Source organism: Nostoc sp. (genome assembly GCF_036917355.1).
GTDB lineage: Bacteria > Cyanobacteriota > Cyanobacteriia > Cyanobacteriales > Nostocaceae > Nostoc.
Window position 1 is genome coordinate 1 of the sequence record NZ_JBALDP010000064.1, and the last position, 57,671, is coordinate 57,671.

Annotated in this window: 45 protein-coding genes and 1 pseudogene (1 of these 46 running past the window's edge); 23 read left to right on the forward strand and 23 right to left on the reverse strand. The window is 41.3% G+C overall.

Going from position 1 to position 57,671, the window contains the following annotated elements:
* Positions 1-75: 75 nt before the first annotated feature.
* On the reverse strand, positions 76-1,902 hold the full coding sequence (locus V7K53_RS19890) for a transposase family protein (protein WP_335199209.1): 1,827 nt from the start codon (positions 1,900-1,902) through the stop codon (positions 76-78).
* Positions 1,903-2,371: 469 nt separating this feature from the next.
* Between V7K53_RS19890 and V7K53_RS19895 the strand changes: the two genes are divergently transcribed.
* Positions 2,372-2,590: a hypothetical protein gene (locus V7K53_RS19895; RefSeq protein ID WP_335199210.1), complete on the forward strand. Its 219-nt coding sequence runs from the start codon at positions 2,372-2,374 to the stop codon at positions 2,588-2,590.
* A gap of 150 nt (positions 2,591-2,740) precedes the next feature.
* On the opposite strand, the gene hmpF is transcribed toward V7K53_RS19895, so the two are convergent.
* Entirely contained in the window at positions 2,741-4,504 is a 1,764-nt protein-coding gene (hmpF, locus tag V7K53_RS19900) for a pilus motility taxis protein HmpF (RefSeq protein ID WP_335199211.1), read from the reverse strand.
* Between the two features lie 382 nt (positions 4,505-4,886).
* On the opposite strand from hmpF, the gene V7K53_RS19905 reads away from it, so the two are divergent.
* From V7K53_RS19905 to V7K53_RS19930, 6 genes are all read left to right on the forward strand, one after another.
* Positions 4,887-6,065, forward strand: coding sequence for a response regulator (locus V7K53_RS19905; protein WP_335199212.1), 1,179 nt, complete (start codon positions 4,887-4,889; stop codon positions 6,063-6,065).
* Between the two features lie 252 nt (positions 6,066-6,317).
* Positions 6,318-6,683, forward strand: a complete 366-nt coding sequence (locus V7K53_RS19910) for a response regulator transcription factor (protein ID WP_069073698.1) — start codon at positions 6,318-6,320, stop codon at positions 6,681-6,683.
* Positions 6,684-6,696: 13 nt separating this feature from the next.
* Entirely contained in the window at positions 6,697-7,227 is a 531-nt protein-coding gene (locus V7K53_RS19915; protein WP_335199213.1) for a chemotaxis protein CheW, read from the forward strand.
* A gap of 14 nt (positions 7,228-7,241) precedes the next feature.
* Positions 7,242-10,181: a methyl-accepting chemotaxis protein gene (locus tag V7K53_RS19920; protein WP_335199495.1), complete on the forward strand. Its 2,940-nt coding sequence runs from the start codon at positions 7,242-7,244 to the stop codon at positions 10,179-10,181.
* A 108-nt stretch (positions 10,182-10,289) separates the two neighbouring features.
* Positions 10,290-16,037, forward strand: coding sequence for a hybrid sensor histidine kinase/response regulator (locus V7K53_RS19925; RefSeq protein ID WP_335199214.1), 5,748 nt, complete (start codon positions 10,290-10,292; stop codon positions 16,035-16,037).
* Between the two features lie 462 nt (positions 16,038-16,499).
* Positions 16,500-18,593: a prolyl oligopeptidase family serine peptidase gene (locus V7K53_RS19930; RefSeq protein WP_335199215.1), complete on the forward strand. Its 2,094-nt coding sequence runs from the start codon at positions 16,500-16,502 to the stop codon at positions 18,591-18,593.
* A gap of 86 nt (positions 18,594-18,679) precedes the next feature.
* Here the strand turns inward: V7K53_RS19930 and V7K53_RS19935 are convergent, their stop codons facing one another.
* Positions 18,680-19,096, reverse strand: a complete 417-nt coding sequence (locus tag V7K53_RS19935) for a hypothetical protein (protein WP_335199216.1) — start codon at positions 19,094-19,096, stop codon at positions 18,680-18,682.
* A 3-nt stretch (positions 19,097-19,099) separates the two neighbouring features.
* Positions 19,100-19,489 (reverse strand): hypothetical protein, encoded by a 390-nt coding sequence (locus V7K53_RS19940; protein ID WP_335199217.1) that lies wholly within the window; start codon positions 19,487-19,489, stop codon positions 19,100-19,102.
* A 119-nt stretch (positions 19,490-19,608) separates the two neighbouring features.
* On the opposite strand from V7K53_RS19940, the gene V7K53_RS19945 reads away from it, so the two are divergent.
* A complete protein-coding gene (locus V7K53_RS19945; RefSeq protein ID WP_335199218.1) occupies positions 19,609-20,085 on the forward strand; it encodes a Uma2 family endonuclease in 477 nt (158 codons plus the stop codon).
* Positions 20,086-20,489: 404 nt separating this feature from the next.
* Here the strand turns inward: V7K53_RS19945 and V7K53_RS19950 are convergent, their stop codons facing one another.
* Positions 20,490-20,957 (reverse strand): hypothetical protein, encoded by a 468-nt coding sequence (locus V7K53_RS19950; protein ID WP_335199219.1) that lies wholly within the window; start codon positions 20,955-20,957, stop codon positions 20,490-20,492.
* 397 nt (positions 20,958-21,354) lie between these two features.
* Here V7K53_RS19950 and V7K53_RS19955 point away from each other — a divergent pair, with 397 nt between their 5' ends.
* The gene (locus tag V7K53_RS19955; RefSeq protein ID WP_335199220.1) at positions 21,355-24,183 is read left to right on the forward strand and encodes a M16 family metallopeptidase; all 2,829 of its coding nucleotides are present in this window, start codon (positions 21,355-21,357) and stop codon (positions 24,181-24,183) included.
* A gap of 225 nt (positions 24,184-24,408) precedes the next feature.
* On the opposite strand, the gene V7K53_RS19960 is transcribed toward V7K53_RS19955, so the two are convergent.
* Together V7K53_RS19960 and yidD are read right to left on the reverse strand one after the other, a co-directional pair.
* On the reverse strand, positions 24,409-25,425 hold the full coding sequence (locus V7K53_RS19960) for a sulfate/molybdate ABC transporter ATP-binding protein (protein ID WP_335199221.1): 1,017 nt from the start codon (positions 25,423-25,425) through the stop codon (positions 24,409-24,411).
* A 94-nt stretch (positions 25,426-25,519) separates the two neighbouring features.
* Positions 25,520-26,026 (reverse strand): membrane protein insertion efficiency factor YidD, encoded by a 507-nt coding sequence (gene yidD, locus V7K53_RS19965; protein ID WP_335199222.1) that lies wholly within the window; start codon positions 26,024-26,026, stop codon positions 25,520-25,522.
* Positions 26,027-26,219: 193 nt separating this feature from the next.
* On the opposite strand from yidD, the gene chlP reads away from it, so the two are divergent.
* The 4 genes from chlP (at position 26,220) to V7K53_RS19985 (ending at position 31,880) form a co-directional block, all read left to right on the forward strand.
* On the forward strand, positions 26,220-27,440 hold the full coding sequence (chlP, locus tag V7K53_RS19970) for a geranylgeranyl reductase (protein ID WP_335054864.1): 1,221 nt from the start codon (positions 26,220-26,222) through the stop codon (positions 27,438-27,440).
* A gap of 418 nt (positions 27,441-27,858) precedes the next feature.
* Complete coding sequence (locus V7K53_RS19975) at positions 27,859-28,698, forward strand: GNAT family N-acetyltransferase (protein WP_335199223.1); 840 nt, start codon at positions 27,859-27,861, stop codon at positions 28,696-28,698.
* A 133-nt stretch (positions 28,699-28,831) separates the two neighbouring features.
* The gene (locus V7K53_RS19980; RefSeq protein ID WP_335199224.1) at positions 28,832-30,193 is read left to right on the forward strand and encodes a DUF3370 domain-containing protein; all 1,362 of its coding nucleotides are present in this window, start codon (positions 28,832-28,834) and stop codon (positions 30,191-30,193) included.
* Positions 30,194-30,527: 334 nt separating this feature from the next.
* A complete protein-coding gene (locus V7K53_RS19985; RefSeq protein WP_335199225.1) occupies positions 30,528-31,880 on the forward strand; it encodes a pentapeptide repeat-containing protein in 1,353 nt (450 codons plus the stop codon).
* A 79-nt stretch (positions 31,881-31,959) separates the two neighbouring features.
* Here V7K53_RS19985 and V7K53_RS34090 read toward each other — a convergent pair.
* The 3 genes and pseudogenes from V7K53_RS34090 to V7K53_RS20005 form a co-directional block, all read right to left on the reverse strand.
* Positions 31,960-32,575 (reverse strand): annotated as a pseudogene (locus V7K53_RS34090) (Uma2 family endonuclease).
* A gap of 56 nt (positions 32,576-32,631) precedes the next feature.
* Positions 32,632-33,432 carry a type I methionyl aminopeptidase gene (gene map / locus V7K53_RS20000; RefSeq protein ID WP_335199228.1) on the reverse strand — a complete coding sequence of 267 codons (801 nt, stop codon included), beginning with the start codon at positions 33,430-33,432 and terminating at the stop codon, positions 32,632-32,634.
* Positions 33,432-34,448, reverse strand: coding sequence for a Gfo/Idh/MocA family protein (locus V7K53_RS20005; protein ID WP_335199229.1), 1,017 nt, complete (start codon positions 34,446-34,448; stop codon positions 33,432-33,434). Before V7K53_RS20005 ends, map begins: the two co-directional genes overlap by 1 nt.
* Positions 34,449-35,097: 649 nt before the next feature.
* Here V7K53_RS20005 and V7K53_RS20010 point away from each other — a divergent pair.
* Positions 35,098-35,397 (forward strand): ferredoxin, encoded by a 300-nt coding sequence (locus V7K53_RS20010; RefSeq protein WP_335199230.1) that lies wholly within the window; start codon positions 35,098-35,100, stop codon positions 35,395-35,397.
* Positions 35,398-35,673: 276 nt separating this feature from the next.
* Here V7K53_RS20010 and V7K53_RS20015 read toward each other — a convergent pair whose 3' ends face one another.
* Positions 35,674-37,371: a SpoIID/LytB domain-containing protein gene (locus tag V7K53_RS20015; RefSeq protein ID WP_335199231.1), complete on the reverse strand. Its 1,698-nt coding sequence runs from the start codon at positions 37,369-37,371 to the stop codon at positions 35,674-35,676.
* Positions 37,372-37,486: 115 nt separating this feature from the next.
* Here V7K53_RS20015 and V7K53_RS20020 point away from each other — a divergent pair, with 115 nt between their 5' ends.
* The 4 genes from V7K53_RS20020 (at position 37,487) to V7K53_RS20035 (ending at position 40,343) form a co-directional block, all read left to right on the forward strand.
* Positions 37,487-37,750, forward strand: a complete 264-nt coding sequence (locus V7K53_RS20020; RefSeq protein ID WP_194043156.1) for a ParB N-terminal domain-containing protein — start codon at positions 37,487-37,489, stop codon at positions 37,748-37,750.
* A 106-nt stretch (positions 37,751-37,856) separates the two neighbouring features.
* Positions 37,857-38,348, forward strand: a complete 492-nt coding sequence (locus V7K53_RS20025; protein ID WP_289799395.1) for a Dps family protein — start codon at positions 37,857-37,859, stop codon at positions 38,346-38,348.
* 165 nt (positions 38,349-38,513) lie between these two features.
* A complete protein-coding gene (grpE, locus tag V7K53_RS20030; protein WP_335199232.1) occupies positions 38,514-39,167 on the forward strand; it encodes a nucleotide exchange factor GrpE in 654 nt (217 codons plus the stop codon).
* A gap of 849 nt (positions 39,168-40,016) precedes the next feature.
* Positions 40,017-40,343, forward strand: coding sequence for an STAS domain-containing protein (locus tag V7K53_RS20035; protein WP_335199233.1), 327 nt, complete (start codon positions 40,017-40,019; stop codon positions 40,341-40,343).
* Here the strand turns inward: V7K53_RS20035 and V7K53_RS20040 are convergent, their stop codons facing one another.
* From V7K53_RS20040 to psaK, 7 genes are all read right to left on the reverse strand, one after another.
* Positions 40,344-41,480: a PP2C family protein-serine/threonine phosphatase gene (locus V7K53_RS20040; protein ID WP_335199234.1), complete on the reverse strand. Its 1,137-nt coding sequence runs from the start codon at positions 41,478-41,480 to the stop codon at positions 40,344-40,346. It abuts the gene before it with no gap.
* Positions 41,481-41,826: 346 nt separating this feature from the next.
* Positions 41,827-42,594, reverse strand: coding sequence for a DUF1350 family protein (locus V7K53_RS20045; protein ID WP_334875412.1), 768 nt, complete (start codon positions 42,592-42,594; stop codon positions 41,827-41,829).
* Positions 42,595-42,831: 237 nt separating this feature from the next.
* Positions 42,832-43,551, reverse strand: a complete 720-nt coding sequence (locus V7K53_RS20050; RefSeq protein ID WP_335199235.1) for a hypothetical protein — start codon at positions 43,549-43,551, stop codon at positions 42,832-42,834.
* A gap of 529 nt (positions 43,552-44,080) precedes the next feature.
* Complete coding sequence (locus tag V7K53_RS20055; protein ID WP_335199236.1) at positions 44,081-46,012, reverse strand: M48 family metallopeptidase; 1,932 nt, start codon at positions 46,010-46,012, stop codon at positions 44,081-44,083.
* Positions 46,013-46,018: 6 nt separating this feature from the next.
* Positions 46,019-46,606 (reverse strand): LemA family protein, encoded by a 588-nt coding sequence (locus tag V7K53_RS20060; RefSeq protein ID WP_335199237.1) that lies wholly within the window; start codon positions 46,604-46,606, stop codon positions 46,019-46,021.
* Between the two features lie 326 nt (positions 46,607-46,932).
* Complete coding sequence (locus V7K53_RS20065) at positions 46,933-47,184, reverse strand: hypothetical protein (protein WP_335199238.1); 252 nt, start codon at positions 47,182-47,184, stop codon at positions 46,933-46,935.
* Positions 47,185-47,302: 118 nt separating this feature from the next.
* Positions 47,303-47,563, reverse strand: coding sequence for a photosystem I reaction center subunit PsaK (gene psaK, locus V7K53_RS20070; protein WP_335199239.1), 261 nt, complete (start codon positions 47,561-47,563; stop codon positions 47,303-47,305).
* A gap of 495 nt (positions 47,564-48,058) precedes the next feature.
* On the opposite strand from psaK, the gene V7K53_RS20075 reads away from it, so the two are divergent.
* The 4 genes from V7K53_RS20075 (at position 48,059) to V7K53_RS20090 (ending at position 52,467) form a co-directional block, all read left to right on the forward strand.
* Positions 48,059-49,366, forward strand: a complete 1,308-nt coding sequence (locus V7K53_RS20075) for an efflux RND transporter periplasmic adaptor subunit (RefSeq protein ID WP_335199241.1) — start codon at positions 48,059-48,061, stop codon at positions 49,364-49,366.
* Positions 49,367-49,867: 501 nt separating this feature from the next.
* Positions 49,868-50,323 carry a hypothetical protein gene (locus tag V7K53_RS20080; protein WP_335199242.1) on the forward strand — a complete coding sequence of 152 codons (456 nt, stop codon included), beginning with the start codon at positions 49,868-49,870 and terminating at the stop codon, positions 50,321-50,323.
* A 454-nt stretch (positions 50,324-50,777) separates the two neighbouring features.
* Positions 50,778-51,518 (forward strand): SDR family oxidoreductase, encoded by a 741-nt coding sequence (locus tag V7K53_RS20085; RefSeq protein ID WP_335199243.1) that lies wholly within the window; start codon positions 50,778-50,780, stop codon positions 51,516-51,518.
* Positions 51,519-51,753: 235 nt separating this feature from the next.
* Positions 51,754-52,467: a rubrerythrin family protein gene (locus tag V7K53_RS20090; protein ID WP_335199244.1), complete on the forward strand. Its 714-nt coding sequence runs from the start codon at positions 51,754-51,756 to the stop codon at positions 52,465-52,467.
* Between the two features lie 226 nt (positions 52,468-52,693).
* On the opposite strand, the gene V7K53_RS20095 is transcribed toward V7K53_RS20090, so the two are convergent.
* Positions 52,694-53,269: a TMEM175 family protein gene (locus V7K53_RS20095; protein ID WP_335199245.1), complete on the reverse strand. Its 576-nt coding sequence runs from the start codon at positions 53,267-53,269 to the stop codon at positions 52,694-52,696.
* Positions 53,270-53,380: 111 nt separating this feature from the next.
* Entirely contained in the window at positions 53,381-54,034 is a 654-nt protein-coding gene (locus V7K53_RS20100; RefSeq protein ID WP_335199246.1) for a Uma2 family endonuclease, read from the reverse strand.
* Positions 54,035-54,115: 81 nt separating this feature from the next.
* Between V7K53_RS20100 and V7K53_RS20105 the strand changes: the two genes are divergently transcribed.
* On the forward strand, positions 54,116-54,892 hold the full coding sequence (locus V7K53_RS20105) for a DUF1877 family protein (RefSeq protein ID WP_335199247.1): 777 nt from the start codon (positions 54,116-54,118) through the stop codon (positions 54,890-54,892).
* 196 nt (positions 54,893-55,088) lie between these two features.
* Here V7K53_RS20105 and hisS read toward each other — a convergent pair whose 3' ends face one another.
* The 3 genes from hisS to V7K53_RS20120 form a co-directional block, all read right to left on the reverse strand.
* Positions 55,089-56,477: a histidine--tRNA ligase gene (hisS, locus tag V7K53_RS20110; RefSeq protein ID WP_335199248.1), complete on the reverse strand. Its 1,389-nt coding sequence runs from the start codon at positions 56,475-56,477 to the stop codon at positions 55,089-55,091.
* An 89-nt stretch (positions 56,478-56,566) separates the two neighbouring features.
* A complete protein-coding gene (locus V7K53_RS20115; RefSeq protein ID WP_335199249.1) occupies positions 56,567-57,013 on the reverse strand; it encodes a DUF3598 family protein in 447 nt (148 codons plus the stop codon).
* A 91-nt stretch (positions 57,014-57,104) separates the two neighbouring features.
* Positions 57,105-57,671, reverse strand: partial view of an aldehyde dehydrogenase family protein gene (locus V7K53_RS20120; RefSeq protein WP_335199250.1) — the 3' end only. The gene runs 852 nt beyond the window's last position; only the last 567 of its 1,419 coding nucleotides appear in the window; its start codon lies beyond the right edge, outside the window; its stop codon occupies positions 57,105-57,107.

Genomic DNA, 57,671 nt, shown 5'->3' on the forward strand with positions numbered 1-57,671 from the left:
GACCAACTTACATTTGAGCAGGTAATTTCTGTCTCTTCTTACAACTTTATCCTGGAAGCTTTATTCTATGCAGCTTCATATTAAATTGGTATTATCTATTGAATTTACAGTGTTTTGTGCAACTGCGTCAGAAGTAGATATTAAATTTTCTTGTGATGTTGTTATTTCCTCTGGTGTTGCATTTTCAGGAAATAACTCTACTACTTTTGATTTGTTAGTTTTAACCTCGTGTTTTTGCTGGGCTTTTTTACGGCGTTCTCTGCGTCTCTCCTTACGAGTTGTTTCTACATCCTCAAAAACAGACAATCGTTCGTTTAAAATAGAGGAATTATCTACTTGTTTACCTTCATCGCGCAATTTTTTCTTAATATGGTTCAATTCAGCCAGAGACATTCTTGCTCGTTTACAATCTCTAGCTTGTATAACACCTATAAAATTTCCTGGTTCACCGTTAATAGGGCGAGTATAAGCAAGAACTGTTGTAATATTACGCTTGTCATATCTTAAAGAAACTTGCTTACCTTCATAATTTAACAAGCAGTCTCCTTGATATACCCAACCAAGAAAGTTTACGGAACCATGTTTTTCTACATTGCGTATCGCAATTTTCATTAAACAAATATCTAGTTCACGTTCATCGATAAGTTCAGGTTCTTCTAATAAAAAACTGGATTTCCATCGCACAATACGTTTTTGATTAATCCTTGGATAATCATGACGATTGTAGTGGTCTACAAAATATTTCACCAATTTTTTTTCTAATTGATCAAGCGTCAGACAGGCAGTTCTTTCAGCTTCGGGAGGGCGTTCTTCAACACTTGAACCAGTATATCCACCAAAGAAAGACAAAATTTCTTTATTAATCTTGTCAAAAATAGATTCAATTAAACCACCTGCCTGTGGAAAAGCACGCAATCGTCGTATAAAACCTAACTGTAGCGAAATTTGTTTTAAATGTTCTGACTTAAATTCCTTTGCACGGTCTGTCATTATATATTCAGGAATTCCACAAACCTGCCATGTTTGTTCGAGTTCGTACTCTGCTCCATAGTGCTTTGGTAAAATTGCATGACGCAGAGCCAAAGCAACTTCATGTGAGCCAGCAGGTTCAAAACCTAAATGAAAACCTGCGATACAGCCAGAATAACTATCCATTACTAACGTTATGTATGCACGACCAATAACTTGTTTAAATTCTTCGTCAACCAACAAGATATCTAATCTCGTATGGTCTATTTGCCAAATTTGGTTGCTTTCTGTGATTTCTAAAATACCTTCAGTTGTTTGAAGAATTTTTCCTTCTATGGGTGATCCAGGATGACGTACTGTCTTATTTTTCTCTTCTAAATAACAATTTATTACCTTATAAACAGTGACATGAGAAGGATGCCGCCCTGCTATTAAATCTTCCCTCACTTGAGAGTATCCCTTAAATTTTTCATCATATTTCTTGTGTTGTAATTCCTCTCCTTTAGAAGCTAAAGATTTTAAATAGACAAAAATCTGATTGTGATTAATCCGAGAACCTTCTGTATTACCCCATTCATGAACGCTCACAATAAAATCATGCCAATACTTGGAAATACGATATTCTCCCTTATCCTTGCGCCCAACAGCTAGATTTGCAACTCCTATCTGTTCAACTTTTGCTATCATGCGTTTAATGGTTCGAGTGCTTTTACCCAGAGCTTTCGCTGCATCTGCGATCGCATCCCTGCGAGCATTTTTATTTGATGCTTGCACAATGGCATAAATTACATCGACTTTTTGCTGAAACTCTGGCGAATCATCATTAAACAGTAGATATGGCTTTCCCTCTAGCTGCTCTCCACCCTGCTCGGTAGCAAGAACTTCTCCATGATCGGGGAGATTAGCGCCTTGACTCAAAGAACGCGTAGACATACACTTGACCCGTCTTCCAAGAAAAATGACATCATTTACTTTAAAAATTTATCAGAAAAATGACATCATTTACTTTAAAACTGGCTAGAGAATAATAAAAGTATAAATGTAGCTCAAATACTTGTGTGGTAAGGCTTTGAGCTTGTTATACAGATATCGTAAAAATGGACATTAATTCTTTAAAAGTGACAATAATTATTTAATGGACATGTCCTGTAGAGCGACAAATTATTTGTCCGTGGCGACACAATATTTGTCAAAATATTTAGATCGACAAATTATTTGTCATTACAATTTTGCGCTGCTTAACTCACTACTTCAACTGTTGTACGATCGCAGCACTCCTTTCAACCCTCCTAATAACTTAGTTGTACTTTTTAACCATTTTCAAATCTGGTTAGTACGAGTACATAGTTTCTATTGCTTATTTTTTCGATCTACTCCTAGCCGGTGTAGAGCGACAAATTATTTGACCACAGCGACAAATTATTTGTCGCTCTACAACACCCTAGAAATTCGTGAAGCTCCACTTAACCGCTACATCGCTATTTTAAGCCGTCAGATTGATCTACCACATCAAGATCCAGGCGATCGCTTTATTGCAGCTACAACAGTTTACCACCAGTTGACCTTAGCCACAGTCGATACCAATCTCACAGGTACTTCTTGGTTACAAACATTAAGCTAGACAGAAAATTCCCTGAAAATTGTCACACTCTTCCATACAAGCTCGGAAACTGGGAGAGTTTTTTCATGTTAAATCTAGTTTATTTATAGAGTAATAACTAAACTCGTAGTTCGTACTTGGGCTTTAGCCTAGCTAAAGCCCCAAAACTTGTTAAGATGCTAGTAATTCTGGCTGAGGCATTAAACTTTGGAGAGTATGGCGCAACTGAGCGATCGCTTGGACTTGATAATCACCAGTTTCCTGGAATTGATCCAAAGATTCTGCAATTCCTTGCAGCTTTTGCCGTAATCCATCTAGAGAATCTTGAATTGGTTGTAGTGCTTCTTGATAAAGATTCACTCGACCAGATAATTCAGCAGTTGTTCTTCGTAGGGATAGCAAGTTTTCCTCGATCGCTTTCAGTTCTTGGCGCTTTTCATCTAGATCGTGAGTTTGATTGTCAATCATTCCCTGATTTAGTTCAACACCAGAACGAATCTGCTCAATTTCACGTTCCAGCTTTTGGATTTCCTGTGAATATTGTTGTCGCTGGGTTTCAATTTGTAACAGAATCGGTTCTAAATTAATTTTGTTGTTATTTTCTTCTTCTTCAGTAACAGTATGTCCTTGCCGCCGTAGTAATACAGCTTGGTGTTGCTTGAGAAACTTCTGGTGCTGTAGCATATTGCGGCGTTGTCCCACCAAACTGGAATTTAGCATCTGATAAAGGTCTTTTTCATCAGTTAGTTCTAGTTCCAAGTTGATGTGGTCATGGTCAGATGCTTGATTTAATTTAGTTTGGAGTTCTTCTATCGCTTCTTGTTTATATTTCAGTTCTTGTTCTTGATCGTGAACAAAGCTAGCGTCGATTTCTAACTTATGCTGCAAGTCTTGGACTATCTTTTGTAGTTCTTCTAAAGGCATTTTATCCAAAGCCTCCACATCAGCTTGCTTGCCAAGAACTACATCACCAGATGTTGCCGCTAAAGAGTGCATCTGTTGATATAACTCTTCGGCATTTCGTAACTGCTCTTTGACGAGCCGAGCATACTCTTGCTTACTGCTCAGGTCTGCTGTATTTATTTGTAATTGGGCTGTTTGCTGAACTAGAGAATTTTGTGCTTCTTGCAATGCATTTTGGCGATCGCTAAAAGTTTGTGATAAACGCTCAACTTCTTCTTGCTGTTGTGCGATCGCACTTTTATGCTCTTCCAGTTTTTGCCAATGCGGGGTAAGAGTCGCTTGCTGCTTTTCGACCAATTCAAAGGCTAGATGCAGGTGTTCTCTAACTTTTTCCGTAGGATTACCACGACTAGACAAGCGATCGAGTAACTCACTCATTACTCGACTTTGCTCCTCATCCAAAACCGTCCCTTGTTGAAAATCCGCTTGGCGTTCTTCCAGGCGACGCTGCTCACCCCGTAAATGCTCCCAAGCGCCTTCCAACTCTTGGCGGTTGCGCTCAATTTCTCCTTGTAATCGTTCAATTTCCTGGCGGGAGGTGTCAACTTCCTGTTTTTGCTCCTCTAAATGTTGTACCTCATCCTCCAATTGCTGCAACTGTTCTGCTCGTACCTCCATGTCCATTTCACGGCGATTCAACTCTTGCGCCTGAAATGTGAGTGACTGTTTCCACTGATCGATCTCATCTTCCTTGAGCTTAAATTTCTCCAACTGGCGGGAAAAATTCTGCAAAATGTTGACAAGTGGACGCCCTGCTTCTTGAATCCGCTGCACTTGACGATTCGGATTCAGTTCAACCAATACCAAAGCACCATCATTTAATTTGCTTGCGTCCTCAGCGGCAATCACCTCTTCCGACACAGTACTCCAATTCTGGTCAGTTCGCTGACAAGCTAGCAGTTTCAGTTCGGTTTTGCCACCGCCACTGAGTAAACCACCTTTCTGTTTTTGTACTTCTGCTAAATACAGCACACCGTTAGTCCTTTATTGATGCACTTAAAGTTCGTGTTTTGAGATATACCTTAAATAATTCTGTTAACTTGTCTCACTGAACCAAGGTTTAGCAGAACAAGACAGACAAAACTATAGACGCAAGATGTTACGTCTTGATACTTATAGAAGCGATCTGGTCGCGCCTTTATATTTTGTACTGATGACAGTGATGATGACTTCCGTGTTAACACTAGCTTTGTCAAAGTGTATTACGAAAGATAAAGGTTTATAGCTTAATGTATTCCTTATGACAATCAGAATAGAGTAAAAATCTTTTCAATACTCCATAATCAATACTTAAAGAATAAGTCATAATTCACGATTTAGAATTCAGCAATACTAAGGAGTACTTTTTAGCTAAATGCAGGGAAATTTAAATGAAATTGATATTTGCAGTATCCTGCAATTGATTGAATTGGGACAGCGAACAGGGCAACTATGGGTGGAAGCTTATAGCTCGCACCATAAGAACAAACTGGGTGGAGATGGAGCAAACATTTATCGCCCGAAACAACAGTCTTGGTTCGTTTTTTTCCTTAATGGTCAAATTATCTATTGCCAAGAAGGCGAGAGTAGTTTATCCAGAATTAGCGATTATTTACGTCATTATCGAGTTGAGATGCGACTCACCGACAAACAAATTGCCACCCTACCACCAACCGACGCGCCAGAGTATGCCTATCTTTGGTCACTCTTGGAGCGGAATATCATTGACCCAAAGATAGCTGGTAGTATCATTTACGGTTTAGTGTATGAAACTCTCTTTGATCTGCTGAGTTTACGCCAAGGTAACTTCATTTTCCATCAGGGTGCAGCACTTGCCCCGCAATTAAACACTTATGAGATTGCTCCATTGGTGACAAAAATTACTAAGCAGCTGCAACAGTGGAAGCAACTCTATCCACACATTCAGTCTCCAGAGCAATTGCCAGTGCTATCTGACAAAGTTCAGCTACAATCTTCTTTACCAGAAGCAACCGTGAATAAGCTACAACATTGGGCTGATGGTAAAACATCCTTGCGACAATTAGCTCGCCATCTCAACCGAGACATTTTGACAGTCGCGAAGGCAATATATCCTTATGTGCAACAAAGTTGGCTACAACTAGTATATTCAGAGACTAATCATTCAGATACGCACACAGGTAGCGGGGAATTGAAAGAAAAACCGATGGGGCGGATAGTATGTATTGACGATGCGATCGCCATCGGTGAGACTATAAATTCCATCTTACAACCACAAGGTTATGAAGCGATCGCTCTTACCAATCCCTTAGAAGCACTGAGTCTGGTTTTTCAACTCAAACCGGATTTAATTTTATGCGACATTGCCATGTCGGAATTGGAAGGATACGAGGTTTGCGCCATGCTGCGACATTCAACAGCATTTCGGCTCACACCGATTATCATGCTTACTGGGAAAGATGGGTTTATGGATAGAGTCAAAGCTAGGATGGTCGGGGCAACAGATTATTTGACAAAACCGTTTACAGACACTGAGTTACTTATGCTCGTAGAAAAATATATCAACAACCAATGAAAATTGGGCATGGGGCATTAATTATTTTTCCCTCATCTTTCTCACTTATGGAGCATATAAAGAGATCAAAGATTTGTTGATCTACTAAAAGATGAGTTAAAAGATGTTATCACAGAGTCAGTTAACTGAGTGAAACGTCAATCTCCGGGAAAATAGTGAAGACATAAAATTAATTTATACAGTTAATACTTGCGGAGGAATCAGGGAATGTTCCAATTAGGAACGTCTAAATCAGGAGGTAAATAGACACTTATGAGCACAGTTCTGATTGTGGAAGACAGTATAGCGCAAAGGGAGATGATTACAGACCTCCTGAAAGCGACTGGCCTAACAGTTACCCATGCTAGTGATGGATTAGAAGCATTAGAGGCAATTCAAATAGCACCTCCAGATTTAGTGGTATTAGATATTGTCATGCCCCGAATGAACGGCTACGAAGTTTGTCGGCGGTTAAAATCCGATCCAAAAACCCAAAATGTCCCAGTGGTTATGTGTTCTTCCAAAGGCGAAGAATTCGATCGCTATTGGGGCATGAAGCAGGGTGCAGATGCTTACATAGCCAAACCGTTTCAACCAACCGAGTTGGTAGGGACAGTCAAACAACTGCTGCGAGGATAAGGATAAAAACAACATGGTCAGCAAACCGGACTTTTTAAGTGGCGGCGGTCAAGACCACTTTCGACCAGAATTACAAGTAGAAAGTCCTGAAGGTGAGTTACATTTGAGGTTTTACATTCCCTCGCATCAGGAGTTTGCACTACAAGCAACTGGCATCCGAGAGGTAATTGAACTAAGTCCTGATAGAATCACCCCGATTCCTAATGCTTCTCCTTTACTTTTGGGTACTCTAAATTTACGAGGTCGAGTTATTTGGGTGGCCGACTTGGGTCAATTTCTGGGGGAAGCAGGTGCATTAAACACGGATAGAGCTGAAATTTCGGTGATTGCCATTGAAGAGCAAGACACAATAGTAGGTTTAGCAGTAGAGGAAATCGGTGGTATGGATTGGCTGGATGTCCAGAATCTCATGCCACCAGCTAGTGTTCCAGATACGATGGCTCCCTTTTTACGTGGAGAGTGGTCATTAAGTGCTAAAAATAATCAGTGTCTACGACTGCTCGATCAAATGGCAATTGTACGAAGTGCTAGGTGGGCAGGATGAAATTGGAGGAGGAAATGGCAGCAAGTATTGATAATTACGAGCCAACATATCAACAGGCGATGACCGCCTATGTTCAAAGAAATTATGAGGTTGCGGCCACTTTAGTTGACCAAGTGGTGCAAAATTTACCAGATGACCCCAATACTCATTTGTTGAGGGGTCACATCTACTATGTTTTACAGCACTATGATGTAGCAAAAGAAGAATATCAACAGGTGTTAGGCTTGACTAACGATCGAGAAATTGTTGGTTTTGCCAAGAATGGAATTGACAATATCAATCAATATTTAGAGTCATTTAGTGGGCAGATCGATCCATTAGAAAGTCAAGAGGAAATAAACTCTTCAGAGATATCCGATCCACTGGCATATAGCGAACCAGAATTAGAAGACTTAAGTGCTAATCAGGAGTTTGACAGTGACAACCTTGATTTGAACTTTTTTGGAGAGCATCAAGAAAGTATGAATGGTGTTGAAGATACATCTTCAAAAAGTCCATTCGATCTGCCCACAGAAGATAGTATTGGAACAGAAAAAATCTCAGATTCTTCTATCGCTTTCGGTGATGATCCTTTTGCCATGAATGAAGAGTCACAGGAAGAAGAGTCAAATAAAAACTGGGAGGATAACACAGAATTAGAGTTGCCTGCTTTTTGGCAGGAAAGTATCTCAGAAGATATTTCTGAAGAATCATTAGCAAATAGTCAATTCTCAGATAATGGGATAAATTCTCCTTACGGAAATTCAACTATTGACAATAATAACTCTTCATCTTCTAACTCACAAACTAGTAATAACGAGAATAATTTCCCTGATTTGTTGAGTGAACCAAAGTCTCCAGATCAGACTATGGAAAATTTAGAATATAAAAAATCTAGTTTTGGAGACGAAACTTTACTGATTGTTTCAGAAGAACTAAGCAATGATTTGCCAAAAACAAATAACTTGGAAAATGGCAGTCAAAATAACTTGTCTGAAACCGAATCCCATAGTTGGTTAACACCAAAACAAGTAGAGGTTGAATCAGCTTTTCAGCAGAATTTACCTGAGAATACATCATCTTTTAATAGTAATTTAACTCAAAAAGAAAAGCAGTTTAAATCAGGTGAATTCATCGGTAAAAATACCTTCGATGACGATGAAAATTTTGATATGGAAGCATTTGAGTCTGCCTTTGGCTCAGAGAGTTTAAACTCTTATGAAGACTCAAGTAATATACTAAATGGAGAAAATTCTAAGAGCAATATCGAGTTTTTAGATGACTTTGAGGAATTTGATGATTTAGGCAATATTCCAGGGTTTGACCTGATCGAAGGAGATTCTAACTTCGGTAATGTCGCAATGCATTCTGCTCCATCAGAAACTAGTGACACTGGACGCCCGCACGTAGCAGAGGCTTTTGCAAGTAATTCAGCCGATCGCGAGGAGGAACTGTTCTCAATGACTGGTTCCCATGAAGCCGTTCCAGTCTTTAGCCAAACAGATATCTCGAAACTAGAACCCAACGTCAGCATCGAGCAGGGATGGTTAGCACCATTAGAAAATGCCTCCATTGAACGGAAACAATGGCTAATTGCTGGAAGTGTGGGTATTGTCTCGGCGCTGGTTGTAGCCACAGTTAGTTTTGTCGCTACCACATTTTCGCCACCCCAACAACGAGAATCAGTACGAAACACAGGGTGGGCAATGTCACTAGCTGCTGGGATTGCAGGTTTTGCTACCGCAGGCTTCATGGGAAATCTAGCGCTTAAACAAATTCGGCGCACAACTGATGACCTCCAAGCTCAGTTTGAGGCTGTACGTCAAGGAAATCTGAATGCTCAAGCCACGGTGTTTTCCGAAGATGAATTGGGGCATTTATCCACTGGCTTTAATGAAATGGCGCGGGTAATTTTCACAACCACAAGTGAAGCCCAACGCAAAGCCGATGAACAAGAGGAAGCCAAAGAAAACCTGCAACGTCAGGTGATTCGTTTGTTGGATGATGTGGAAGGAGCTGCTAGAGGCGATTTAACAGTCCAAGCGGAAGTGACAGCTGACGTACTGGGAGCCGTAGCTGACGCCTTTAACCTAACAATTCAAAACCTGCGGGATATTGTCCAACAGGTAAAAGTGGCGGCGAAGGATGTAACAAAAGGTGCAACCAACTCCGAAACCTTTGCGAGAGCCTTATCTAGTGATGCTTTGCGGCAAGCAGAAGAGTTGGCAGTAACGTTGAATTCTGTACAGGTGATGACCGACTCGATTCAGCGGGTAGCAGAGGCGGCGCGGGAAGCCGAAACCGTTGCTCGTGATGCTAGTACGATCGCTCTCAAAGGTGGCGAAGCAGTAGAAAATACCGTGGCGGGGATTTTAGAAATTCGAGAAACCGTTGCCGAAACCACTCGCAAAGTGAAGCGGTTGGCGGAATCTTCCCAAGAAATTTCTAAAATTGTGGCGTTGATTTCTCAAATTGCTTCCAGAACAAACTTACTGGCACTCAATGCTAGTATTGAGGCGGCAAGAGCCGGAGAAGCTGGACGCGGGTTTGCGATCGTTGCAGATGAAGTGCGCCAGCTAGCAGATAAATCTGCTAAATCACTGAAGGAAATTGAACAAATTGTGATGCAAATCCAAAGCGAAACAGGCTCTGTAATGACCGCGATGGAAGAAGGCACACAACAAGTAATTAAAGGGACAAAATTGGCAGAAGATGCCAAGCGATCGCTCGAAAACATTATTCAAGTGGCGAATCGCATCGATATTCTTGTGCGATCTATTACTAGTGACACTGTGGAACAAACGGAAACCTCCCGCGCCGTTGCTCATGTAATGCAATCAGTAGAACTGACCGCCCAAGAAACTTCCCAAGAAGCACAGCGAGTTTCAGGTGCCTTACAACACTTAGTAGGTGTATCCCGTGACTTGATCGCCTCCGTTGAACGTTTCCGAGTGGAAACTATGGAAACCAGGTAACAAAGTTAGGAGTTAGGAGTGAGGAGTTAGAAATAAAAATCACAACTCACATCTCATAACTCATAACCATAATTCATAACTCATAACTCATAACTCATAACTTTTGCTATGCTGCCGGAACAACAACAGCGGATTTTGGGTTACTTTATCGAAGAAGCCAGGGATCACCTGAATACCATTGAGCAGGGCTTGCTGAATTTAGAGGGTACCCTGAACGACCCGGAAATGATCAGTGAGGTCTTCCGAGCGGCTCACTCCATCAAAGGAGGAGCGGCGATGCTTGGATTGACTAGCATCCAGCATACCTCCCACCGTCTGGAAGATTGTTTCAAAATTCTCAAAGATAATCCGGTTCAGATTGACCAAAAGTTAGAGTCTTTATTTCTTGGTGTCTCTGATACCTTAAAATCCCTGTTAGAGCATTTGAGTGGGCCTTATGGTCTTTCTGAAGATGCAGCTAATACTTTGATGTCAGAAACTGAGCCAGTCTTTCAATGGCTGTATCAGCATCTGGAACTACTTGTAGAACAAGCAAAGAGTGGAGTAGCCAGCAGTTCTGACGCAACAGAACTTACAACCTCTATAGAGAATGTCTCCACACTTACAGAAATTTTCATGCGGCGAGATATTCCCGATCTGGCAGAATACACTCATCAGGAATCTCCAGACTCGGTAGCACCCCAAGAGGCGCTAGACGCTCGCGGACTCGCTAATGCTGCGCTATCGCCAGTCACAGCTAAAGAAAATAATAACTGGAGCGAGTTTCAAGCCCAAGTGCTGCAAACATTGCGGGAAATGTTGCAATTATTTAAGCAAACTACAACACCTTCAACTCGGCAAAACCTCCAGCAATGCTGTCACCAGTTAGTCAAACTTGGTGAAACTTGGAATTTGCCCAACTGGTGTGGTTTGTGTCAAGCAGCAGCCAGTGCGATCGGCAATCCCGAAAATACTTATCTGACTTTAGCTAAAATTGTCATTACCGAAATCAAACAAGCTCAAGAATTAGTTCTGCAAGGTAAAGAAGCCGAAATTGCAATTAGTCAGCAACTAGAAGCACTTTTAAACTTTGCAGAAATTGAGTTATTAGAAATAACCCCTGATTTATTTGATGAACAATCTCCGGTTTTGCCAGAATCAGAGTCAATTCTATCTGGTGACACCAAGGCATTAGCGCAGACAACCGAAGAACATAGCTACCCCAACGTCTTTGACGAACGCTCCTCCCTTCAGTTACAAGGAATACCACTAAACGAAAGTAGAAACACTAGTCTTACTTTCACCACACATGACGAAGCACACCCAATCAGTAACAATCTCGATCCCAATGGCCCAGAGGTAGGAATAGCTGAGTTAAATACCCTTGCCGATTTATTTGACGGTGAGACTCCCGAACTAGATGAAAGCTGGCACCAAGAAGAAACCTTAGATATTGTTAATACCGGTGACTTTGGAATTGATTTAAGCAGCACAGAGGCTGAAGACGCTCATAACGATTTATCTGACTTACTCTCCTTTAATGAGGATATAAGCAACGCGCTACACCCAACAACCACCGCTACAACAGAAGATTTATCCCTGTTATTTGGCGACCATTTCCTAGAAAAAGATAATTCAGAACCGCAAAATCAACAAACATCTGCTACGCCTTTAGAGTTGAGCGATATTAACGAATTTGAGATAAATTTAGACTCATCTTCTTCCGAAATTTTACAAGAATTTATTGATATTTCTAGTGATACAAACCAGACTAATAGCGAGATTGTCGAAAATAGTGTAGTCGAAGATTTCTTAACACTGGGGTTAGATGATGAACTATTGCCAACCAGCAATGTCACTCAACCAGAAACTGAGCCGTTCACCAGTGTGGAACTATCTACTAACCAAGAAAATAATTTTGATAACTTATTCTTAGAAACTAAAAATGCAAATTGGGTAGAAGAAATTACCCCTAGTGACTACATAGAATTACCTCAGCCAACAGACTTGTCTTTGGACAACTTGTTTGCTGAAATGGAAGAACAGCCACAACTATCGACAAGTGAACCAGAAATCAGTGATTTATTTGATACACCTCCAGTAACAGAACCTGAGTTTTCTCAATCAGAAAACGATTTGAGCAACTTCTGGAACCAGGAAACCACAGAGGAAAAGGACGAATTCGATTCCTTAATTGAGCAGAATGTGGAAAGGGCGTTAGATGAAAGTTTGTTTACTGCGGCGGCTGATGACATTTTTGCTGATGATCGGCAATCCATATCTTCTCCTATAGCCAGTTTTGATATAGAACAAGATTTTGATATTAATTTCCAGCATCAAGAACAGCTAGATTTAATATTATCATCAGATTCTGGAGATAATTTATTTGATGAATTAACATCAAATAGCTCAACTATTTCTCCTGTAATCAACGATACCTCCACGACTGAGACTCTTTTGTTCTCACAGCATTCTGGGGAAGAAATTCTCAGTCCACAACAACCAGAATCTTTAGATTTTGTTCCAGAATTTACTAATGGAAGCCCAGATATATCTGCTGTCGATCTAGAAGTTAATTCATTAGGCTCTTTTGATGAGAATCCGCAACTGCTGTTTGAAGATGTCGCAACAAATGAATTGACCTATATTCAGATGGAACCCACAGAAAATACTGTGGACGAACTATCAGAAACTATTAGTTTTGAGGAAAATTCAGATTCAGCATTATCCGAAGCACAGCTAGGCGGTCTGTTCGACTCTGAGGATATTGCGACAAATGAATTGACCTATATTCAGATGAACACCACAGAGAATATTGTGGATGAACTATCAGAAACTATTAGTTTTGGGGAAAATTCAGATTCAGCATTATCCGAAGTACAGCCAGGTGATTTGTTCGGCACTTTCGATGAAAATCCACAACTACTGTTTGAAGATGTCGCAACAAATGAATTGACCTATATTCAGATGGAACCCACAGAAAATACTGTGGACGAACTATCAGAAACTATTAGTTTTGAGGAAAATTCAGATTCAGCATTATCCGAAGCACAGCTAGGCGGTCTGTTCGACTCTGAGGATATTGCGACAAATGAATTGACCTATATTCAGATGAACACCACAGAGAATATTGTGGATGAACTATCAGAAACTATTAGTTTTGGGGAAAATTCAGATTCAGCATTATCCGAAGTACAGCCAGGTGATTTGTTCGGCACTTTCGATGAAAATCCACAACTACTGTTTGAAGATATCGCAACAAATGAATTGACCTATATTCAGATGGAACCCACAGAAAATACTGTGGACGAACTATCAGAAACTATCAGTTTTGGAGAAACTTCAGATTCAGAATCATCCCAAGCACAGCTAGGCGATCTGTTCGACTCCGAAAATGTCGCGACAAATGAATTGACCTATATTCAAATGGACACCACAGATAATACTGTGGACGAACTATCAGAAATCATCAGTTTTGGAGAAACTTCAGATTCAGTCCAGACAAGCCCAGAAGTTTTAGAGACTGAGGAAAATAATAATTTAGAAACTAGCTTTGATCTAAGAGAAAACACAGTTGTTGAAAATAATTTATTGTTTACAGAAAACACTAAAATAGTTGCTCAAGAAGATGAATTTGCAGACTTGGCAGCATTATTAGGAGAAGACGTAGCACCCATTTCCAAAGCTAAGAAGATACCAGAAGTAGATTTTGCTGCCCTGGAAGACTTGCTAAGTACAGATAACAACAGCGATGTCTACGACGGGCTACGCCAACGCCAGCCCTTCAACACTCAACCAGTCTCAGCTAAAAATGCTATTCCATCACCAGCCATCAAAGATGAATTTGGTGATTTAGAGAAATTGCTGGCAGAAGCGAATCAAACAATATCCCATTCTACTGTAGTCAAATCGAACACCAGCCAAGCTACCCGTCCCTCTAGTCGTCGGGCTGCGAGATTTGAAGAAACGATGAAGGTTCCAGTTAAGCAACTGGACGATATGAGTAATTTAGTTGGGGAGTTGGTGGTAAACCGCAATACCTTAGAGCAGGATCATGAACGACTGCGACAGTCATTAGATAACTTGCTAATTCAGGTACAACAACTCTCAGATGTAGGCGCAAGGATGCAGGAGTTGTATGAGCGATCGCTACTGGAAGCGTCTCTATTAGCTGGACGCAAAAAGAAAGACCCCGACGGCTTGCAGTCCCCTGATTCCAATGCCGATCGGGGTTTTAGCGAGCTAGAAATGGATCGTTTTACTCCCTTCCACACACTCTCACAGCAGATGATTGAGCGCATTGTACGAGTGCGTGAGTCAGCTAGTGACATTGATTTTGTTACCGAAGAAACCGAACGAGTCGCCAGGCAGTTCCGCCAAGTAACCACCCAGTTACAAGAGGGATTAACTAGAGCGCGAATGGTGCCTTTTGCTCAAACTATCGATCGCTGGCGGCGAGGAGTGCGCGACAATGCCATCAAGTGTGGCAAACAAGTAGAGTTGGTGATCGAAGGTGGCGATACCTTAATTGACAAGATGATTTTGGATCATCTTACCGATCCGTTGACTCACATGTTGAATAATGCGATCGCTCACGGTATTGAAACGCCAGAAGAGAGGCAAACTGCTGGTAAACCACCTGTAGGAATCATTACTATCCGTGCCTTCCACCAAGGGAACCAAACGATCATTTCTGTAGGCGATGATGGCGCAGGTATCGATTCGGCAAGGGTTAAGGCTAAGGCTGTGAAGATTGGCATGATTACAGAAGCGCAGGCAAAAGCGATGTCTCGTCTGGAAGTCTACGATCTACTGTTCCAGTCTGGTTTTACGATTAAAGACCAAGCCGATGAAATTTCTGGCCGTGGTGTAGGTATGGACGTAGTGCGCTCCGAAATTAGCGAAATTCGGGGAACAGTCAACACCGATTCTGCGATCGGCAAGGGAACCACCTTCACCATTCGTTTACCACTGACTCTAAGTATTTGTAAAGCTCTTTGCTGCGTCTCCGATCGCTCCAGGATCGCCTTCCCAATGGATGGTGTAGAAGATACGCTAGATATTCCAGTCAAAAATATTCAGCATGATGCCAATGGGCAATCATTTATTTCCTGGCGGGATACGGTGCTACCATTCCGACCCCTGAAGGAACTTTTAACCTTCAATCGCCAAATCAGTCGCGGTAATGTCTATGGCGGTACTAGAGATGATGATATGGTTTCTGTGGTTGTGGTGCGATCGGCAAATACCCTGATTGCTCTACAGATTGACTTGGTGTTAAGCGAACAAGAAATTGTAATTAAGCAATTTGAAGGGCCAGCACCTAAACCGATTGGTGTAGCTGGTGCTACAGTCTTGGGTGATGGTCGGATTATGCCCATTGCTGACGTGCTAGAAATAATTGACATCTTCCAGGGACGGATTTCTACACAAGCTGGTGGCAATTCTTGGCAACAGAAACTCACTCCTCCAGATACCTCTCCCGCGAAGATTGACCCGACAGTGTTGATTGTCGATGACTCAATCACAGTCCGAGAATTGCTATCCCTGACATTTAACAAAGCAGGTTATCGCGTAGAACAAGCGCGTGACGGTCAGGAAGCTTGGGATAAACTCCGCTCCGGTCTGCCTTGCGATATCGTATTTTGCGATATTGAAATGCCCCGTTGCGATGGTCTGGAATTACTCTCTCGTATCCAGAAAGACTCTAACCTTAACCACTTACCGATCGCAATGCTTACCTCGCGCGGTGCAGACAAGCACAGACAAATTGCCGCTCAACTCGGTGCTAGTGGCTACTTTACCAAGCCCTATCTCGAAGAAGCTCTACTTGAAGCCGCAGCGCGGATGCTGAAAGGAGAGAAACTCGTTAACTAAATCAACCAAAAGACTTCGATTTTAAGGAAAACTCTACATGCTTCTACCTCGATTAAAGCTGATACTATTTTTTAGTAGTACAATTGTTCTATAAGCAAAAATAGCACGTATTGCCCCGTCAGAAGCCGGGGCTTTCTTTTTGAGAACAATTATGTATACCCCAAGTCTCAATACGTGTTGGGTTTTGGGAAAAGGGGAAGGGAAAAAGGTAAAGAAAAAACCTTTAACCTTTCCCCTTTAACCTTTCCCCTTTAACCTTTCCCCTTTAACCTTTCCCCTTTAACCTTTCCCCTTTAACCTTTCCCCTTTAACCTTTCCCCTTTAACCTTTTCCCTTTAACCTTTTCCCTTTAACCTTTTCCCCAAAACCAATTCTGAGTTCAAAATCCAAAAACCGAGTAGTATTGCCCCAAGTCTTGGGTCTATCTTTGTAGTATGTAAAGAAGCACTTTGACCTAAGACTATGCCTTCTTCTGAAAAATCCCTCACTTATCCAACTAGCCATAAGAGCAATCAAGCTGATAATTACCACGGTACTTTAGTCGCAGATCCTTACCGTTGGTTAGAAGATCCTGACTCCCAAGAAACAAGAACTTGGATTGAGGCACAAAATCAAGTTACTTTTGGCTACCTGAGTGAAATTCCTGCTAGGGAAAAAATTAAACAGCGCCTCACCAAACTTTGGGATTATGAAAAATACGGTATTCCTTTTAAAGAAGGCGAATCTCTGCGAGACGGTTCCACCGAACGCTACTTTTATTTCAAAAATGATGGACTGCAAAATCAAAGTGTTTTTTACACCTTGAAAACCCTCGATGACCAACCCCAAGTTTTACTCGATCCCAATAAACTCTCAGAAGATGGCACTGTTGCTCTTTCGGGATTGTCCATTAGCGAGGATGGTAAACTTTTAGCTTATGGTCTATCTTCCTCCGGTTCTGATTGGCAAGAGTGGAAAGTACGCGATGTTGAAACTGGTGAAGACCTCCAAGACCACCTGAAGTGGATTAAATTTTCTGGCGCATCTTGGACACACGATAATCAAGGTTTTTTCTACAGTCGCTACGATGAACCAAATGAAAAAACTAGATTAGAAGATGTTAACTATTATCAAAAGCTCTACTATCATCAACTAGGTAAACCTCAGTTAGAAGACGTACTAATTTACGATCGTCCCGATCAAAAAGAATGGGGCTTTAGTGGTGGCGTTACTGAAGATGGGCACTATCTAATAATCTCAATTTGGCTAGGTACTGATTCTAAAAATTTGGTTTTTTCCAAAGATTTAACTAACCCAAATGCAGAAGTCATAGAATTAATTAACCAATTTGAGGCAGATTACAGCTTTATAGACAATGATGATAGTGTCTTTTATTTCCGCACAGATTTAAATGCACCAAGGGGAAGAGTTATTGCAATTGACACGAAAAACCCTGCACCAGAAAATTGGCAAGAAATCATTCCCCAATCAGCAGAAACTTTGGAAAGTGTCGGTATACTTAATAATCAGTTTGTTGCTGATTACCTCAAAGATGCTCACAGTCAAATCAAAATTTTTGACCTAAAAGGTGCGTTTATTCGAGAGGTAGAACTACCCGGACTCGGTTCAGCCGGAGGCTTTGGTGGTAAGCGTTATGATACTGAAACTTTTTATAGTTTTACCAGCTTTACCATACCAGGCACTATTTATCGCTACGATATGGTGACAGGAAAAAGTGAGGTTTTCCGTCAACCACAAGTCGATTTTAATCCTGATGATTACGAGACAAAACAAGTTTTTTATCACAGCAAAGATGGTACTAAGGTACCAATGTTTATTACCCACAAAAAGGGCATTAAATTAGATGGAAATAACCCTACTTATCTCTATGCTTATGGTGGTTTTAATGCTTCAATGACACCTGGGTTTTCTGTGAGTTTGTTGGTGTGGATGGAGATGGGTGGTGTTTATGCTATGCCTAATATCCGCGGCGGTGGAGAATACGGCGAAGAATGGCATCAAGCAGGAATCAAGGATAAAAAGCAGAATGTCTTTGATGACTTTATTGGGGCTGCTGAGTGGTTGATTGCTAACAAGTATACTAAGACTGAGAAGCTAGCGATCGCAGGTGGTAGTAACGGCGGTTTATTAGTTGGTGCTTGTATAACGCAACGTCCCGATTTGTTTGGTGCAGCTTTACCAGCAGTCGGTGTCATGGATATGTTGCGGTTCCACAAATTTACCATCGGTTGGGCTTGGACTTCTGAATATGGTTCTGCGGATAATCCAGAAGAGTTTCCAGCGCTGTATGCTTATTCGCCATTACATAACATCAAACCAAATACAGCTTACCCAGCAACCTTAATTACCACAGCCGATCATGACGATCGCGTTGTCCCTGCTCATAGTTTCAAATTTGCCGCGGCTTTGCAAGAGGCTCACGCTGGTGATGCACCAACGCTAATTAGAATTGAGACGAAAGCCGGACATGGTGCGGGTAAACCCACGGCTAAAATTATCGAGGAAGCCGCAGACAAATGGGCTTTTTTGGTACGTGCTTTAGATGTTGAAGTTTAGCAACTTTGTAGGGTGGGCATTGCCCACTCTAGGAGGCTAAACTAACTGAATCAATAATCAATTTACACAAAAAGTTTTCCCCGATATCAGTAGCTCCAACTTACAAGCGCTGTCATTACCCTTACCATAGCTGCGCGATCGCTATCCTCTCTAGACTCAAATAATCTTTCTGCTTGTTGCAGATGCGTAACTGCTTTCTTTCGATGTATACATTTATTCAGATAGTACAACGAAATTCCTAAGTCTTGATGAATGTCTGGCTTGTTAGGATGATGCTCTAACTGTTGCCGCAAAAGCTCTACTTGATTTTCTAGGTATTGCCAAGAAGATTGCCCAGATTGTCGGTTTGCCATAATTTTCATATCAAGCGTTGAAGTAGGTGCTTCCGATTTCTGAGCAAAATAGGGGATATATAAAAACTGTGCAATCGTTTTGGCAATACTTACAGCACTCTCATAGCTACCATCAGACTTTAGATAAAAATGCCAGTAGATTGATGCCAAAATTCATCTCGGATAAAAAGCTATTCCTCCTTCAGAATCACTGACATCTTCTACTTCAATACCTGAAATAATATGACACGGAAACTCAACAGATTTTGTGTGTAAAATTTCAAATCGATTGTGTCTTTCCCAGAGAATATAATTTTTGGGTTTATCAAAGGTATAAGTAGTAATTTCTGTATCTTTAATTATTGTGTATAGACTGATTGTAAGCATTACGCATCCACTTACTACGGCGATGATTCCAGGATAATCAGCACGCTGGAATACCAACCCCAATAAACAGAGAAAAAGACCAAATGGAATCAAAGTTATACTAATGAGTAATACACCCCAAAGCGATTTTTGGAAACGCAAAAGGAGCTGATGCTGGTTTTGTTCAATAATCTTCATGAATTAATTGAGATAGTAGGGCTGGGTTTCCTTCCACTCTCTTATCTGCAATCAGAGGGTGAGTCTCAATCTTAATAGATGAGTTAAAATTAAATCATTACTCTAGGCAAATATTAATTATGAAATGGGAAGAAGTTTGCGAACACAAACAATTACAAGATTTACCCTTCAAAATTGAATTAAATAAATGGGGACAAATTGTAATGAGTCCAGTCAAAATTAAACATTCTTTTTATCAAGGAAGAATCCAACGTTTATTGGAATCTTTATTGAATACAGGAGAAGTAATGCCAGAATGTGCCATCAACACATTAGACGGTGTGAAAGTTGCTGATGTCGTCTGGTGTTCAGAAGAACGATTTTCTCAAATTGAAGATGAAGTATCAGCTTCTATTGCACCAGAAATTTGTGTAGAAGTCAAATCAACTGGTAACACTTTGGAAGAAATGGAATTTAAAAGAAATTTATATTTAGAAGCTCAAGCTATTGAAGTATGGTTATGTAATGAGCAAGGTCAAATTAAATTCTATAATGAGCAAGGGGAATTAGAAGAATCTTTATTAGTTCCTAACTTTCCTAAGCAAATTAAACGGTAATTGTAGAGAATAGAGGAGAGAGCGTAGTTTACCGCCGTAGGCATCGCCTAAATTACTTATTTATAAATGTATCTTAAAAGTATTGATAATCTTTAATAAAGATTTAATAAAAAGAAACTTAATTTAAATTATCATCTATTTCATCAATAACGCAATATTAACCTTGACAAAAAGTTAAGTGATAATGGTGAAGGCAAACAATTATTTACCTTCACCCTCAATACGACTCGGTTAAGATTTTTTAATGAAAATTCTAGATTATTAAAGATGCGATAAATAACCCTCTCTACGAAATAATAATTATTGTAGAGACGGCCATTCATCGCGTCTTGCTTTAACCAAACAGTATTACCACTTTTTCCAATGCGAGCAATAAGTTTAATATCTTTATCCTTCTTGTGCACTTAAAACGCAACAGCTTGGGCTGTACCAGTCAAATGGATTGTCGTATAAGTTTGTCTTTGCCCCTGATTGAATTTAGGAATCACAGAAAAGAGGTTTGTTGTTGTAATTCCCTTAGTTTCTACTGCGGCTGATTTGCTCTTTCCAAGGTTTACACGGGGTAAGATCAAAGTAAATATGGTATTGCCAGTATCTACTGTCCTACGGAGAGTTACAGTTACTAGTGTACCAATTTCTGTTTCTACACGACGTATCTGCTCAGTACCTTGAAAGTTTAATGTCTGTTGCTTATCTTTATAAGTAAAAAGGGGCTTACCAATAAAGCTTGTCGTTGAGTAACTAATGCTGACGTTCTTACCTTGAAACTGGTATAAGTTTGGTACTACTTCTGAGGCATTAGCTGATAATACAGGTATTGCTGTTAACAGCATACCTAATGTGAACGATCCAATTAAGTTTATTGTTTGCATATCTAACAAAGTTTTTGCTAGTTTGACAGAGATACTTACCCGAATAGGATGACAATAGGTATCAAATCAATTTTAAAAGTAGATATTGCCACAATCGTGTAAAATGAAACACATTGCAATGCTTGTTAATCTATTTGCAATAATTTCTAATATTCCGTAAAAGTTTTATCGCTGCACCTGATAACTCTTGGGTAGTTTTAACAAATGCACCCAGATATGCTGTGGGTAAAAAAGCAGTGTAGCAATAAGTTTATACATCATCTGCTGGCACATTTATTTTGAGGGGATTTGATTCCATTTTTGTCTTATTCCCTCCATAACTAGCAACTTGAGTTAGATTTAAATTTTGAAATACCCTTTGGGGTTTTATTTTAAAATTGGAAATTTTACATTGCTTATGAAACGGCGCTCATACATGCTTCTAGGATTTTTCTTCAGCTTTCTTTTAACTATCGTGCCTTTGTCAGGCAATTTCACTAATGCTGCAACACCAACAGCACCTACACCTGTCTCTACTGTCTCATTCACCCAAGGAGTGCAAAAAACGGTATTAGACAACGGTTTAACGGTGCTAACTAAGGAAGTCCATACTGCTCCAGTCGTGAGCGTACAAGTTTGGTATAAAGTTGGTTCACGCAACGAAGATAAAGGAGAGAATGGCATTTCTCACCAGTTAGAACATTTGATGTTCAAAGGTACAACTGAGCGCCCAGTACAGTTTGGACGGTTGTTTAGTGCTTTGGGTAGCCAGTTCAATGCTTTTACTAGTTATGACGAAACAGCTTACTTTGGCACAGTGCAGCGAGACAAATTGGAAGCACTGCTGACACTAGAAGCCGATCGCATGAAAAACTCTTTAATTGGGACTGAACAACTCACCAGTGAAAAGCGGGTGGTGATCTCCGAGTTACAGGGATACGAAAATTCGCCAGGTTATCGCCTGGAGCGGGCAGTGATGCGGGCTGCTTTCCCTAATCGAGCTTATGGTTTATCGGTGGGAGGCACAAAAGCTGATGTAGAGAAATTTACGGTAGAGCAGGTGCGGAATTATTACCAAACCTACTATAGTCCAGAAAATGCCACGTTGGTAATTACTGGGGATTTTGCTACAGAACCTGCACTCAAAGTTGTCCAAGAAACTTTTGGTAAGTTATCGCAACGAGCAAAAAACCAGAGGTTACAGAATGAAGCAGTTGATAATGCAACCAGAGCACTCGATCGTTTCTTAGCATCTAATTCTATCGCTGACGCTTCCCCATCTACCCCTGTTGCAAAAAAAGCACCGATTGTCCTCAAGCAACCTGGAAGTGCAGCACTGTTGCAAGCGGTATATCCTCTGCCAGATATCAAACATCCTGATGTTCCAGCAATTGATTTGATGGATGCGATTCTTACAGGTGGACGTAGTTCTCGACTTTATCAGGCTTTGGTGGAATCTGGACTCGCAAGTTCAGTGAGTGGTGGTGCTGCCGAACTCATCGAACCGGGTTGGTATGAAATTGATGCTACAGCGGCTCCCGGTCAAGAGTTGGGGAAAATTGCCCAGGTACTCCAGGAATCTTTAGCAAAATTGCAACAGCAGCCTGTCACCTCAGAAGAGTTGAAGCGAGCGAAGACTCAACTGCAAGCTTCGTATATTTTGGGAAACCAAGATATCACTAGTCAGGCTAATCAACTGGGATATAACCAAACGATCGCAGGGGATTATCGTTTTATTGAAAGGTATCTGGCTGCGATCGCGAAAGTGACTCCTGCTCAAGTTCAGAAAGCTGCAAAAACTTACCTCAATCCGGCTCAACAAACCATCGGTTTCTTTGAGCCGACTCAACCAGATGGTAAACCAGGAACTTCTAGCGCTGGTTCTGGACGCACGGTGGAAAATTTTAGCCCCGGTAAGCCTGTAGATCCGGCAGAACTGGCGAAATATTTGCCACCTGCCACATCAGAGACAGATTCTAATAAACAATCACTACCAGAAGAGTTTACCTTAGATAATGGTTTGAAGGTTCTGCTGTTGAGCGATCGCAATCTTCCCACTATTAATTTAAGCGGACAAGTTGACGCTGGTGCTGAATTTGATGGCAATCAAAAAGCTGGATTAGCAAATCTAACTGCAAGCAACTTAATGAATGGGACGCAGACTAAAAATGCTCTGACCCTAGCAAAAACCTTAGAAGACCTGGGAGCCGGTTTGAGCTTCAGTGCTAGCCGTGAGGGAGTTAACGTCAGCGGTGAGGGACTTTCAGCAAATTTGCCAATATTGATTCAAACTCTGGCAGATGTGTTAGAAAACGCCACTTTCCCCGCCGATCAGTTGGAACTAAGTCGCCAAAGGGCATTGACAAGTCTGAAAGTCCAACTGGATGACCCTAGAGGTTTGGGAAGGCAAGTATTCCAACAGGCAATTTACCCTGAAAACCATCCATTCCACAGCTTTCCCACAGCCGAGAGTTTAAAGACTATTACTCGTGATGATTTGCTTAGTTTCTACCAGACACACTACCGACCGGATACTACGACAATCGCTTTAGTTGGAGACTTTGATTCAGTTAAGGTAAAAGCTTTGCTAAATGAAGTATTTGGTAAATGGCAAGCCACAGGTAAGCCACCTGTTCTCAAAATGCCAACCGTACCATTTCCGAAAACTTTGACACAACTAAATAAAGTAATTCCCGGTAAAGCTGAGGCTGTCACTTACATCGGCTACAACGGCATCTCTCGGAAAGATCCGCGTTATTATGCGGCATTGGTGCTAAATCAAATTTTGGGTGGTGATACCTTATCAAGCCGCCTGGGTACGGAAGTGCGCGATCGCCAAGGTTTAACCTACGGTATATATAGTGGTTTTGCCGCCGGAATCAATCCTGGGCCGTTCTTGATTCAAATGCAAACTGCTCCTGGAGATGCCCAAAAAGCGATCGCGAGTACTCTCGCTCTACTAAAACAGTTACGCGAGCAAGGAGTAACTGAGGCTGAATTCAACGCAGCAAAACGCTCAATTACCAATAGCTACCCTGTGGATTTAGCTAATCCTAGTGATGTATCAAGTATCATTTTGGATAATGCTGTCTTGGGGCTTTCACGCTCAGAAATCCGAGAGTTTCCCCAGCGGATTCAAGCAGTTACTATGGCTAATATGCAACAGGCAATTGAAGATTTAATTAAGCCAGAAAATCTAGTGATTGTCACTGCCGGGCCTGGAGATAGTGTAACCAAGGGTAGCTAATTATTTCAGATAAATAACAATCCTATCTGATTGGTAAAAATTACAATAACAAAATCCCCGACTTCTTTAAGAAGTCGGGGATTTGATTGTTTACGAATGATTTAGGATGGCTAATATTACTTTTTGCCCCCTGCTCCCCCGGTTACTGAGCGTAGTCGTAAAGCCTGCGGCATAGCTACGCTTAAGGCGCAGCCTCTCGTAGAGAAGTATGCTCCCCTGCTTCCTTCAAATTGAATAAGACACTGGAAAGGACTTTGCATCCTTTGGCTTCACATACACTCGCTGTAGAGGTTCTAACTCTAAATCATTAAAGCGATCGCGTGTTAAATGCGCCATCACCACTTGCCCGTCATCGAAAGTTAATTCCACCTGTATTTCCCAACCCAAATGTATCAACCGGCTTACTGTCGCAGCCGTAGTTGTACCGTTAGCAACCTTTTCTAAAATCACATCTTGCGGGCGCAAAAATACTTCTGGGTGTGGCGTATCAAAGCCGCTGCTTTGAAAAATCTTCGAGGTGCTGGGTAAAACATTCACCGGGCCGATGAAGCTCATTACAAATGCGGTGGCAGGATTATCGTAAATTTCAGATGGTGTCCCTACCTGTTCCACACGCCCTTTATTCATGACCACAACTTCATCGGAGACTTCCATTGCTTCTTCTTGGTCGTGGGTGACAAAAACTGTGGTAACATGAACCTCATCATGGAGGCGGCGTAACCATGCCCGTAAATCTTTGCGAACTTTCGCATCGAGTGCGCCAAAGGGTTCATCTAGCAATAATACTTCAGGTTCTACTGCTAATGCCCTGGCTAAAGCTACCCGTTGTCTTTGACCACCAGAAAGTTGTGATGGATAGCGATCGCCTAGTCCACTCAATTGCACCAATTCGAGTAACTGTTCCACCCGCCCCTTAATTTTTTTTGGCTGTGCCTTACGAATTTCTAAGCCAAAGGCAATATTTTGCTTAACAGTCAGATGCTTGAATAGGGCATAGTGCTGAAATACAAAGCCAATATTTCGCTGTTGCACACTTTGGTATGTAGCGTCCTTACCGGTAAGCAGGATTTTGCCGCTATCTGGCATTTCTAAACCTGAAATTAACCGTAGTAGCGTAGATTTACCCGATCCCGATGGCCCTAGCAAAGCAACTAGCGAACCACTCTTAATTTCTAGGCTGACCTCATCGACTGCCTTGAAACTCCCGAATTGTTTGGAGACGTTCTCAACTACTATACCCACTGCTACTATACCTCTGCAACTAAATCTACAGATCCTTGGTAGGATTACTGTGTCCTACATATACCATATATCGTTATTTATGGATGAACAAGATTTAGCTACCGCAACTGCCACAATCGAGGAAGCTACAGTCAGCCCCACTGCAATCTAGGGAACTATAATCAGCAGTACCACAATCTAGGGAACCACAATCAGGAATCACGGTAGCCATTTCAGCACAATTGCAGCCCAAATCGGCACAATCAAAACAGTTGGTATTGTCGCTACTAATAAACGAGGATTTTTGAGTAACTTTACCAGATGTTTGTCGTTGCTGCGTGTCTGCTTCCTCCTCTGTGGATTCTTCTGAGTTTTCGCTATGGATTCGCAAAATTTGATTGGCTTGCTTGCAAGCTTGAAATCGTTCGCGGGAATTAACAAAAGCTGCTTTTAACCCTTCCTTGGCAACTAACTGCTTGATGTATTGAGAGCAAGATTCGCCGCCATATAGTATTCTGTGGGCACAAGCAAAACCTTTGTGCGGAGAAATATGTTTTTGATATCCATTAATTGCGGCAGTACTAACTTGTCTAGTAAAAGAATCGAATAAGGAAATCTGCATATTGAGGACTGGGGACTAGGTAGGCAATATTCTTCATTCTTCCCAATGCCCAATGCCCAATACCCAACTCTAATTCGTATCGAAACATTAAGGAATATTGCATTTGTGCAGAAACCTGGAGGAAAAGCGCCAAATCACTAGAAAGACCGTGGTAGTATGCTCTCGGTAAATGTGAAGATTGGGAGAAAGACCTTTGACACTACGGGTTGCTGTTATTGGGTCAGGCCCTGCTGGTTCATCTGCCGCTGAAACACTGGCAGCCTCTGGGATTGAAACCTACCTGTTTGAGCGGAAGCTAGACAATGCAAAGCCTTGTGGGGGCGCAATTCCCCTGTGTATGGTGAGTGAATTTGACTTACCACCAGAGATTATCGATCGCCGGGTACGGAAGATGAAAATGATTTCGCCTTCCAATCGCGAGGTTGATATCAATTTGGTAAATGAAGATGAATATATAGGAATGTGCCGCCGGGAAGTGCTAGATGGCTTTTTGCGCGATCGCGCGGCCAAACTAGGCGCAAATTTAATTAATGCCACTGTTCATAAACTCGATATACCAGGAAACAATACCGATCCCTATACGATTCATTACATTGACCACACAGATGGGATATCACAGGGAATTGCCAAAACCCTGAAGGTGGATCTAATCATTGGGGCGGATGGGGCTAATTCCCGCGTTGCCAAAGAAATGGACGCTGGGGATTACAATTATGCGATCGCTTTCCAAGAGCGAATTCGCTTACCCGAAGACAAAATGGCCTACTATAACGATCTCGCCGAAATGTATGTCGGTGATGACGTTTCTACCGATTTCTACGCTTGGGTTTTCCCCAAATATGACCACGTAGCTGTCGGTACTGGCACAATGCACATCAATAAGGCCAGCATCAAACAATTACAAGCTGGTATCCGCGCTCGTGCTTCCGAAAAGCTAGCTGGCGGTAAAATCATCAAAGTAGAAGCCCACCCCATTCCCGAACATCCCCGTCCCCGTCGTGTTGTCGGTCGCATCGCTTTGGTGGGAGATGCTGCTGGTTATGTTACCAAGTCCTCTGGTGAAGGTATTTATTTTGCCGCTAAATCTGGGCGGATGTGTGCTGAAACCATTGTGGAAACATCTAATGGTGGTAGCCGTATTCCTACAGAAGGCGACCTCAAGGTTTACCTGAAGCGTTGGGATAAAAGATACGGACTCACCTACAAGGTGCTGGACATTCTGCAAACCGTATTCTATCGTTCTGACGCCACCCGCGAAGCCTTTGTGGAAATGTGCGATGACCTCGATGTACAACGGCTAACATTCGATAGCTATCTGTATAAAACGGTTGTCCCGGCTAATCCCATCACCCAATTGAAGATTACTGCCAAAACTATTGGTAGCCTAATTCGGGGTAATGCCCTTGCACCTTAATTGAGGGCAAAGGACTGGGAATTCCAACAAATAAATTACTCAATTTTGTGGGGTGGACATCCTGCACGCTCATGAATCAGGGCGGGCAAGATGCTCACCCCATAATATATGTTTCCGAAGGGTAGCAACTGGCGCAGCCCAGAGAGAAACCAGAGAGAAAAAAGAGATTTTATGAGTCACCTTGAAAGGGTTAGTTTTCGAAGTTCTAGATAGCGCAACTCTTAACTTAGTACAGTTTTGCGTCAAAATGTAGTGTTTTTAATGCAAGCCGACGCATTAACAAGGCGGCCAACGCCTTAACAATACAAGCCTACGTATTAACAAGGCGACCGACGCATTGTCATTGGAGGATATTGCCAAATTTAATTCGCTATGAATTTAATGAAATGCTGTACTTGGTTAGTAAGGAAGGCAAATCATGCAACTAAATCGATTCGACAACATTCAGGAATTCTGGCACTGCACTCAGGCTTACTTACTCCAGCATCAGGTAGAAAATAATGTTTTGCTCAGTATTTCGCATACCTTGTTGCATAACCCAGAACGTTATCTGCGTAAGCCTTATTTAGCAATTGTCCAAACAAGTGGCGAAATTCTGGCTGTTGCCATCCGCACCCCACCCCAAAAATTGATCCTATCCAAAGCCCAGAATATGGATGCCTTGCGGTTGATTGCTCAAGATTTACGTCAAGAGCAACTGCCAGGAAGCATGGGACTGGCTAAAGAGGCAGAAATATTCTCGCAGACTTGGCAAGGGCTGACAGAACAATTCTATCAACGGTCGGTGGTAATGAAAATTTACCAATTAACGGCACTGCAAAAAGTCTCAACGGCCAGTGGATATCTTAGACTGGCAACTGAAGGCGATCGCTCTCTGTTGATCGAGTGGCTTTCTGCATTTTTATCTGAGATAGATGAGGCGGTGAGCGAAGATGTCGAACACCAAGTAGATAATCGGTTGAAACAGCAGAATACTTATTTTTGGGTTGATAGCACTCCAGTTTCGGTTGCGTCTGGTAAACAAGTATTACCTACAATTGGTCGGATCAATTTAGCTTATACACCACCAGAGTATCGTCGCAAAGGATATGCCACTGCCTGTGTCACAGCGTTAAGCCAAAAACTGCTAGACCAGGGATGCCGCGATTGTTTGCTCATGGCAGATTTAGCCAATCTCACAGCCAATCATATTTATCAAGCGATTGGGTATCGCCCCCTAAGCGATTGGCACGAATACTCATTCACCTTGAAGCAGTAAGCAGAATAAAGCGATCGCTCCAATTAAATTACTTTGGTGAAAGTTTTGGCAAACCTCCTCTAACTTGTCATGCTTGGGTGGAGGTTAGGTATGCTGTATTCTGAACTTCAGCGATAAATTGCTTTTTGAATAAATGCTTAATTTTATTTCCTATTTGTTTTTGGCTCAAGCATCGCCTTCTCCTGCACCGCAAGAAATCTTCGTTCCCCAACAAACAAGACCTTTAACAGGACATCTTGACGAAGTACCAGTATTTAACAGTAATAACCCAGAAGTAGTTAAGAGTGAAGGAATTCTGCTGTCTACATTTCCTCCTCAAGGCAAAAGAGTGCCTAGCGCCCACCTGAACTTTCCATTTCAGGGAAGGTTTGATTTATTTTCTCACCATATTGCTAGAGCGATTGAGACGCCAAATGATTTGCGGACTCTTTATTTGGGGGTGATTGTTTATAATCCCAGCGATCGCTCTGCAACTGTCAACATCTTGCAAGCAGCTAGTTATGTGAGTCAACCTGATGCACCTTTTGTCAAGCTTCCTCCCATGCTGTCAAATAATTCGGGAAACATTTATGCTGGGCCGGGCGATCGCGTAATGAATGATGTGCTGCGAGTCAGACGACAAGGATGGCCAGCCCAGTTGGTAATTCCACCAAAACAAAGCCGGATGTTAATGAATCATCCAATTCCAGTGCGGACTTTAACGCCGCCATTGAATGGACGTTCTACTTTGTTACGTTTGTATAGCGATCGTCCTGTTTATATGGCAAACCTGGCCATGTTTGCCAAACCCAATCCCGATGGTAGTGAAAGAGCGCCTACTTTAGAAGAATGGGAGAATTTATTAGAAAATGGTGATTTTGCTGGGCCCCGTGAACCGGCTCCCAGTCCTCCAGATCAGCTTACAGGGGCAAAAGAAATTTACGGACGGGTAGCGGGGGTAGCTGTTGGCTCTCGTTGGCAAGCACAAGTTACCGACTCTAATAGTTCATACCTGACAATTCCCGAATCAGGACAAGCTTTTTCCTACGGTTTAAGCACCCTTTTGGCTGGCAAAATGGGTACGGGACAAAACCAAACTGCTAAACTTGTAGCGCGTTATCCTGGTACTGCTTACGAAGCTCACGGCAACTACGGTATTGAATACAACATCTCTCTACCATTATTCAACAATACGGATAAGCCGCAAACTATAAATGTACTTTTCCAAACGCCTATTAAAGAAGATGAGTTAAGTAAACCAGGGCTTCGCTTTTTTTCACCACCCGCACCATCTGTCTTTTTCAGAGGCACAGTTCGTATTCGCTACAACGACGATAATGGCTTACCCAGAACCCAATATTGGCATTTAGTTCAACAACGGGGACAGATGGGAGAACCGCTTGCTCAATTAAAAATATCTCCTGGACAGCGGCGACTGGTAGAAGTGGATTTTCTCTACCCACCTGATGCTACGCCTCCTCAAATTTTGACAATTCAAACTGTAGATCGAAATTAACAATTTAAAATTTAAAATGATGATGTCTAAGAGACGCCCTGCGTAGCTTGCTTCGACGTAGGAATATATAGACTCGCTACCACTGCGTTAACAAAATTCTTGCATGAAAGACATTAGACTTCTTGCAGAAGTCAGGAAAAGGGGAAGGTGGGGTCCCCTCTGGGGATAAGAGGCGGGGGGAAAGGATAAAGGTTTTGTATTTTCCCCTTCCCCTTTAACATGAGTTCCTTTTCCCCTTAACCGAGAAGTATTGTATGGAATACAGGTCTTGAGTTGAGTGCAATTTCTGATAAAACAGATGTTGTTCTTAATCTACTGGGGCAAAATAGAAAACATGACGATTGAATCCAATTCCTCTAATCTACCAACCCCAGAACCAGGCCTCGAAAACGATTCGCAACCAGATGACTTTGACGGTGGTGCAGCTGAGAAGAACCTAAACTCAGAAGCACTAGCGACACAACAAGCTCTAGCGGCGATCGCATCTTTGCAATCTCCGCAACATACAACTGCTCTCAAACAAGCCCGTTCTGACTTCAAGCAACCCACTACCAAGCAATTTACAGTTAAGCCGAGGGCATTGCTGATTACTCTAATCGCGATCGCTACCACCTTTATTGGAATTATCCTCAATAATTGGATTGTCGGCATTATCGGAACGCTGATGGCTTTGCTGTTATCCCTGGCGATATTATTGCCTTGGTTGCAAGAAGTATTAGACGAGTGGTTTTCACCCCAAGAACGCACCCTGTTTGTGGGCTTTTTGGGATTACTAGTAGCCATAATCGGCTTAATCAGGTTCACAGGTGTAGGCGATCGCTTGCTTGTTTTAGGACGCAAAATTAACTGGGACATTGCTGGAACTCTCGCTGATTGGTTTGGCGCTTTGGGACAAATTCTCATCGCCATCATTGCTGTTTACGTGGCGTGGCGACAATATGTTATTTCCAAAGACTTGACAATTCAGCAAAACCTGCTGACAGTTCAGCAAAATATTATCACCCAGCAACAGACAATCGATTCCTATTTCCAAGGCGTTTCCGACTTAGTATTAGATGAAGAAGGATTATTAGAAGATTGGCCCCAAGAAAGAGCGATCGCGGAAGGACGCACTGCGGCAATTTTAAGTAGTGTTGATGGTAGTGGGAAAGCGAAAATTCTCCGGTTTCTCTCACGTTCCAAGTTGCTGTCACCTCTAAAACGCGATCGCTTATTAGGTCGAGCCATTCTTGATGGAACTGGCGGATATGCAGAAGACCGCCTCGAAGGTGTGCGCGTTATCGATTTAGGCGTAATGCTAGCCGCAGCAGACCTTTCTGGTACTGATTTACGTTGGACTGACCTCAGCGAAGCTAATCTTGTCCGTGCCAATCTGAGCGGTTGTGATTTAGTAAAAGCCAACCTCTCCCGCACAATTTTATATGGTGCGAATCTCAATGATGCTGATATCAACGGGATTCGCTTATTCTATGGTGTAGTAGATAAAGCATCACCCCGCAGTCGCACCGAACCACCGGATTATGAAACCGGCGAACAAACCGGCGCTGTGGTAGAAAATGCCGATTTCAGCAACGTACAACGGATGTCTGAGTCTGCACGTTGCTACTGTTGCACTTGGGGTGGCGAAAAAACTAGAGGTACTATTCCTGGTGGTTGTGAAGGTATTCCCAATAAGTTGGGAAGATAGTTATACGAATTTTGGATTACCTTTAAACAGTTTAAATACTTCTCTCCAGAGAGTGCTATGCGTTCCCCAATTTCTAACTCTAGCGACCCGCAACAAATATCTGTTCTGCGGTCAAATTCAGGTGTGGAAATGTTTGGGAGATGAGGCGTTCTGTTCCCCTAAACTGTTGTCCTTGATAAGTTCCATCGATTAACTGATAAATCGTGATTACAGGTTGCTTAGATAAACCGATGTAGCGTTTGCCTCCTAGCCCTAGATAATCTGCGATCCAATACTCCCCAAGACCTAAAGCTTCGTAGTCTTCCACTTTCCGGGCATAGTCATTCTGCCAATTGGTACTGACAACCTCCACGACTAATTTTACAGATTTGCCTAGTGTAATCACTGGCTCAGTTTTCCATAATGGCTCATTCGCCAAACCCGTCCGATCGAGAATCACAACATCGGGTCTAAAGGCTGAATTTTGACCTAATGGTTTAAATCAGGCATTTCATGGGAATAAACCAAGGCAAGTTGAGCAGATCAATTGCGACGTTGAGCTTACGATTAATCAACCCAGCTACCTGTTCATGAAGTCCAGGGGGTTCCAAGTCGATTAGTTCTCCATCGATGAACTCGTAGCGTACATCATCCAGATAGCCAGCAACGAATGCCTCAGAGCTAAGATTGCTTATATTAATAGTGGCTGAAACCATCAAGATTTGTCCTTCCAGGTTCAGAAATAGAGCAGGTATTGCTGCTCTTAATTATTCTAACTAGCTGTTTTATCTAGGTTCCAGTAATTCACACCTTCAGGAAGGGTGAGAATTTCAACGCCGTCTTCAGTTACAGCTAAGGTATGCTCACATTGAGCAGAAAGCTTGCGATCGCGCGTTACCGCAGTCCACTTATCGCCGAGAACCTCGACTTCGTAAGTACCTTCGTTAATCATTGGCTCAATAGTAAAAACCATCCCTGGTCTGAGGCGCTTGCCTTTACCGCGTGTACCATAATGGGGAACATCCGGCGCAGTATGGAAAATGTTACTGATGCCGTGGCCAACGAAATCTCGTACTACAGAAAAGCCTTGTCCTTCAGCATACTCTTGAATGGCTGCACCAATGTCTCCAATGCGTGCCCCAGGTTTAACTTCAGCAATACCCAGACGGAGACACTCTTCTGTCACCTCTACCAACTTCCTCGTTTTTGGGGAAGGAGTACCAACAAAGAATGTCTTTGATGTATCGCCGTGATAACCTTCAACAATCGGCGTTACATCAATATTAATGATGTCACCTTCCTTAAGAATTTGCTTGGCGTTGGGAATGCCGTGACAAATTACCTCATTTACACTAGTGCAAATCGATTTAGGATAACCCTTATAGCCAAGAGGTGCGCTTTTTGCTCCATGCGCTTGCGTCCAACGTTCGGCTTCATCATTTAGTTCAAGAGTGCTAACCCCTGGTTTCACAAAGGGTTCTAGATGCTGGAGAAGTTTAGCTGCTAAACGCCCAGCTTGACGCATTTTCTCTATTTCTCGTTGGGATAAAATAACAATTAGTTCAGTTTTCATTAACTTTTATCTAAAGTATCTTTCATAAACATAGTTAACCCAGTCTGTGCAGATCTTTGTGCAGTATCAGCAACCTTTAGGGTATACAAGCTCTCCTCTGGGGTAACGTACAAAGGAGTCCCGTCAAAAAGATGGTCTAACACCATACTCGTATCTTTGGCGAACAAACCCCGGCGAGGCCCAACCTCTATAGGTGTTGTTTCCCCTGGCTGGACGAATATTCCGGTGTCGCCATCAAAAATTAAACCACCTTTTTCACCGTGAACTTCAAACTTGCGTTCTGATTGCCAAATACTTTCGCCTTTGCCATACACTACTTGGGCTAAAAGCCCACTGTTAAAGCACAATTCACTAGTGCAAAAACAGGTTTGGTAGTATTCCGGTTCTATTTCCCAATATCGCTGGTGACAGTTAACAGTAAATACTGTACCAAATAAATCGATGAGGCGATGTAGGCGAGACAGGGCCCCAATTAAAGGAAAGCCAAAAAACTCGTGGTTATAAGTCCATTTGCGGGGTGCAGGATTTTGAGGATTGATGGTGCTGTAGCGAACATAAAACACCTCACCAATTTTGTCTAAGTTTTGCTTCAAAGCTTGATGCAAACCACCCAAAAGTTCCAGATGTTCAACGTGTAGGAGTTTTTGTTGTGCTTTAGCTAAGGCAATCAGTTCCTCAGCTTCAAATACATCCAACGAAAGAGGATACTCTACAATCACATGTTTGCCGTTGGTAAGTGCTGCACGAGCGATCGCCCCATGATCTCGATTAATAGTGGAGATCGCTACTAGGTCTATATCTTCACGCTCTACTAGCTCTTGCCAAGTATTCAAGACTTCAATCTGGTACTCTCTGGCAAAGGTTTCGGTTTTTTCTCTTGTATGACCAACAACTGCGACTATATGCGATCGCTCATCGTGGAACAATGCCTCAGCCCGAAACTTTGCCGCATACCCAGTACCTACCAAACCTACACGCACTTTTGCTTTTTCCAAAGCTGCTTCTGAATTATACATGATCCTCATTAGTTCTGTTTTTGATCTTCCCACGTTTCTAGTGGTGAGATTCTCTCTTCATGGGGTTCACCAGTTTAGACTCTACAACATTCGTCCTACCCCCTCAAGGGCAAATAAGAGTTTATTTGCAGCTAGATAGAATTACGTGTACTCAAAAAGGAAGACTTAAAAAGAAAAAACCCTTTTTTTACCCATAATGTCAGAAATTTGTCAATACAATGAACAAAAAAAATAGCAAAATAAAAATTACATCTCTACTGTACTGTTATGTTTATTTCATTTATAACGGGCGCATTTAAATCAGATTAAAAAATGAAACAGCTCTGTTTTTTAAAGGAGTTGGGGAATCTCTTCTACGTAAGTCTTACAAAATATCGGTAACATTAACCTTACTCATGTTTACTTTTCGGGCATATAATTTTTTCTAATCACAACCTGAATAGGGTAGAAAATAATATAAAGAAAACTTATCGGGATTAACTAACTAAATTTCATTACTAATCGGGTTCAATTTCCAGTTACATCGTTTAATTTTTCTCGTAGTATCAGAAATGAAGCAAATTTAAACCAGCGGCTAATTCCACAGAACAGCCGTGACCTTTGCCTTAAGATAACTTATACTGCCGTTTACAAAAGAGAGGATTACTCAATGCCAACTTATAAAGTGACACTAGTCAACGACGCCGAAGGTCTGAACCAAACACTTGACGTTGATGATGATGTCTATATTCTAGATGCTGCCGAAGAAGCTGGTCTTGACTTGCCCTACTCTTGCCGCGCTGGTGCTTGCTCGACCTGTGCAGGTAAAATCACCAAGGGTACTGTCGATCAGGGCGATCAGTCATTCTTAGATGATGAACAAATAGAAAAGGGATATGTACTGACTTGTGTTGCTTACCCAACCTCTGACGTAACAATCGAAACTCACAAAGAAGAAGACCTTTACTAAGAGTTAAGCGACTCAAACATGAACCTCTTGCAAGAGTTACTAATGTCGACAAAATAGAAGCAAAATATCTAGAGTTAACACCCTTGCAATGCAATTTTGTGTGTACCTCTGAAAGCGACTTTGACAAAAAGTCTAATTTTATGTTGGGCAGGAACACAGTAAATCTTGTGTTCCTGCTTAATTTTTTGAGTATGGAGTTTCCTATCTATTCTATAATTTTCACCTCTTTTTAACTCCCGACTCCTAGCTCATAGATGCAACTTGAATGCCAATAGCTCAAAGCTTGATTTCTTTGTTGAGAATTTGAATCTGAGTACCAGGATAGTAAAATTGGAGAATTTTTGGACTTGACCAACCTAGTTTTGCCAAATTTTGAGCGCCAGTTTGACTCAAGCCGACTCCATGTCCTAATCCACCACCAATAAAAGCGTATCCCCAGAGTTCCGATTTGCCTTTGTTCAGGGGCTCGATGTAAAAAAGCGTACTTGTAGGGGCTGCAAAAGCACTGCGAACTTCGTCTTTGTGCAAAATAAAGGTGCTGCGATCGGTTTTAACCGCAAGTTCCAGGATACGTCCACTCTGGCTTCGCTCCACTACTGCCATAGCCTGAATTGTTTTAAATTTGGCATGGGGACTGTTTTTCACCTGTAAAAATTTTTGCAAGTCCTTGATAATATCCTTTAAAGGGGTTTCTTTATGCCAACGAAACATATCCCACTTGCTTTCATTAAATCCTTGTTGCGTATTAATAAATTTCTGGAAATTCTTTTCATTTGCTAAATTCTGCTTAGACAAGTCCCAAAAATTGGTCGGAGCATCCAGTACAGGGCGTAAATAGGGACGATCGTCGCCATTCCAAACATCGCTAAAGGAAGCGGTGACGCCACCAGTGGTAGAAGAATACAGGGCGTCTACGAGTTCATTTTTATAAGTTAGTACTTTACCCTTGGTTGAGGCGATCGCTTGGTCTGTTTTGGCAGCTGCTCCCTTCAGCCCATAATAAACTTGGCAGTGAGTATCAGCACACAACTGATAGTTATCTGCGGCAAACCTACGTAAATTTCTCAAGGCATAAGTCCGAGCAAGAATTGCCTGGGCTTCTAGCGCCGCTTTTGGTGCATCTGTTCCTATTTCGTAAGGCACAACCCCACGCAAATAAGTTTCTAAAGGTACTTGGTTAACGAGAGTGTATGTGCCATAAGCATTTGGCTGCAAATTCATTCGACCGGCATAAAGACGAGCAAGCTCTTGTTTTTCGGTTTTATTTACCCGAATCAAGTTTTTATCAGTGCTAATTTCCAAGTCATTTGGGCTATAGCGATTACCATCCACTACCCAACTCACTCGCGGCACTTTTTTCAACACTTTAGTATCAAGATATACTTTTTCTTGGGTAGAAGCTTGGATGTTTTGTAATAACAAGCGTCGCAGTAAAGGAGTGCTGTAAACATCTCGTTTAGCCCAAACCTGCCAGCGTTCTGGCTGGGCTATTTCCACTTCCATTCCCTTAGAACGCCATTTATTAGCACTATCTTCCGCAGTTTCAAAAGTGCGGTATGTGCCTAAAACTACTACTTCTTCGACTGCTGGCTGGGGTAAAGCTTGCATGACTGTTTCCAGCTTTACAGGATTCTTAGTAAACAGGATTTGCTGCTTATTGCCCGCTTGAAATTTTAGCTTTAAGCGATCGCCTTTGATGGGTTCCAGTTGTAGCTTGGCTGTGGCTTCGGCGCCAAATCGCTGCACAATCCCAATTTTCAGTTCTATATCCTGGATGTTGCTCTCAGGCCCTGATGCAGCAGTCAGTCCCAATAGACAAAATGTTGTCAGCACAGTGTGGGAAAAACGCCAAAACGAAAATTTCATGGCTACCTGATAGGGAAGCGATAGCGAGTACTCAAGCGTCTTCTGCCCCTTAATGCGTCGTTGGAGCTGATTTTCCAATTGCTTTGTAGCGCGGTTTTTTTGTCGCATGAATGCTCCAATGATACCATTACCAATTTTGCCCTAAATAATAGTTGCAAAACGAAGTCATAATGACTATGATTTATTTAGAGAGAAAAAACAGAACTAGTTGGATAAACTCTGTATGGTTAGAGTCCAAGAAATTCCATTAAATCAGATAAAACGGCCATTGCCCCGTACAAACGATCCAAATAAAGTACAAGCCTTAATGGAATCGATTGCGGAGATTGGGCAGCAAGAACCTATTGATGTCCTAGAAGTAGATGGACAATATTATGGCTTTTCTGGTTGCCATCGGTATGAAGCTTGCCAGCGTTTAGGCAAAGAAACCGTTTTAGCAAGAGTCCGTAAAGCACCCCGTAGCGTTTTGAAGATGCACTTGGCATAGAAAATGGGAGTGGGGAGATCAGGGGACAAGAGGACAAAGAGAATAATTAATGCCCAATGCCCAATTTCCAATCCCCAATTACATATAACCTAATTAGGAGAAAATTATGTCATCGAAAGTAACAGTCAAAAATGTAAATATCGGCATTGACGAGGCGAGTAGGGCTAAAATTGCCGATGGTTTATCTCACCTGTTGGCTGACACTTATACACTGTATCTGAAAACTCATAACTTCCATTGGAATGTAACGGGGCCGATGTTTCAAACATTGCATTTGATGTTTGAGACCCAGTATACAGAATTAGCGTTAGCAGTTGATTTAATAGCCGAGAGAATTAGAGCACTTGGCTATCCCGCACCAGGAACTTACAGCGAATATGCCAAACTGAGTTCGATTCCAGAAACTCCCGGAGTTCCTAAAGCTGTGGAGATGATTCGCGAACTTGTGGAAGGACAAGAAGCCGTGGTCAGAACTGCACGATCTATTTTTCCTGTGATAGAGGAAGTTAACGACGAACCTACCGCCGATTTATTGACTCAGCGGATGCAAGTACACGAAAAGACAGCTTGGATGTTGAGAAGTTTACTGGAAGAATAGGGAATAGAGCATAGGGAATAGGGAATAGGGGACAAAGAAAAACTTAATCGCCAATGCCCAATTCCCAATGCCCTTCAGGAGTGCTGAGTTGGGAATCTCACTTCTTTACTCAGAACTCGGAACAGGCTAAACCCTAGCTATCCCCTAACAGAACTGTTTTGCCGAATGCCCAATATTAATTTCACCCAAAAGTTGCAAGATTTAATGCAACAGGTAGGTATTTCTAGTTTTAAAGGGCTGAGTCGCGCTGCTGGAGTCTCAGAGCGTCAAATTTTGCGGTTACGCCAAGGAAAGTTAGAGCAGATGCGGGTAGATGTGCTGCTTAAGCTTTCACCAGTGCTACAGATGCCATTGAATGAATTGATCGCAACTTTTTCAACCGTAGAGTTATTACAAGAGAAAACAGCGCCAACTCAGGAATTGTTACAAGAAATTACAGATTTAAGAAGAGAGTACGATCGCTCTCAGCTTCAATTAGAACAACAGCGAGAAATATTACTACAAGAACTCCAGCAGTCGAGTTTGCAACTGCTGGAGTCTTTATTATTGCAATGGCCAACAGCAGCACACAAAGCGCAGGAAAATCCCCAGCTAGCAGCAGTCAAAATAGTACCCTTGGTGCAGAAACCCCTGGAAAAGCTGTTACAGGCGTGGGGAGTGGAAGCGATCGCCCCTGTGGGAGCAGAATTACCTTACGATCCCCAACTGCACCAATTGCTGGAGGGAACTGCACAACCTGGAAAAACAGTCAAAGTACGCTACACTGGCTACCTTCAAGGTGAGAAGCTGCTTTACAGAGCCAAAGTGAGTCCTGTTTGAGTGAGTGAGGAGTTAGGAGTAACAAATTCATAACTCTTTACTTTTTGTATTGTCTGTCGAGAAATGACAGATATTGGGAATACTTAAGATAGCAGAGGCGATCGCCTTCAGAAAACTTCTTTTAAAGCCTTGGTGTCGGTTCTAGCTTGCTTGGCGCTGTTGAAACCTAAATTTTTGGCTCTAGAGCGGTAGTCCAGAGGTAAATTATTTTAATTATGTAAGTAATTGGACATAAATAAATATAGATCCTAGTTACCATCATAAGTACTCAGGGAGGAAAAGCTACTGCTAGACTCGGTTTAGTTATGTGTAGGCGTAGCCCGCCGTAAGCATTGCTGCAACTAGTTGAATTCTGAATTGTTTAATGACAGTTATTGTCATGAGATTTATTAGAGAATCTCAGTTTTACAAAAATTTTTGGTAAATAATCTGAAAAGCAGTAACTTCAGCTTGTATGTAAGTATATATCTAAATCCATGAGATACAAGTAAGTCGGCGTTAAAAAATTAACATACATGACAAAACATCAAATCAACGAACCGCTTCGAAATTCGTCATTACAACATTTTTACAAAATTAAATATACCAGTTGTTTATCATGCAAGCTGACTTAGCTTGTTTATTTATAATTGGTCTATTTCTAGGAAGAAAACTATACTGAATTAAGCTAATAATTTGTTTTGATTACAAAAAAATAGATTCAAAATTTTATAATTAATCTTTATCTATCCTGATTAATTATAAATGATTATTCAATAGGTAATCTTAAATTTTATTTTACAAGCATTTTTAAATGTTCTATAATGGCGAAATCAGAGTATTATTTACATAAGTCAGAGTGACATAATTATGCGAGAACAAGTAAAAGTTATTAAACTCAGTGGTAATTTGAACGCCACAACTTCACAAGACTTCCGACAAAATATCACTGATATTCTAGAAAGTGGTGCGAAAATTGTGTTAGTTGATTTTAAAGATGTAACGTTTATGGATAGTTCGGGTTTAGGAGCTTTAGTATTAGCTTTTAAAACCTTGCGTGCAGCGGATACTAAGCTTGTTCTCTGCTCAATTAATGAGCAAGTCAGGATATTATTTGAACTGACTAATATGGATAAAGTATTTGAAATATTTCCCAGTCAAGATGCATTTAATCAGGTTTTAGTCTCTAAAACCTAATTAATCAAACTTCATTTGCAAAATAGATAAATCATCATCAAAAGCATCTTTGGAGTTCAAAGCTATTAAATAACTGAGTACGCGATCGAGTTGGCTATCAACAGGATCTTGTAAGCTAACTAGTAGCTGAATAAAAGCATCCAAACTCCAAAGTGTGCCGTCTGATTTAGTGATTTCATAAGCGCCATCACTAAAAATATAAAGGGTACTGAATTTTTCAATATTATAAAACCCATCAACATATTTTGCCTCTGGAAACATACCAACTGGCATACCAGGGGTTTTTAGGAGTTTAACTTCAGACTTTCTTGGCGATGTGCCAGTTACTAAAACTGCTGGTGGATGACCTGCGCTAGCATAAATTAACTGGCGGTTGATTCGATTGTAAACTCCGTACCAAATCGTAAAGTATTTATCATTTTGATAATTCATCTGAAAAGTGTCATTTAAAGCCTTCAATACATCACTAGGTTGATAGTAATCAAGACCTTTGAGCGCACGAGAACGCAGCAGATTTAGCACTGAAACAGAGGGAAGAGTAGCTTTGAGTCCATGTCCGGCGGTATCGAGTAAGTAAATTGCCAGATAGTCATCATCGAGCCAATAGTAATCGAAACAGTCACCGCCGAGTTGTCGCGAGGGAATGAATCGGAAATTTATATTGAAGGGTTCGGTCATGGAAAAAGGTAGCAGCGATCGCACATATTCTGCTGCTTCTGACATTTCTGATTCCAGAAGCAACTTTTGAGCCTGCAAATCTCTACTCAACTGATGCAGGCGTAATCCCGCTCTTACGCGTGCTTGTAATTCATTATGCTCAATAGGTTTAGAGATAAAATCATCAGCACCAGCATCTAAACCTTTGACACAATCGGCAACGGAATCTAAGGATGTTAATAAAATAAAGAATGTGGTGAAAAATTTGGGGTCTGTCTTAATGCGGTGGCAAACTTCTAGTCCAGTCAACCCCGGCATGATCCAATCACAAATAATTAGTGCTGGACGATAAACTAGTGCCTTTTCTATTCCTTCCTCGCCACTACTGGCAGTAACGACCTCATAACCCTGTTTTTCCAACATCCTTTTCAGGAGTATTTTTATTGAATGGTCATCATCAATTATTAGTATTTGAAACATATAAATTTTTTGAAAACACTCATTAATAATTTTTTGTCAAACTAGAAAATAAAAATATGATATGAGCTAATAAGCTAGTAGTATCAATACAGAGATGCTATGGCGCTTATCGTACCTTCTCCCAAGGGGAGACGCTAGCGCGAATAGAGAACTTATAAAGTAGCCACTACGCGTCTATGTATGCAATAGACTTTGACTTCTCTCTCTTTTTAAGAGAGAGTAACCTACGTTGTAGCAACAGGCGTAAGGAGTTGAGGGTTTGGCCTTTATTAGACTCAAATGAGAAGCACTATAACTCATTTCTATTTACTCATAGAATTTACGACTGTTTAACAGTCATAAAATATTATGGCGCTCCTAAAGGATTTAGCCATAAAAGAATGTTGCTTTTTAACTGGTTTAAGTCGCGGTATGCTTCTTGCTTGAACCATTGTCCTAAAGCATCAAAGGGGGTAAAAGATGTTCCCGTTTGCCATTTAATATCTTGACCTAAAGGTGTTGTATGATTTCCTGGTAACGTTTGGGCTGTCACCATCTCATCAAAACGTTCTTGTAAGATTTTGGTTAAAGCTGCGGATTGATCGATGGTGTCATTACTAAATTTTATTAATAAATTGCGCCGGATATTGTAACTTTCTTGGACAAGTTTGTTAGTTTCCAACGGCGATGGGGTAAACTCAATTTTCAAAGTAGAATTGAATTGTTCTACTAGAGGGATAGCTTCTTTCGCGGCGTAGTTGTTGAAGGATATTAAAATATTACCTGCACGTTCTACTTTAAAAAGGCTACCAATCAGCAAGTGGAGTTTACAGCCCATACTGTGTCCAACGCCGTAGATGGGAAAGTAAAGCTTGCGTAATGCCCCAGAATCATGCAATCGTTCGAGGGTGCGGTCAAAGTTTAACAGCACAGATTTTGCGATCGCAGTATGATCTAGTGTATTGACAAAAGGCGTAGCAATTACAACATAGCCTTTACTTGCTAGTTGTTCGAGTAACCAGCGATAAGTGATGTGTGGTGCAGTGGCGACAAATGCACCTCCTAAAAAATGAACGATACCTATGGGATTTCGGGGAATGATTACCCAGTTCCCTCTAATTTCTTTCCAGTCCATACGGATAAGCGATCGCTTTACGATTATTCTTTATGTTAGACCGGGGATTGCAACCGTGGGAAAGATTATGGAAAAAAGCCATTGAGAATATTCTACTAGTAGATTGGAAGCCAACTTACCCAGCAACCTCTAGGGATTTATCAGCAGCATCTACGCTTTCTCTAACTCTTGCTGATTACCGAGTGAATTTACGAGTGCTTTCTACATTCCCATTACAAAACTTAATTACGAATTATCTTAACGTTGAGTCTGTAATCTTTTCATTTCGTATTGCACATCTAATGCAATTTGTAATGCTTCATTGAGTAACCTTCCATGCTCAGTAGCCTCCTCTGTTACTTGCATAGCTGTTAAAGTTGCTAAATTGTTGACAAACAGTTCTGTATTACTCAGGATAAAATTCTTATTCTCTCTCAAAATCCTTTCTGTCTTTAAAGCGCGAACTAAATCAGCTTTGGTGAGTTTAAGTGCTTCGATTACATCCTCTCTTTCCTTTATAATCACTTCTGGATTACCAGCTTCTTCTATTTGGTCATTGATATCTATAACTCTAATAACAGTATTATATCTATTAACCTCATTTAACAGGATTTGTAGAGATTTTGTCATATTAGCTTTAACAAGCTTACTTCTAGTTTTCCAGATAAAATATAAGATGCTTTGCGTCAAACCACCAACCCACAGACCTAAGATAATTAATAATATCCAAGATGGAATTGTTATCCATGTAACAAATATTTTAATAATGATATCAAATAAAATATAGACAAAAACAAATGTAGAAAATCCAATAAAAACTACAGTTGCTCCTTCAGAGCTTTTAAGTTTTTGTATATAGATATTTACTAATCTCTTGAGAGGATTTGTAATGATTAAAAGTTCCCCATTGACAGGTAAATTAGTCAGCTTTTGCAGATCGTTCTGACTAATTTCCAAGCCCTGTAAATCATCCCGCACAGCTTTTTAACCCTTGCCAGAATAGTTATTTAATCTAATATAGCAATCAAATTTCTAGAATGCTGGCATTTTGTCTAAACTTTTTCGTGCAAGTTAATACTTATAAGCAATATCAAGATTTTTGTACAATATGATACTATTTTGCCAAGATAACTATTTGCCGCAGAATTCAGAATCGGTTACGCCCCGCTGTGCTAATAGGAGTAAAACACTCTTTATACCTGGGTAATAGACTTAGCTTCTGTACCTCACCAACTTGAAATCTGCTGTCTACTATAGCAATCCTAAATCATTCGTGAGAAACAAGATTCTCGACTGATTTAATAAATCGGGGATCTGCGGGTTGCAATTCTCACAAAATAAATGGGATTGCTATGTAATAGTCAGGATAAAAACAAATTAATTGCCTGTAAATAGAATCGTAAGGCAACAGGTTATTATTCTGGAAAACGGTCATTTAATAATGGAAAAGTCCGTTTTGGCGGACTTTATTTGTTGAATTATAAATAATCGTGTCTCAGTCGTTACATTAACTTGGCTTTGGAGAAGGTTGTTTCTGTTTTGAAATACTAGGCTGAGGGTTTAAAAATGGTGGGATAGGACAGTCTAGTGTCATGGCGATCGCTCTGAGTAAATCTGCTTCTGAAGGAGTAACTTTGTTATCTAATAGTACCGTGTGAGCGCAAGCATCAACAATAGCCTGTTTGAGTTTAGGAGTAGCAAGACGCAGACGCTCAAAACTTTTTTTGAGTTCAGTAAAATTACAGTTTAATGGTTTTTCTGGTTTCTCTTGCTCTCCAGCTTTGGGGAGTCGAAAAACTCCAGAACGAAAAGCATAGGCGATGTCTTCAGTAGACGTATCGGGTTGGGAGTGTCCGACACGGGCAATTACGGACAATATTAATAGACTATCTGGCCAAATCTGTTCGATGGAGGTGAATTCTACCGTTGTAGTAGATGTGGGATTTATACTAGGTTGAAGACGATGCCACAGTATTAACTGCAACACAAAATGCCACAGCGATAAACTTCCGGTGGCTACAACTAAACCGTGGATGCATTTGCACACCCTTTGGCATTCTTTGGCAGAGTTTTGGCGCAATATAGGCGCTACCAAATCCACAAGTGGCAAGCGAATTCTGGGATCTAACTGACTAATTTCGCTACTTAGTTCCAAGGTTTTCTCTACCAAATCAGCAGGCTGTACCTCGCGTAACCAAGCAATTTGACGTTCTTGAATTTGGAGATTTTCCGTATCTAACGCTAGCGCAAAAGCGATCGCCATTGCACTTTGTTGCTCCCGCGCACCCAAACGCAAGGATTCTGGTAACTGCGATAACAGCGCTTGAGCATGGGCAAAATGCTCTGGTGTAACGCTTCCAACTTGGTTTACAACCTGTTCTGGCGTGGCGTTAGAACCACCAGCAAAGCCCATTGTTAGGGATTCTTGGGAAGGGGAACGCATCTGATTGCGAGATGGCATTGCTGCTAAATTGCTGACGTTCAAACCCCCAACGCGGCGGATGCGTTCTGCTAAGGGTGGGTGGGTAGAAAAAATATCTTCCCAGAAAGAGGGGTTGAGGGCATTGCCAAAAAACATGTGGCTAGAGGCTTCTGCACCCGGCGATATTAACCGTGAATCCATCTGTTGGAGTTTTTGAAAGACTCCGGTAAGTCCATTGGGGTTGCGAGTGAACTGTACGGCTGAAGCATCGGCGAGAAATTCGCGTTGGCGAGAGACGGCGGCTTTAATCAAGCGTCCGCAAAGTAATCCGATACCGCCAATTGCCATTAGTGCCAAACCAAATGCCCAGATAGGTAAACCCTTGTCTTCCTTTCCGAAGCGGAAGCTACCGCGAAGGCGCCACAACAATTCCCCAGTTAAATAAATGAACAAAATCCCATGCAGTAGTCCCACTAAACGCAAATTCAGCCGCATATCGCCATTGAGAATGTGACTGAATTCGTGGCCGATGACTCCTTGTAGTTCATCCCGACTCAGGTGTTCTAAAGTTCCACGGGTAACTCCAATTACAGCATCATTGGGCGTAAATCCGGCAGCAAAGGCATTAATACCAGTTTCTCTGTCGAGGAGATAAACTTGTGGGACAGAAATACCAGAAGCGATCGCCATTTCCTCGACAATATTTAATAGTTGTCGCCCTTGTTCGTCGGCTATTTCTGGTAGCAGGAGTCTTCCTCCTAACTCTTGGGCGATTACGCTTCCGCCCTGGCGGAGACAAGTAATTTTGTACAGACTTCCGATTGCGATCGCAATTATTGTAATCCCAGCTACGTAGAGAAATATCCCTGGATGCCACCAAACACGAGGAGCGATGCGAAACAGAAATAAACTGGCAATATAAATTGCCATAATCATGACTGCGATCGACAGGGAAAATAACCCGATTAATTGTTGCGTATTTTGGCGTGCCCGATCCTGATGTTCAAAGAAATTCATAGACACCTAAAAAGACACGCGTGGGGCATTTCTGATTTCTGGAGTAGCTTCGGGGAGCAATTCTGCAACAGTAAAGTTAAAATTATTTGCCACAAGGTTGCTAGGAAAAGATTCCTTCTTGGTGTTGTAAAGTGTCACTGCGTCATTAAAAGCCTGACGGGCAAAAGCAATCCGGTTTTCAGTGGAAGATAATTCTTCCATTACCTGAGTCATGGCGCGATCGGCTTTCAATTCTGGATAAGATTCTGAAAGTACCATCAACCGACTTAACGCACCCGTCAGTGCCCCTTCAGCATTGCCCAACTGCTGCATTGCTTGGGGATCGCCGGGATTTTGAGCGGCACGACTGCTAGCATTAATTGCAGAATTTCGGGCGGCAATAACTGCTTCTAAGGTTTCTCGCTCATGTTTCATGTACCCTTTGGCTGTTTCTACCAAGTTGGGAATTAAATCATAGCGGCGCTGTAATTGAACATCGATTTGAGAATAAGCATTTTTGTAACGGTTGCGATACTTAACTAAATCGTTGTAGGCATTAATGATAATTACAGCAACAATGGCAACTAAAGCAACAGCAAATATTAAAAGCCCCATATTTTTAGATTATTTCCATTAGATACTTACTTTTTTGCAGATTTACCAATTACGGTAATCCTCATATCCAGCAGAATTTGTGTGGATATAAAGATGAGTCTACTTGTCGCAAGTTGGCTTCGTCGTCTGTAAAATTAGTTACGCAATTGCACTGAAGATAGATAGATTGTAAAATTTTTTAACACAACTACAGATACACAGAGAACATAGAGGGAAAGAAATACAGAGACAAGAGAAATAACTTACAATAATTCCCAACTATTTCTATCTCTTTTTTCTGTGTAGTCTACGCCTCTGCGGTTGATTAAAAATCGTAGCCAGATATGTCACCCATGAATATGCATAAATAGGGAATAACCACTGACAGCAAAAATAAAAAGGATGGCGGCAGGAAAAATTATTACATCCCTGACAATAAATAAAATCCAATCTTTTCTTAGTTCTTGTTTAAACTTGAGTTCTCGCAGTTTTCGCTCAAGTTCTAAGTCTTCTGGTGACTGCAAGTTGACAGGTGACAAACTTAGTGGATTATCGCCTTTGCTGGCAATTCTTTTTGATAAATCTGTTATATCTGTCATGCTGTTGAGATACTGATATTACTTAGTGTCTCATAAAAAAGAGCCAGAGAGTTCTAACTCTCTGGCTCAAAGCTGGAGACAAAAGAATCATCAAATAAAGGCTAACTTGGGTAAGAACCTAGATTCTTCCCAGGTTATGCAGCCCTAAAATAGTACCTACTCCCAAGATATGACCAAAGGCGGTAGTTGCTAAAAGGGCTGGTAAACCAAAACCACCAAAGAAATTGGCTGAGGGTAGTTTTGGTTCTGCATTGGGATACTTGATGCTAGATTTGCCAAAGGCAATGGCAACGATATTAGCAATAATCATAATCAGTCCAACTGTAGGACTCCATTGCAGAGGTGTGGTTGCAGCAGCGAGTAAGGTTGAAGTCAACACCTAGATTTGCTCCTGAAATTTATTAATGGTTGAAAACATAATCTGAAACTTTCCGAAGCAAATTCAAGAAATTACCCGATTTTGCATCAATATTTAACAGTTATTCTTACTACTTAATACAATATGAGTTCAACGCAGCAATCTGACTGTGGTAGCTAGTTTGAATTTAAACATCTGAAACTAGCAAGCTGGTAGTCTTTATTTATACTTAAACAACAGTGATTATGATGAAATTATTGCAATGCATCCATAGCAATTTATGCAGGAGTTACGAATAAAAAGATCCTGAATTTTTGAAGGATATAGCTGAACTAAGAAATTCAAGGAGCGGATTCACCTTTTGGTAGATTTAGACAGAATCATCAAAACTGTATATTTGGATGGGATAACATATAATTTGCCGCAAAACCTCATGCTAAATCAGTAATTTCAAGATCGACAGATGAAATTTTGATTGAATTCTAGTTAATTTGTTCCTTAAGTTCCTCAAAAGCCATGACATCCCCTGAGCCTCAAACTGATTTTGGAGAAAAAGCTCCACAAACGTCATTTGAGCCACCTTCTGGAAAACGGCGGTGGCTTTGGTTGAGTTTAGCCGGACTCCTATTGTTAGGGAGCGGAGCAACTCTATGGCGTTTACTGACTCCACAAAATTCAGCACCTTCAAATACTAACGCTCAACCTCAAGGGGTAAGAGTCAAAATATCAACAGTACAAAGCGGCATAATTGAGGAAAGTTCAGATTTTATTGCTAGTCTAAAATCTCTGCGCTCAGTCACGCTCCAACCGAGGATTCAGGGTCAAGTTACCCAGATACTTGTCAAATCTGGAGATCCTGTCGTCGAAGGAACTGCAATTCTCCAAGTAGATCCTACACGACCAGCAGGTATCAGTGGAAGCAATACTGTGCCTCAAGCATTTTTAATGCAACTGGCAAATGCCCGCGCCACACTCAAATCTTTAGAAACAGAACGACCATCCTACGTTGCGAATCTGCAATTGTACCAGCAGAACTACGATAAGTTTGTCAGCCTAGCTGAACAAGGAGCCGTGTCTCGACAGACTAGCAATCAGTTTGCTAATCGGCTGGCCAATGCTAAGACTAGTCTGGATGCAATTGATTCCAGGATTCAAGCACAACGAGCCACCATCTTACAGGCTGAAAAATCTTTGCAGCAATCTAATGTAAATACTCAAACACAACAGCCCCAGTCTGACAAAATTACCGCTCCTTTTAGTGGCACTGTTGGCAACATCCCTGTGAAAGTCGGTGATTTAGTTAATACTTCTACACCATTAGTTAATATCACGCAAAATCGACCTTTAGAAGTGAATATCTCTGTACCACTACAGCAAGGGCCCCAATTGCGTAAGGGTATGCCAGTAGAGGTGATGAACACACAAGGTCAAAAGCTTGGTAGAAGTAGGATATTTTTTATTGCACCCAATGCCAGCAATGAAACACAAACGATATTGATTAAAGCACTTTTTGACAACAAAAACGGTCAGCTACGTGCAGATCAATTGGTTAGGGCTAGAGTGTTCTGGAATCAGCGCCCTGGAGTTTTAATTCCCACAACAGCAATGACTCGTGTAGGCGGGGACACTTTTGTTTATGTAGTTGAAACAGAGACATCGCCCCAAGGTGTATCTCAACAAGTAGCTCGGCAAAGGCGAGTGAAGCTAGGCGAGATTAAAGGTAACAATTACCAAGTTATTGAAGGATTACAGCCAGAAGATAAAGTTATTATTTCAGGTTTGCTTAATCTTAGGGATGGTGTTGCGATCGTTCCAGAATTTTAATTAAGGGGAGTAGAGAGGAGGAGCAGGGGAAAAGTCTCAATCTTGTCTCCTACCAATCTTCACCCAAGAGTGTAAATTATAGCGATCGCTCTTTGTTGGAGAACTTGTAAAGTAGTCTCTAGGGTTCTATCTATGCAATACACTCTGAACTCACTTCCATTCTTTTCTTCTAAAAAGAAAGCATTCGTGAAATTTTAAGATATAACTCGTTTTGTCAATAGTGATTACGCTGTAAATTATCTATGCTATCGAGTATCTAATTAAGCTTTATACTAAATTTTATGGCAAGGATGAACGATGCTTTTAAATATGCGTAGGCGTAACTAGTCTTGTCTATGAAACGCTATGCAAAGGCATCACAGGCTGGAAATTTACGTTTGTAACCTCGATTTTGACTAAATTTAATCACCACTACTTATTGGTGACAGGTTAATGACCTTAACCTGTCACCAATGAGTAAAAGTAAGCAATTACTTGATTGCGTAACAGAGGCAAACAATTATGTCAGTGAAAATCATCCAATCTAAGTGCGGTTTAGTTTTAACTTGTTTACTTGGACAGATAATGCTGTTGGCTGCGCCAGTACAAGCTGGAGTGGAGGGCAAAAGCTACGATATCAATTTTAATTCGAGTCAGGGAGATAATTTTACTGCTTGTTTTGAATTTAATGCCGATGGTAGAAGCCTTCGCTTTGGTCGAATAGATGCTACTTATAGCCGTACAAATCTAGGTCGGGATCAGAGAAATTGGCAAGCAGTAACAAATCCAAATTCAGAAGAAAGTATTGCACTTAGCGGTCAAGTAAGAGGAGACGTTGTTCCAGCTCGGAGGATAAGTGGTAATGCTATCAATTCCAAAGGCACTACTTATACATTTAATGGAACACTCTTATCTGAGCTAACATGTCCGATTGAGATTGAATCCGAGATAGGTGTAGAAAATCCCTTCTTCAAATAATTTAATCTACGCAGGTATGATAAACTAGATGAGCTTTTGGTTAACGAAGACAGACAATTTATAAAAGATGATTGTAGACTATGGTCAAGACAATACCTGTGTCATCAGCACTTAAATTCTGTCAAATTCGGTAGGGCATAGTTTACTACCATTAGGCATTGTATTTAGCTCAATGAAGACTCAGAAATTCGATTTAGCTCAACATATTCAACAATATTCGCCAAGCCGTAGCAAATCTTAATCTGCTGTGAAAGTGCCGCCAAGAGGGCACGTATCCTCACCTTTTGCAAAGTATTTTCATTTCTCCCGCCTGAGAGTTACTTGAATTCGCTGGCGGGATTTTGGCTGGAATGAAGTCGGCAGTTTTAACAGCGATCGCTAAATTTAACCTTGGCACAGTACCTTTAACAATAGATAATCACTTTAGTTAACCAAAATTAAACTCGATTAATCTATGGCATCTTTGACAGGGAAGGTTGCAATTATCACTGGTGCATCGCGGGGAATTGGACGAGCGATCGCACTCAAGTTAGCTGGTAACGGCGCATCTATTGTCGTCAACTATGCGGGGAATGCAGGCAAAGCAAAAGAAGTTGTTGCAGAAATTGAAAAGTTGGGAGTAGAAGCGATCGCTATCCAAGCTGATATTAGCAAAGTACCCGACATCAAAAGGTTATTTGAACAAACACTTGAACGTTTTGGTAAAGTCGATATTTTGGTCAACAATGCCGGAATTGCCTTCTATAAACCAATTACTGAAGTTACGGAAGAAGATTTCGACGCGATTTTTGCCATTAATGTCAAAGGCACTTATTTTACTTGCCAACAAGCCACGCAACACATGGCAGAAGGAGGACGGATTATCAACTTTTCCTCATCAACTACGGCGATGATGCTGCCAACTTATAGTGCTTATGTAGGAACCAAGGGTGCTGTTGAACAAATCACGCGGGTACTAGCTAAAGAATTAGGTGCAAAAGCGATCGCAGTTAATGTTATTTCTCCTGGCCCCACCGATACAGAATTATTCCGAGAAGGCAAAACACAAGAACAGATAGATCGTTTAGCCCAAATGGCTGCTTTTGGCAAACTGGGAGATGTGCAAGAAATCGCCGATGTAGTAGCGTTTCTTGCTAGCGACGAAGCTAGGTGGATCACTGGCCAAAACATCCGTGTCAACGGTGGAATCGCGTGAGGAAAAGCTCTCCTCTAAATCAAAAATATAATTTGTCAGTTGCACAATTTTTCGGTTTTATAATTGTCCAAGTAGGAGAACACAGCCGTGCTAGCTTCTGATTAAAACGGATTGCTAAATATGGAATGACAAAGTTTGTATAAAGCATTTATAACTTATACAAATAACGGCTGATTATCCGGTTGTAGAGTCTGTGTTTTTGCACTAAATATCACTTATCAGGCATTAAAAAATTATGGATTTGTCCAACTTTACTACACTTCAAAACTTAGAAGCTGCCTTCGGTGGTGAATCGATGGCAAATCGTAAATATCTGTTTTTCGCTGAGGTGGCGCGTCAACTTGGGTTTACAGACTTGGCGAAACTTTTTAAAGAAACAGCAGATCAAGAAACTGAACACGCTTTTGCACATTTTAAGTTACTACATCCAGAACTTGTGGTAGAAGATGCAGCTGCCTTAACTGATGAACAAAAGCGGGAAATTGTATCTCGCTGTTTATCTTTGGCAATTGAAGGCGAGACTTACGAATATACCACAATGTATCCAGATTTTGCCGCAGATGCGCAACGCGATCGCGACAATCCGGCGGCTGAAGAATTTCTCAAACAAGTTCAAGAATCTACCGATCATGCCAACACATTTCGGGAAGCTGCACACCGTTTTGGCTTGTTAAAATTCATCGAAAATTACCACGCCGATCGCTACACTGAAGCCTTAGAAGTATTAAACGGTGGACAAACAGCAACTAGAGTTGCTGGTGAAGATCCTAAAACTCGGAAATGGATTTGTAGACAATGCAGCATGATTTACGATCCCGTTGCTGGCGATCCTGATTCGGGAATTGCACCTGGTACACCTTTTGAAGAAATTCCTGAAGACTGGGAATGTCCGATTTGCGGTGCTAGCAAAAAAACCTTTAAACCATTTGAGGAAAAAGTTGCAGCTTAAGACGACAATCAATTAGGCAATCTTTTTTAGCATATAAACGCGAAGTGTCTTAAAAGATACTTCGCGTTCTTGATTTTTTATACAGAGGTTTTGATCGTGCGTTCACCAGAAGATAACGGCTATGCCTTTTGTTTTGGTGAAATTAGTAGGTCTTTTATACCGATTTGGCTGACAACGGGCAGATGGAATTTGGAGTTATTGCACTTGTAGGTAATTCGTAATTTGTTCAGGAAGTGAGAGTCTTCTCAATGCGACGATCGGGGATTAGCCAGATGACTGCCACTAAAGCGTATAATGCACAGGCAAACCATGAGTTCACAAAGGCAAGTGGAATTGCCACAGCATAGACAACTACTGATAATTTTCCTTTGAAGTCATCACCAACTGCGATCGCTAGAGTCGAATCCTTGCCGTGGTGAGCAATCAGGGTGCAGGTAAGAATGAAGTAAGCGATCGCAGCCAACAACAACACCGTCCCATAAAGGGCAACTGGCATAGCGGCAAAGTGATTCTCGCCCATCCAGCCAGTGACGAAGGGGATTAGTGACAACCAAAACAGCAGATGCAAATTGGCCCAAAGGATACGCCCATTAACGTGTCGGACTGCTTGTAGTAGGTGATGGTGATTGTTCCAGTAGATGCCGATATAAATAAAACTCAACACATAGCTCAGGAATACCGGGATCAGGGGACGTAGCGCAGCTAAATCGAACCCATGCGGCACTTTGATTTCCAGCACCATGATAGTGATGATGATGGCAATCACCCCATCGCTGAATGCTTCTAATCTCCCTTTTCCCATGTACGCATTCCTTTTCTATTTACTTGAGAGTTAAGTTGTGACACTCTGTACTTTATCGTACCAAGTAGCCGCCGTTGATGAAGATTCTCTGCACTCGCAAAATCAAAATATTTAATTCTCACTTGCCAATTTCTGCCGTAATTCCCGAATAGCAGCGCTAGTATTACGCTTGTAGGCAATTTTTAAACATTCTGTAACTACTGCTGACACATTGATCTTAGGGAAATAACGGCTACTGGTTTCAACAGTGTAGAGATCGCCCTGCAATCTGTAAATTACCAGCTGGTTTTTCCTGAATAACCAAACTTCTGGTACTCGATAAGGTAGGTAGTCGTTGACATCGGTGTAGCTGGTGATGTCTATCTCCACCACTAAATCAGGTGATGGATCGACACCCCAATTGATGCGATCTTTACCTGCGATCGCTTCCCAGTTTTCAATATAAAAACAATAGTCTGGTTCTATACCACTTTTCTGTGGTAGTTCCATTGTGATTGGGGTAAATGCCTTGTATTCTCGTCCCAGATAATCGAGCAAAACTTTGACTACATCTGCAATTACACTTACTTTTCGCCCATGTTCTGGTAGGGGTGCCATCAAGATAATTTCTCCATCTCGATATTTGATACGAGGCGAAGAGCGATCGCCTAGTTGTTCATTGAGTGCTTGATAATCTTGCCAGCTTCCAGGTAGGCGTACTACCGCACCTGGGGCAAATGGATTGTATCGGGTGTGACAACAGCAAACATAGAACTGAACCTCCACCTCAACTGTAATGCTTCAGATAAACTGTAGCTATACTTCGAGAATAATAACTGTTAAGCGCTGCAACAAAGTTTTAGTTTTATGGGAATCACAGGTGAGATTAAGCAGATTTCGGCATCGACACTTGAATTATTGAAAGAAGATCCACTTCTTGTTGAGGTATTTCGTGATGCTCAATGGTTGCCAGAATCCGCTCTTTGGCAACGAGAAACTTATGGGTTAGGATATGAAACAATCAGAAAGAAAGCGAGGGCGCGGTTTGATAAATTGCCTACAAGTCAGGGTTTAAGTAGGTTTATTCCTGGAAATCGCCGACAGTGGAAAAATAATTATGATTGGCAAGCACTAGAACAACAGTTTCTCGCAGAATGGGAAAATCCCGAACTAGATTTACACAAATATTGGTTGGAACTGACATTTCTATTAGCTGGTTATGTTCCAGGTTATTATGCGACATCTCAAAGAAAAATTCCAGAATTGAAAGTAGATCAAGGATATAAAAAAGATTTTCTACCATTTTCAGTGATAGAAAATTCTGGGTGGGATGGTATGCCTTTGGTTAATGCCTTTGGTGCTGGTAAAGAAATCGGTGATGAAAATACAACGAGTTATGGCCCTATGAGGTATCTATTGCCAGGTGATGAAGTTGGAGAAATTCTTGATGGGTTATTAGAACTTTCACGAGAGGGTTTCCAGAATCGTTTCATCCAAGAGTCACAGAAATCAGAACCAGTACCCTGGATTGATTGGTCTGAAGAAGAAATGTTGGATTGGATGACAGATTACTACAATGAGATTGTTGATTACTACCAGAGTGCTGTCAGGCAGCACAAAGCTCTCTTACTTTACCTCACTTAATTTCTGTAATATTTTAAATATCAATTGCTGCGGCTGAAAAATACAGCAGCTATAACAATTAAACCTAAAAGTGCTAAAGGAACCCAGAGATTAGGGAGATCGGACAAACTCATAAAAGACTTCCAAATAAGTAAAGTGTATGAGGCGAAAGCTATAACGCATCGCAATAGACAGTCACTACTTGATAAATCAACTTTTAGGTAATCCTTTTTTTAATTTCCTCAGCTAAATTTTCTAATAGCACTTCTACTTGCTCGCCTGTTTTCAAATCTTTAAGCGAGGATTTTTGCGCTGCTGCTTCTTCAGAACCAATAATTACACAGAATTGAATTCCTTGTTTGTCTGCTAATTGAAATTGTTTACCCAAAGGACGCTTATCAAAGTTAGTTATGACATTAATTCCCGCCTGACGCAGATGTTGAGAAACTTTTAAATAAGTAGGCATTAAATCTTCTTGCATATTCACTACCATCACTTGGGCTGGTGTAGCAGCTAAGGTATTTAGAATACCAGCTTTTAACAAGCGACTAATTAAGCGAGTTAAGCCGATAGAAATACCGACACCAGGCATTTTTTCACCCAAAAATACCCCGACTAATTCTTCATATCTTCCACCAGAACAAATACTACCTAAAGCTTCATGTCCTAATAGAGTTGTTTCGTAAACTGTGCCAGTATAGTAATCAAGACCACGGGCAATAGATAAATCAATACAGAAACGGTTTTCGGCAACACTGAGATTACGCACTCCAGCAATTACCGTTTCTAATTCGGTAACTCCTAAACTCAATTGCTCGGTTTCTGGCAGATTTTGGGCGAGGTGCTTGAGCTTATCTAAGACTTCATCAACGGAGCCATCAATTTTAATAAACTCAATAATTTTTTGTGATTGTTCGGCTGCAATCCCTTCTTTCTCTAAATCTTGTTTTACTTTACTTTCACCAATTTTTTCTAGAGTATCAACAATACCAATACAAGATTTTATTTGATTTTCGGCAATACCCAATGATTTAAAGAAACCAGTAAGAACTTTCCGGTTATTGATGCGAATCAGAAAATCACCAATATTAATTGCTTCAAATATCTCAGTGATAATTGCGGGCATTTGAGCATCATAAAGCAAGCTGAGTTCGCGACGAGCAACTACATCAATATCACACTGGCGAAACTGACGAAAACGCCCATCTTTCGCGCGTTCTCCACGAAAAACTACATCTGTTTGATAACGGGCAAAGGGAAAGGTTAATTCATTTAGGTGACGGGCAATGTACGCCGCTAAAGGAACTGTTTGATCGAACTTCAAAGCTCTTGCTTCCGAACCAGTTTCACCCGATTTATCTTTCTCGACTTGTCGATTTGGTGGCAATATAGGATTAATTCCATAAATGATATTATCGCCTTGATTACCTTTAGCTTGCAGTACTTCTAAACGTTCTACAGCAGGTGTTTCGATGGGCGCAAATCCGTAGCTTTCAAAAACTTTACGGATGATATCTAACAAATATAATTCTAGACGCTTTTCGCTAGGCAGAAACTCTGGAAACCCGCTAGGGGTAGAAAAGTTTATTTTGTCACCTTTGGCCATGTATGTACCTTACTAAGTTTAAATTTGAGATGAGAGTTATATCATGTCTGCTTGATTACTGAAACCCCTGATGAGTTTCACTCCTATGTTTATTTTATCCGTTCTTCTTGCACCAATGTACGTTGATAGAGTCGATCGTTCTTAAACCAATGCCAGGTGCGGAAACGATAGTTATTGCAAGAGCTGAGGAAAATCACTTCATACAAATAAGTACCCGGAGCCTTCTTGAAAACAAATCGGAACATAATAGTTACATCGTCTACTTCCCAGGCATTACCCTCAAGACGTTCGGTGTCAAACCACACTTTTTTATCTCGATATAAACCAGGAAAATGGTGTTCCTCTTGTTTACCATTAGGCCATTTGTAGCGATTTATTTGGTGATAGGAATAGGGGGGATTTTCGATAAATTTGCAGCTTAAATGAGAAGTATATTTATCTAAAATTTTTCCTTCTGTATCAACTAGTGTATAAGAACCCGACCACTCTCCTTCTTGACGGGCCATGAGGGGCATTTCTGTTTTCATGGTAGCCATGTTCAACTCCTATTTCTATAAGCTTTATTAGAGACTATTATTTTTCATTTGTATTTATTTTTCCTGTTATCAATTCTCTATTATCCCTTCACTATTCTTGATTATCAAACCACCAGGGGTTACTCGTTGAGTTGGTTTTAATCAAAATAGCTTTTTTTCGCATAAACCGTTTCAACGCCGCTGCACCCATACGTGACTGTCCCAAACCGGAGAATTTGAAGGCGTTTTTCTCTCCTTCATGCATGATGGCGGTGAGTCCAGCATCGTTGATACTAATAGCACCTGCATCTATCTGGTAAGCAACTTCTAAAGCTTCTGTTTCTGAGGCAAATACAGCAGCACTTAATCCATAGATTGAATCATTGGCTAAAGAGACTGCTTCACCTACTGTGGAAAAAGGCATCACTGGCATAATCGGGCCAAAAGTCTCTTCGGTCATGACTTTCATGGAATGATTAACTTGGGTAAGCACTGTTGGACGACACCACCAACCCCCACCTAAATCCTCGATGACACCGCCGCAGTGAATTACTGCTCCTTTTTCCACTGCATCTAGGAGATGATCGCTAATAATGGCTGCTTGTCTTTCGGCAACGATCGGGCCAATTTCTCCACTTTCGACTGTGGGATAGGCTAGCTCAAGGCGATGTGCTTTGGC

Bases quoted from the DNA above. Each gene is read 5' to 3' on its own strand.
- V7K53_RS19925 (WP_335199214.1), top strand. From the start codon at position 10,290: ATGCTGCCGGAACAACAACAGCGGATTTTGGGTTACTTTATCGAAGAA.
- V7K53_RS20025 (WP_289799395.1), top strand. From the start codon at position 37,857: ATGTCATCGAAAGTAACAGTCAAAAATGTAAATATCGGCATTGACGAG.
- map (WP_335199228.1), bottom strand. From the start codon at position 33,432: ATGAAAACTGAACTAATTGTTATTTTATCCCAACGAGAAATAGAGAAA.
- V7K53_RS20115 (WP_335199249.1), bottom strand. From the start codon at position 57,013: ATGGCTACCATGAAAACAGAAATGCCCCTCATGGCCCGTCAAGAAGGA.
- V7K53_RS19910 (WP_069073698.1), top strand. From the start codon at position 6,318: ATGAGCACAGTTCTGATTGTGGAAGACAGTATAGCGCAAAGGGAGATG.
- V7K53_RS19930 (WP_335199215.1), top strand. From the start codon at position 16,500: ATGCCTTCTTCTGAAAAATCCCTCACTTATCCAACTAGCCATAAGAGC.
- yidD (WP_335199222.1), bottom strand. From the start codon at position 26,026: ATGCAGATTTCCTTATTCGATTCTTTTACTAGACAAGTTAGTACTGCC.
- V7K53_RS20060 (WP_335199237.1), bottom strand. From the start codon at position 46,606: ATGGGGCTTTTAATATTTGCTGTTGCTTTAGTTGCCATTGTTGCTGTA.
- V7K53_RS19945 (WP_335199218.1), top strand. From the start codon at position 19,609: ATGAAATGGGAAGAAGTTTGCGAACACAAACAATTACAAGATTTACCC.
- V7K53_RS19920 (WP_335199495.1), top strand. From the start codon at position 7,242: ATGGCAGCAAGTATTGATAATTACGAGCCAACATATCAACAGGCGATG.
- V7K53_RS20005 (WP_335199229.1), bottom strand. From the start codon at position 34,448: ATGTATAATTCAGAAGCAGCTTTGGAAAAAGCAAAAGTGCGTGTAGGT.
- V7K53_RS19985 (WP_335199225.1), top strand. From the start codon at position 30,528: ATGACGATTGAATCCAATTCCTCTAATCTACCAACCCCAGAACCAGGC.
- V7K53_RS19915 (WP_335199213.1), top strand. From the start codon at position 6,697: ATGGTCAGCAAACCGGACTTTTTAAGTGGCGGCGGTCAAGACCACTTT.
- hisS (WP_335199248.1), bottom strand. From the start codon at position 56,477: ATGGCCAAAGGTGACAAAATAAACTTTTCTACCCCTAGCGGGTTTCCA.
- V7K53_RS19890 (WP_335199209.1), bottom strand. From the start codon at position 1,902: ATGTCTACGCGTTCTTTGAGTCAAGGCGCTAATCTCCCCGATCATGGA.
- V7K53_RS19905 (WP_335199212.1), top strand. From the start codon at position 4,887: ATGCAGGGAAATTTAAATGAAATTGATATTTGCAGTATCCTGCAATTG.
- V7K53_RS20105 (WP_335199247.1), top strand. From the start codon at position 54,116: ATGGGAATCACAGGTGAGATTAAGCAGATTTCGGCATCGACACTTGAA.
- V7K53_RS19980 (WP_335199224.1), top strand. From the start codon at position 28,832: ATGCTTAATTTTATTTCCTATTTGTTTTTGGCTCAAGCATCGCCTTCT.
- V7K53_RS20040 (WP_335199234.1), bottom strand. From the start codon at position 41,480: ATGTTTCAAATACTAATAATTGATGATGACCATTCAATAAAAATACTC.
- V7K53_RS19955 (WP_335199220.1), top strand. From the start codon at position 21,355: ATGAAACGGCGCTCATACATGCTTCTAGGATTTTTCTTCAGCTTTCTT.
- V7K53_RS20055 (WP_335199236.1), bottom strand. From the start codon at position 46,012: ATGAATTTCTTTGAACATCAGGATCGGGCACGCCAAAATACGCAACAA.
- V7K53_RS20075 (WP_335199241.1), top strand. From the start codon at position 48,059: ATGACATCCCCTGAGCCTCAAACTGATTTTGGAGAAAAAGCTCCACAA.
- V7K53_RS20010 (WP_335199230.1), top strand. From the start codon at position 35,098: ATGCCAACTTATAAAGTGACACTAGTCAACGACGCCGAAGGTCTGAAC.
- V7K53_RS20020 (WP_194043156.1), top strand. From the start codon at position 37,487: ATGGTTAGAGTCCAAGAAATTCCATTAAATCAGATAAAACGGCCATTG.
- V7K53_RS20045 (WP_334875412.1), bottom strand. From the start codon at position 42,594: ATGGACTGGAAAGAAATTAGAGGGAACTGGGTAATCATTCCCCGAAAT.
- V7K53_RS20035 (WP_335199233.1), top strand. From the start codon at position 40,017: ATGCGAGAACAAGTAAAAGTTATTAAACTCAGTGGTAATTTGAACGCC.
- V7K53_RS20065 (WP_335199238.1), bottom strand. From the start codon at position 47,184: ATGACAGATATAACAGATTTATCAAAAAGAATTGCCAGCAAAGGCGAT.
- V7K53_RS20080 (WP_335199242.1), top strand. From the start codon at position 49,868: ATGTCAGTGAAAATCATCCAATCTAAGTGCGGTTTAGTTTTAACTTGT.
- grpE (WP_335199232.1), top strand. From the start codon at position 38,514: ATGCCCAATATTAATTTCACCCAAAAGTTGCAAGATTTAATGCAACAG.
- V7K53_RS19975 (WP_335199223.1), top strand. From the start codon at position 27,859: ATGCAACTAAATCGATTCGACAACATTCAGGAATTCTGGCACTGCACT.
- V7K53_RS19940 (WP_335199217.1), bottom strand. From the start codon at position 19,489: ATGAAGATTATTGAACAAAACCAGCATCAGCTCCTTTTGCGTTTCCAA.
- V7K53_RS19950 (WP_335199219.1), bottom strand. From the start codon at position 20,957: ATGCAAACAATAAACTTAATTGGATCGTTCACATTAGGTATGCTGTTA.
- V7K53_RS20095 (WP_335199245.1), bottom strand. From the start codon at position 53,269: ATGGGAAAAGGGAGATTAGAAGCATTCAGCGATGGGGTGATTGCCATC.
- V7K53_RS20015 (WP_335199231.1), bottom strand. From the start codon at position 37,371: ATGCGACAAAAAAACCGCGCTACAAAGCAATTGGAAAATCAGCTCCAA.
- V7K53_RS20085 (WP_335199243.1), top strand. From the start codon at position 50,778: ATGGCATCTTTGACAGGGAAGGTTGCAATTATCACTGGTGCATCGCGG.
- V7K53_RS20090 (WP_335199244.1), top strand. From the start codon at position 51,754: ATGGATTTGTCCAACTTTACTACACTTCAAAACTTAGAAGCTGCCTTC.